We start from the raw sequence: 57,671 nt of genomic DNA, 5'->3' as shown, positions 1-57,671 counted from the left end.
AGCGAACAATATGGCAAGATTATCAAAAATCGCTTGTCCCGAGGCAGCCACGAATGGAATATTAAGTAAATCCGGTTGCCCTAAACGAAGCAATAAAGCCGCTGCCGGCAAAACAGCAATCGGTAACATCAAAGCTTTCCCAATCTTTTGTAAAAAATTTAACATCGAACTCATCTCCCTTGTTCCTAACTTCTTTTAATTCAGCAGAACGAAAAGACGTATAAAGCGTTTTCATTTTATCAATATAATAACTTTTCTTTGGCTTATACTAGCACAGAAAATATATAGATGTCTATACCAATTCACTTGAAAGTATACTATATTCTTCGAAAATAAAGCAAAAATATCTTTTTTATCCGGTTCCCTCTCAACTGGTCTAGACAACCTTTAATAAAAACGATAAAATGAGGGCAAAATATATGAAACCATTTCATGACTCATTCATTAAGTTTTACTTTCATAAAGGAGATTATGTATGAAAACATTCATTATTAATAATCTAATAGTTCATAGCGAAAAGGAAACATACAAAAATGGGTACATTAAAGTCGTGGATGGAAAAATTGCCGAAGTTGGTCCAGTCAGCCAATACAAACAGGACGATGATGCCAAGGTAATTACTCTTTCACCGGATTATCAGGTAATTCCCGGTGCGATCGACATTCATATTCATGGGGCATCCAATTCCGATGCAATGGATGCCACACATGAAGCATTATCCACAATGGCAGAGACCCTTCCCAAAGAAGGAACCACCAGCTTTCTGGCCACAACAATGACCCAATCTACCCAAGCTATTGAATCAGCGCTTCTTAATGCTGGTAAATATATCGAAAATCAAACTCAGGAACACGCTGAAATAGTTGGGATCCATTTAGAAGGTCCTTTCATTTCACCTGCCCGTAAAGGAGCACAGCCTGAGGAGTATATCGTTGATCCTGATGTCACTCTATTTAAAAAGTGGCAGGAAATGGCCGAAAATCAAATCAAGCTTGTAACGCTTGCTCCTGAACAACCAAATGGATTAGATCTTGCCGCTCACTTAAGAGGGACTGGCGTCGTGGCCTCCATCGGCCATTCAGATGCAACATTTAACCAAATAGATGAAGCAATCCAGGCAGGTACTACCCACGTTACACATCTTTATAATGGGATGCGTGGACTCCATCACCGCGAACCTGGTGTTTTGGGAGCTGCTTATCTTCGAGACGAGCTATATGTTGAACTTATTGCTGACGGCATTCACTGCAGGCCGGAAATGGTAAAACTGGCATATAACCAAATAACCAGTGAACGCATGATCTTGATAACGGACTCGCTGCGTGCCAAATGGCTTGAAAAGGGTACCTATGATTTAGGTGGTCAGCCTGTTAATGTTGACGAAACGAGAGCAACGCTTTCAGACGGTACACTGGCCGGCAGTATATTGAAAATGAACGATGCCATCAAAAATACATTGGAATATACCGACTGTTCCATGACCGACATTATAAAAATGACGGCAGAAAACCCTGCCAAACAGCTTCGGATATTTGATAGAAAAGGGAGCATCCAGGTCGGTAAAGACGCGGATCTTGTAATTTTGAATGACCGCTTGGACGTTGAAATGACGTTTTGCAGAGGAAATTTAGCTTTTAAAAAGGAGAATGTAAAATGAATATCATACAAGTGCGGGATTACGCAGAAATGAGCCGGACAGCCGCAGAAATAGTGATCGGAAAAGTTAAAGGAAATCCAAATATCAAATTGGGCCTTGCAACGGGCGGTACCCCAAAAGGTATGTATGATAATTTGATTGAAGATCACGGGCGTAATCATACCTCTTACGAAAATGTAACGTCTTTTAATCTTGATGAGTATATCGGCTTAAAACCAAATGATCCAAACAGTTACCATTATTATATGGATGACTCCTTATTCACTCACATCAATATAAATAAAGAGCGTACTCACCTGCCAAATGGGACGGCCGATGACACCAACGGAGAATGTAAACGGTATGACGAAATGATTGATTCCGTAGGAGGAATCGATCTTCAGATACTAGGTATTGGCCAAAATGGCCATATTGGTTTTAATGAACCTGGAACTCCCTTCACATCCGGTACACATGTCGTGACTCTTGAAGATTCAACGCGCCAAGCGAATGCACGTTATTTCAATTCCATAGACGAAGTTCCAACACATGCCGTTACGATGGGCATTTCCACAATCATGAAAAGCAAAGAAATTCTGCTGCTGATTTCTGGTGAAGAAAAAGCCGAAACACTGAAGAAATTGTTACACGGTGACATTTCCGAGGAGTTCCCTGCATCTATCCTAAAAAAACATAATAATGTTACAATTATCGCAGACCAAAAAGCGTTATCCGGAGTGATAATACCTTAAAAGGAGCGAAAGTCGATGATTGATAAAAACTCACCTCTTCCGATTTATTTTCAAATCGAAGAACAAATAAAAAGACAAATAGAAAACGGTGAGTTCCAAGCGCACGATGCCCTTCCATCTGAACGTGAATATGCCGAGCAATTCGAAATTAGCCGGATGACCGTCCGGCAAGCCATAAATAATTTGGTGAATGACCGATACTTATACCGTCAAAAAGGAAGGGGAACCTTTGTCGCCGATAAGAAATTGGAGCAGCAGCTCAATGGGCTGACCAGCTTCACCGAGGACATGAAAGCCAGGGGATTAAAACCAAGCAGTAAGCTGCTGAGCTTTGAAATCATTCCGGCTGATAAGAAAATTGCCAGTGAATTGCACATTTCCCTTTATGCTCCCGTATATGAAATAAAACGCATTCGGTTGGCTGATGATGTTCCAATGGCATTAGAGACTGTGTACATGTCCGCCAATTTAATTAAAGGATTGACGGAAGAAATCATTAACCTTTCCCTTTACCAATATGTAGAGAATTACGTTAAACTAAAAATAGATTATGCTACACAAACGTTGGAATCATCGATTGCTTCTGAATTGGAAGTCACCCATTTAGCGATTCCAAAGCACTCACCCATATTATTCATTAAAAGGCATACTTTCCTAATAGACGGAACTCCCCTTGAATATGTTAAATCGGCTTATCGTGCGGACAGGTATAAGTTCACGATAACCATAAGCAGATAAAATTGAATATTTTCATCACTATAGTCTTTTAATTGCGATAGGTAATCGGAGGGGTCACATATATGAACTCATACTTTGAAGAAGTGCAGGCTTTACTCTCAATTGTGGGAGAACAGGAAAAGCAATCAATTAAGGAATCTGTGGAACATATCTCAAAAGCAGTGATGTCAGATGGAATCATCCATCTATTCGGAAGCGGACACTCTCACATTTTGACCGAAGAGGTATTCTACCGGGCGGGTGGGTTAGCCGCAATTCGTCCCATTTTCGTTGAAGATTTGATGCTTTTCAAGGGAGCTTCAAGGTCATCCCAACTTGAACGGCAAAATGGCCTATCAGAGAAATTCATGCATGATGAGGATATCCGTCCTGGTGATGTCTGTATCGTCATTTCATCATCCGGCGTAAATCCCGTTCCAATAGATGTCGCCATTATCGCAAAAGAAAAAGGGGCCTTCGTCATTGGACTAACATCACCGGAGTATGCAAAAAGTTGTTCTTCACGGCATAAACAGAAGCATCATCTCCATGATGTCGTTGATTTGGTCATAGACAATCATATTGCCAAAGGTGACACATTACTGAAATCAAACAATATATCTTTTGGTTCCGGATCGACCGTGATCGGGGCCGTTCTCCTCAATATGGTTTTCACGCAAGTCATCCAAACGATTATTGAATCTGGGGAAACCCCTCCCGTATTCCTAAGCAGTAATATCGAAGGGGCAGATGAACACAATCAAAAGATCATCGCGAAATATAAAACAAGAATCCCCCAATTATGATTCGATTTAGCCAAAAAGGAATACATAAGCTTTTATGTTCCTCATAAAGCGGTCATGATGAAATATTAAAGAAGGCATCCATGCGGATGCCTTCTTTAATTTAAGGGGTACTCCCCATTATTCCTTATTTTTTAAAAATGGCCACCAATTCGCGTTTCCAAACGTTGCAACCATAACCGGTATAAACAATGGCAATATGACAAACGCATATAAAGCAAGCCCCACCAATATTAAAGTGGCTATCTCCAAAAGCGATAAAACTCCTGCTGGCATCATGGCAGCAAAGGTTCCCCCCAGAATGACAGCCGCCGAGATGATCACCGTTCCCATTTTTCTCATTGACAGTAACATCGCTTCCTTGACCGGCTTATCTTTCCACTCGTTAAAGCGATCCATCAAGAAAATGCTATAGTCAATGCCAAGAGCAATCAAGATGACGAATGCAAAGAAAGGAACTGCCCAGCCGATGCCAGCATAACCGAGAATATTAACAAAAATCAACTCTGTAATGGCTGCCGCTGTATAATAAGTCAAAACGAGCGACACAATCAAATAGACCGGCATGACCAGGGATCGCAGCATGAAAAAGAGAATGATTGCAATACCCGAAAGCATCAAAACGACAGTCCTTGAGAAATCCTCCTCAGACATCATGCCCAAGTCATGATGTGTACTTGTGATTCCCCCTATCGTCACCTGTGCGTTTTCAAGCTTTGTATCTTTCGTTACTCTTTCAACGGTTGCCTCAATAGAATCGATTTGCTCGATTGCTTCATTGGAATATGGATTCGCCTTGAATACCACATCCATGGTCATGATTTTACCATCTTCAGATAAATACGCGTTCAATGCTTCCCCGAATTCTTCGCTTTCGACCACTTCTTTGGGAATGTACATGCCTGTTACCGTTTTATCCGTTTTTGCCAGCCCTGATAAATAACCCTGTGCGGACGATAGTCCATCATGGACTTCATTCAGACCATCCGCACTTTCATTTAAGCCATCTGTCAAATCAGTAAGTTGTCCGCCGAGGCTTGAAAAACCATTTAGGAGTTCTTGCTGCCCATTACTTAAGCTGGTAAGGCCTCCTTTAAATCCTGACAGATTATTTATGACTTCCCCCTGACCATTGGCCATGGTACTTAAACCTTTTTGTAAAGTGCCGACACCTGAAATCAGTTGGTTCAGGCCCTCCCCAAGAGAATTTTGACCCTTTACGATCTCTTCCATATTTTCGCTCGCCGTATTCAAACCGCCGGACACTGAAACAAGATTCCTATTGAGCTCTGAAAGGCCTGCTGCCATGGGCTCCAAGCCACCCTGTGCCCCTTGAACTGTTTGCTTGATCGTTTGATAGGACTGATCCGTCTGTAATTCTGGATGAGTGGCTTCCATTTGCTCAAAGGAAGGATTTAAACCTGCAAGGCTTTGTGATACGCCCGTAAGGTTTGTTTGAATTTCTTTATATCGACCTGTGAGCTCGCTTAACCCATTAGCTGATTGTTTGTAGCCTTCGAGTAGCTGTCCGCTTCCGGTAGCGAGCTTCTCCAAGTTTGCCTTGACCTCATTCAATCCGTTTTTTATGTCCCCAGTCCCTGAAGACCCATCGCGAATGCCTGCTTCAATGCTTGTTAACGCCTTCTCCACCTGACCTACGCCGCTCTTTAATTCATTGGTCCCGGATATGAGCCCGCCTATTCCGTCTGTCGCTTGCTTCAATCGCGGTCCTGAATCGGAAAGCTCACTGCCTGCCGTTTTCAATCCATCGCTGATTTGTTTAATGCCTTTATTTCCTTCCCCGATTCCCTTTTCCAAAGTTTCGGCTTGATTGGAGACAAATAAGTCCTTAATGGGTTCACCTGTCGGGCGGGTCATGGATCGAACCATATCGACTTCATCCACCTTGACGATTTCCTGGCTGATTTTTTCAGCAAGTGCGATGTAATCTTCCGAATCCATACGTTCGTCATTTTTTATGACAATCTGTGTTGGCATCGATTGTCCCGGACCGAATTCATCGGAAATGATATTAAATGCCATGATGGAAGGAACATCATCACCCGCTTCTTCAAGGGAGTTATAAGAAATCTTCCCATCATACATAAACAAAAAGGGGACACAGACGATTGCGACGATCATGAGCGCCAATAATGGGCGGTTCAAAGAGAAGTTACCAAGAATTCCCCACAGTTTACTTTCACTATGCGCAAGCTTCCCTTTCGCCGGCCAGAATAGCTTCTTACCAAGAACCGCCATGAAAAATGGAACGATCGTATAAAGGGCGATCATTAAAATGAAAACCCCTATGGCAACGGCCGCCGCAGATTGATAGAGCTTAAAAGTAGAAAAACCGATTGCCGCAAAGCCAATCATTACGGTCAGCCCGCTGAATAAGACAGTCTTACCGGCGGTTCGGTATGTCTCCACGATGGCTTCAGGCAAGGACTCCCGAGACGATAGCTCCTCCTTGAAACGACTAAGAAGCAGGATGCAATAATCAGTCCCGATTCCAAATAAAATACCTACCAGGAATATTTGGGTGTAAGACGAAATCGGAAAGTCCCATTTATCCACCAGGAATGAGACTATGGATTGTGAACATAAATAAGTGAAACCGACAGTTACTAACGGAATGATCGGTGTCACCACTGAACGGAAGACTATCAGCAATACAGCCAGGATGAAGACAACCGTAATGCCTTCAGTTTTCTTCAGCCCCTCTTGGGAATTGGCATTAAGATCTTCATCGATCATCCAGCTGCTTGTATAATAATGCTCGACTTCCACTTGTTCCAACTCTTTATAAAGGGCATCGATCACTTCCTTAGCTTCCCGGTCCCCCTTGACCATCGTGATGGATGTCAAAACCGTTGATTCATTCTCCGAGACCAACTGACCTTTTAGCGAGGGCTCTTTAAAATGGGTCATGACCTCTTTGATGCCAAGCTCCGCTTTATTCTTTTCAAGCTTTTGGATCGCTACCTCGATCTCTTTCAATTCCGAGGAAGATAACTTCTTATCACCATGAAATACGAGAGCCACTTGTGACTCATCCTTATCCTGGATCTCTTTCATTAGCTCATTGGCCATTCCAGAGGAATACTCTGCAGGTACATCCAGCTGGCCCTTATTCCGGACAAGCTCCGCCATATTCGGTGCCGCAAACAATAACCCTGCCGTAATTGCAACCCAAGCGATAATGACCAGCCATCTTCCCTTTATGATTCCCCTCATTTATATTTCCTCCCATTCCTCATTCTTCATTTGAATGAAAATCTGTGAAAGCTTCTCATATGTATCAAGGAATTTAACAATCTCTTCATAATCGAATTTCGTCATGATGCTCTCTACCAATTTATGAATCTTATTTTCCGTTTCCTGTAACAACGCTTCCCCCACTTTGGAAAGCTTCAAGTGAAAGACCCTTCGGTCAACCAGGTCCTGTTCCCGTTCTATCAATCCTTTGCCTTCCAGCCTGTTGATGTTGGACGTGACGGCACTCTTATTAATGTAAAAGGCATCACTGATTTCCGTCGATGTACACAACCGCTGTTGTTGAATGAACCGTAAAGTATAGTATTGTTCGTTCGTCAGCACATCACAAATCTGATCTTTTATTAAAAGCTCCCCCATCTTATTGACATAGAAAGAAACCTTCATATAGCGATCAATCAATCCAGAAACTTTTTCATTAGTCATCGTTGCGCCTCCCAAAAAGTAGTTCAGTCATTTAACTATATGTAGATTACTATTGTTTTATTTATTATGTCAATCCCGTGATAGTTTATTATTTCCAGTTTAACTTATGGTAAATAAGGGAAAACCCAAAATAAGCAAACAATCTACCATTCTAAAGGAGGAAATATAAATGACTCAATCAACTATCGAAACTCAAACGAATAGCAAACTTTTAAAAGGGATTCTAATCGGGGGGCTTGTCGGCGGTGCGTTGACCTTACTTGACTCCAACACAAGAAATAAAGTAAAGCGATCAGCCGTCCTTTTAAAAGACAACTCCATGAATATGATTGAACAGGTGAAGGAAAATCCCGGCGAAATGAAGGAACAGATGGTATCAGGAGTCAAAGGGGCAACGGAGACGATTAAAGAGGCAATCAATGACGTTGAAACATTATATGAAACCGTCAATGAAGACGTGGTAGGTAAAGTATCCGAAGTAAAGGATATCTCCACTGATGCACTTGGTACGGCTAAGGACGCAACAAGTGAATTAAAAGACATCAGTTCAAAGGTGGTCGTTGCCGGTAAACAGCTAAAAGAAACGCCATCACAATCATTGAAATCCGATAATGATAAAGGTGAAAAAGAGAGTGATGAAATCGTTAAAAAATCAGGATTATCCAATCAAAAATCCATTTCATCCAACTTCTAATATATAAAAAAGCTGAGGCATTATGCCTCAGCTTTTTTATCGCTTGTCAATGTTGATATCGCTTCAGGCACTCGCTTTCCGCGGGCGGTCGTGGAGCCTCCTCGACTTCCGCCTTTGGTGTCTCCCCTTGACACGCTTTTCCCGCAGCAGTCTCTTACCTTCCTCTCCTATCAACTCTGTTATAACATTTAGATAGAAGTCTACAAACTGTGGGTCAGTTGGGTCGGGAACATCATTTGATGAAAGGTACATTTTCCGGAACCCTTTTGTTTTTTCATATATCAGTCACTTGATGACCTTAGTTAGAGCCCTCCAATTTATTCGTTATCTCATGGTCCTTTTTCACTTCGGCTAACCAAACGGGATATTCCTCTTGTAATCTTTCGGAAAGAAGCGTTTCTTTAATTACATCTTTACTGTCTTCTAAATTAGCTTTTTTTGCTTCCTTCTTACCGGTTACTTTTATGATATGGTACCCATATTCGGATTTGACTGGATCACTGACTTTATTTATATCAAGATCAAAGGCAACATCTTCAAACTCTTCCACCATATCACCTTTTCCAAAATATCCCATTCCTCCTCCGTTATCCGCCGTTTCAGTATCAGTGGAATATTCAGCTGCCAACTTAGCGAAATCACCGCCTGCTGCAAGCTCTTTCGCAACTTTTTTTGCCGTTTTTTCGTCTTCGACTAAAATATGACTAGCTTCCACTTGTTCCGCTTGAGCAAATGTATCTTTATTATCTTCAAAATACGTACTGATTTCATCGTCCGTCACGGTAATTCTCGGTTCGACCAGTTTTTTCGTTTGCAGGTAAACCACGATGTCCTTTTTTAAGGCATCCATCGAAGAACCGCTTGCTTCCAATTGCTCTTCTAACGACTTTTCATCGCCATAGGACTCAACCATAACATCGATTTCTTTCTGGATTTCTTCATCCTTAATTTTAATTCCTGCTTTTTCCGCTTCCAATTCAACCAATTTATTAGTAATTAACAGGTCTAAAGTATCTGCTCCGTATCCCGCAACAAGTGCGTCATACAGCTCATCCTTATTTATTTTCTCGCCATCGATACTCGCCATTGTCTTATCCGTGGACGAAATCATCGCAAATGCCATGATTCCGGCAATGATTAAAATGCTCCCTGCCCAAATATATGCCTTCGTGCTCCTAAATAGTTTCATGAATACTCTCCCTTAAGTTTTCTATTATGATAGCTTGGAAATATTAATTAATCCTTAAGATTTTAATTCAACCTTCAATATGCACTAACCCAATCATTATACTAACATACTTAAATCCCTACAGATATTTTAGAGTATTCATTCTGCTACAGATTTACATTAAAATTTTGGTTGATCATTACAAAAAAATGTATTATACCGTTATACCAAGTTTTTATATAGGTAACAAAGTGCAATTCGGCTTTACTTGATGAGTTTGGAGCAAATACTCGCGAGTTTCGGGCTTTTACTCGTGAATTTGGAGCAAATACTCGTGAGTTTCAGGCTTTTACTCGTGAGTTTGGAGCAAATACCCGTGAAAGACAGAAACGAAAAAGCATGGTGTACGGAGGGGATTCCTACACCATGCTTTTTTTTCTTTTGTTATTTACGATGCATCTTGAATTCAAGGAAGAGTTCGTTGTAATGGGCCAAGTTTTTCTTCCCAAGGTTTTCGTATACTTCCAGTTTCTTCGTCAGTTCAGGTGATGGATAGAAACGTTCATCCTTCACCACTTCTTCAGGCATATATTTCAGTGCTTCTTTATTGGGTGTCGAGTAACTTACATATTCAGCATTTTGTGCCGCAACTTTCGGGTCCAGCATGAAGTTGATGAACTGGTGAGCCGCATCGACATTTTTCGTTGTTTTTGGGATGACCATATTATCAAACCATAAATTGGACCCCTCTTTTGGAACAACGTATTCCAGATCTTCGTTTTCAGCCATGATTTCAGAAGCAACTCCCGACCAAACAAGGCCAATCGCCGCTTCCTGGGCTTCCAATAGCATGCGGCTTTCATCACCTACTACCGCTTTAATATTCGGAGTGAGGGCATCAAGTTTGGATTTTGCCTCTTGAAGGTGTTCTTCATCTGTATCATTCAATGAATAATTCAAAGAGTTCAGACCCATGCCCATCACTTCTCTAGCCCCATCCGTCAAAAGGATTTCATTTTTTAAATCTTTATCCCATAAATCCGCCCAGGCCGTTATTTCTTTGCCACCGAGCATCTTGGAATTATAAACAATCCCAACCGTTCCCCAGAAATACGGGACAGAATATTTATTCTCCGGATCGAATGGCAGATCGATGAATCGCTCATCGATATTTTTCAAATTCGGAAGCTTGGAATGATCTAAGGGAACCAGCAAGTCTTCTTGCCTCATCTTATCGATCATGTACTCAGACGGTATGGCAATATCATAAGTGGTACCGCCCTGTTCGATTTTAGTCATCATGGCCTCATTCGAATCGAAAGTCTCATAAATGACCTTTATACCTGTTTCTTCTTCAAAACGTTCGATTAGATCCGTATCGATGTAATCGCCCCAATTATAGATGGTAAGCGTATTGCTGCTCGTAAATCCCTGCGATGAATTCAAACTTGAAATTGCATATAGCAGCAAAGCGGATACGAGGGAAATGAGCAAAAACATTTGGAGAAGCCTTTTCATCGTTTCCCCCCCATTCCCGTTTGCCTAACACGTTGAGTTATAAAGTAATATACGACAACCAACAGCAGTGTCACGACGAACAGAAGTGTCGATAGTGCATTGATATTCAATGAAATTCCACGTCGGGCCAATGAATAGATTTCCACAGAGAGAGTGGAGAAACCATTACCGGTCACAAAGAACGTAACCGCAAAATCATCAAGTGAATAAGTCAATGCCATAAAAAAACCAGCAAAGATACCTGGTAAGATGTATGGAAGGATGACCTTCGTCAATACATCCCACCGGCTTGCTCCTAAATCCCGGGCCGCATCAATTAAAGTAGGGCTCATTTCCTGAAGTTTCGGAAGTACCAGCAGCACAACGATCGGGATACTGAATGCGATATGCGACAACAGTACCGAGTAGAATCCTAGCTTGATCCCGGCCATCGTGAATAAAATCAGGAAGGAAGCACCGATGATCACATCGGGACTGACAATCAATACATTATTCAATGACAATACCGTATTCTTAGCTTTACTGCTCGTAAAGGACCGAATTCCAATTGCCCCTATCACCCCGATGATCGTTGCTATCAGTGCAGATAATAAAGCAATCACAAGTGTATTCAATACAATGATCAACAGCCTCGTATCTTGGAACAGCTCCTTGTACCACTCCATCGTGAACCCTTTAAAGTCATACATCGTTCCACCGCTGTTAAAAGAGTAAAAGACTAAAAAGAAAATCGGTGCATAGAGAATGAGAAAAATCAAAACGAGAAACGCTTTTGATATTGGTGATAATTTATTGCCCAATTTACACACCCTGCTTTCGGTTACCCGTTACAAACATAATCAGGAACATTATAATAATCAGAAATACCGCGATTGTGGAACCCATTCCCCAATCCTGTGTTACAAGGAAGTGCTGCTCGATAGCGGTACCAAGTGTAATGACTCGGTTACCGGCAATCAGTCTTGTAAGCATGAACAATGAAAGTGCCGGGATGAAGACTACCTGGCATCCCGTCTTTACACCATCTAACGTCAATGGAAAAATGACACGGCGGAATGTCATCCATCGGGACGCTCCCAAGTCATTGGCCGCATCCAATAGGGTTGGATTCATTTCATCAAGCGCATTGAATATCGGTAAAATCATAAACGGGATGAAAATATAAACCGAAACGAATATGAAGCTGAAATCCGTAAAGAGAATCTGCTGCTTTCCGATTCCTACCGCCTCCAGGAAACCATTCGCCACACCATATGTGCCAAAAATACCAATGAAGGCATAAGCCTTCAAAAGTAAATTAATCCAGGAAGGCACGATAATCAGCAAAAGCCACAACTGCTTATGCTTGGTTTTCGTTAACAAATAGGCTGTCGGGTAAGCGACTAAAAGGGATATTCCCGTAATCAGGAAAGCATACCAAAATGAGCTTAATGTCATTTTTAAATATACTGGCGTAAAGAACTTTTGATAGTTAATCAAGGATAGATTGCCTTCAATGTCAAAGAAGGAATAGTAAAGGATCAATAAAATGGGGGCAATCACGAATAAAGCAATCCATAAGACATAGGGTATGAAGTAAATATTCCGGGATATTTTATTCTTCATGACTTTCCCCATCGTGATACGCTTCCAGACGCTTATCGAACTCTTCTTCAGTTTCACCCAATCGCATGACATGAATCGATTCCGGATCGAAATATAGCCCTATTTCATCTCCTACTGTCACTTTTTTCGTTGATTGGACAAGCCATTCATTACCATCATGGTCATAACAGCTGATTTCATAATGAACACCGCGAAATAGCTGGGAGTCCACCCGAACTTGCAGTTTCCCGCGATCGACCGAAGTAATCTCTAAATCTTCCGGGCGGATGACAATATCGACAGCTTCATTACTGTTCAATCCTTGGTCGACACATTCAAACTGTCTGCCTACGAATTCCACGAGGTAATCTTCAATCATTTTTCCTTTTACAATATTGGACTCACCGATGAAATCGGCAACGAATCGATTCAGCGGTTCATCATAAATATCCGTAGGGGTCCCGCTTTGCTGAATTTTCCCTTTGTTAAGGACAAAAATTTCATCTGACATCGCTAATGCTTCCTCTTGATCATGAGTGACGAAGATAAACGTGATTCCAAGCCTCTGTTGCAGCTCCCGCAATTCATATTGCATTTCTGTACGCAGTTTCAGATCGAGGGCAGATAGCGGTTCATCCAGCAGAATGACTTCAGGTTCATTAACAATAGCCCTGGCAATGGCTACCCGTTGCCGCTGACCGCCGGACATTTCCCTGATCTCCCGTTTTTCATAACCCTCCAAATTAACAAAGCTGAGTGCTTCCTTCACCTTGATTTCCACTTCAGAATTCTTCATTTTTTTGATCCGAAGACCAAATGCTACATTTTCAAACACATTTAAATGCGGAAAAAGTGCATAATCTTGAAAAACCGTATTCACTTGCCTTTTATTGGCTGGTACATCATTGATCTTTTTTCCTTCAAAATAAATATCACCTTTGGAAGCTTCCGTAAAGCCGGCAATCAAACGAAGGATCGTGGTCTTCCCACATCCGGAAGGACCCAATAGCGTATAGAACTTCCCTCTCTCGATTTCAAAACTAACATTATCGAGAACCACCGTTTCATCATCAAATTGCTTCGTAACCTGATCGAAGCGTATTATATTCCCATTTGCCATAGCTTCTTCCCTCTCTCCATTACCTTACTCATCAATCATCAACGATTGGTTTGTTTTGAATTCTATAAGTAGGATTCCGTCACCACGAGTAATAACTCGGACGCTCCTTCAAAATCATTGATGATTTGATGTTCATCTGAAGCATGAAAATAAATCGATTCCCCTGCCTTGACGAAATACGTATGTGTACCTAGCTTTACAATGACTCTTCCGCTTAATACATAACCGAATGTTTCCGACAAGGATGGTTCAAATTGTTTGAACTCCCCTTTTTCCTGGAGAGTCAGACGAATAGGTTCCATTTCCTTTTCATTCGATTCAGGCACGAGCCACTGAATTTGGTATCCCCGTTCTTCATCGATGAAAAATGTTTGTGCTTCTTCTTCATACACTACTTTTTGGACTTGATCCTCATCATCGAAGAACTGCTTCGGCTTGCAGCCGAGTACTTCTAAAATATTGAACAGAGTTTCAATTGAAGGGGAACTAAGATCCCTTTCCAACTGTGAAATATATCCTTTGCTTAAATCGGTTCTTTCGCCCAATTCTTCCTGGGTCAAACCTTTTTTCAAGCGAAGGTTCTTTATTTTTTTCCCAATTTGCATTCCATAACCCTCAATCAGTTTACTTATAGTAAACCCAAAGTAGATAAAGTTTTATATAGGTAAACTTTCAGTTTAGTTTTACGAATATCATTATACAGGAAATGCCGGAAACTTCAAACGGAATTTCCATCATTCGTTAAAAAAGGACTGCCCTGACAGTCTAGTTTGCAGACAAACCCAAAGAAAATTATCTATAGTTTTTTTGAGTGATTGTTGAATTGGAACATTGATTTCCCTCTAGGCACTCGCTTTCCGCGGGCGGGGTTTCCCCTGAACACGTTGTGCTTGTTTTAAAATTAAAGATACTTTCTAACATGATTTTATTTCCGCGAAATCGACTTGAAATGATTACTGTAAATCAATAGGTGCGATGAGTAACAATGTTGAAGTCGGCACGATTGTAACCAAGTATGATAATAATATCCTAGCGCCTCTATTGGAAAACGTGATTGAAAGAGGACACCCAACGAATTTGCGTTTTTTTATAGTACGATGTGCAGAAAGAAAAAGTGGGTTAATACGTCACATTCGAAGTATACGGGGAAGAATCATGAGAGGTAACTATATACCTGCTACATTTCCAATAGTAAAAGGACCGCCACCTGGCAGTCCCCCTTTTATAACTTCAGACATATCTCTTCCGCTTTCTTTTCCCCATCAGCAATACAGTCCGGGATTCCGACACCATTGTATGAACAGCCCGCAAGTAGTACATTCGGATAATTCTCGGAAATTTTCGCCTCCAGTGATTGAACGATTTGAGGATGTTTAATATGGTAGTTCGGCATATTTTCATGCCATTTCGTCACTTCACTCGTAATTGGATTCCCAGAAATGCTTAGACTGTTCTTAATGTCGCGTAAAGCCACAGAGATCAATTCCTGGTTTGTAAGTGACTGTAATCGTTCATAGTCCGGACTAGAGCTTTTATAAAAAAGCCTTACCAAAAGTTGACTGTTTTCAGAAGTATGCTCCCATTTCCGGCTTGTCCAGGTACATGCATTACAGATCAAATCACTATTATCACCTGCAATGAAACCTGTCCCGTCTTTAGGAAGCATGCTGTCCGGAATATCGAATCCAAGATAAACGCTAATCATCGAACTATTGATCAAGCCGTCGAAGTCCTCATCCAGCTCCCGATCACCCAATAATTTCTGGGCAATTGTATGCGGTGTACTCAATACGATAAAGTCCGTTTCCAGCGTTTCACCGTTTGCCAATGAAATGATGTACCCCTCATCATTTCTTCCGATTTTATCTACACTGACCCCTTTTAAAATCTCGACGATATCGAGCCTTTCCTCTATTCGTTCAACCAATGTTGATAAGCCATTTTTAAACGAAAGGAACTTCTTATTTCCCTTGCTTTTGTATTTCTGCTTATTTTCCGATAGTCCTCGTATTATGCTGCCATATTGATTTTTATAATCCAGCATCTCTGGCAGTGTTTTGGCAATGGTCAATTCATTTAACTTTCCTGAGTAAACACCTGATAGGACAGGCGATATCTGCTTTTGCACCAATTCCTTGCCTAAGAAGCTTTCAAGAAATAAACCGATGGAGTCATTCTTCGTAAATGTCTCATTCTTTGTGTAGAAATCCTTTAAGGCGTCGACCTTCCCTTGGGCGGAAACCAGATCACTTTTCGCCAGCGACTCCAGACTCATTGGTATTCCGAATAGGGCATCTTCAGGGATTCCCTTTAGCATCCCATCTGTATGGATGAATGATTTTCCCGTCGCATTATAGACGACTTGATCCTCCAGGTTCAATTCTTTAAGAAATGGTTGGATATTCTGTTTCCTTGCGACGATCGAATCGGCACCCGCTTCAATTTTAAAAGGGCCATCGTGCACAGTCCTTATTTTACCGCCTAATTCCTCATTTCCTTCTATTAATATTAATCGTACGGAGAGACTCCTCGCTTTAACTGTTTTTTGTAAATGATACATGGTTGATAATCCGGTAATGCCTCCACCTACGACTACGACTGTTTTCATTAGGACTACACCTCGATTAACGAATTTTGCAATAAGTAAAGTGTACCATAAGGCAGCGGCATTATTAAAAGCAGCCCTTCTAAATCACTGATTTCTTAATGAAACCTGTAACAAATTGGACAAAAAAGACCTTTCCTTGGAAAGGTCTACATGCCAATTGTTTTTGTTATCCATCCCTTATTCCATATCCTTGTTCACCGTATCCACTCTATATTCCATTATCTCCATCAACCCGCTTCTGCCTTCCTTTTGAATCCCTGTATCCTGAAACCCCGATTTCACATAAAGCGTTTTTGCAATCACGTTCATGATGTTCACTGCCAGAATGATCGAATCCTTGTTTGGAAAAATCCCTTTTACGAATTCCGGAAGGATTTGCAAGGCTTTCTTCGCAATCCCTTTTCCCTGATGTTTTTGATCAACAAGAAATCCCCGGAGCAATATCGCTTTTTTATCGCTGGTGAAAGGGGTGATGTTTTCGCCAATGTGTAAAACGAAAAAGCCAACTGGGATACCATCGGCCAATATTACGATAGGGTGCCTGTCGCAATCTTCCCGGCAATATTTCAGTGACTCTTCCGGCAGAGCTGAAAAAGGGGTTTGTGCATTCGGTAAATAAAACAGGGAAAGCTGGTGTAGATGTTCCGGTAAATAAGGCGTTAAAGTTATGGTCTCGATTTCCTTTTCCATTAAGCACACTCTCTTTCATCAATTATTGAATACAATAATGATTCGATGCCCCGTCCGATATTCCCTTCACAAACCGGAAGGAGCACTGCCGAATATATCGACAGTGCTCCTTCTGTATAATCAATGTGTATTTTCATTGATAGTCAGTGCTTCTCGTAAATTGATTTGCTGGCGGAGTATGTTGGCAACATCACGGGAAATTTGTCGTTTTTCAAACATATCCTGCACTTCGTCCCGTTCTGCCTGGATCGCTTTATAGAACAGCTCTCTTTCATATTCGGCCATTTTACTCGGGGTACGGCCTCTGTTTTCACGTTTGCATTTTAAAATCAACACTTTATACTCTTCTATGATCATCGAGGATGTCTTATGATTATCGGATGTAATTCCGGCTTGTATCTCTTGGATGGCAGCTTTATACATCCTGATTTTAAGATCCCGGACCTTTTCCAATCTCTCAAGATTGATTTTTCTTATTTTACTTTTGTCAGGGAAAAATAATTTTAAAAGCCTTAACATACTTCTTCTGAAAAGCGTTACTGACCTGAAAAAACGGAACTTCAGCCGATTTGTCACGGCACCTTCCATACGCTGGATGTATTCCTTGCATATATACGCCGTTTCCCGGTCCACTTTTTCATCCTTAATGAGTTTATCCAGGAATCTTTGCTCTGCTTCAAGGGCCTTGAAGCGAAGTTCCTTCTCTTCTTCTCTTAATGCAGCCGGTTCTTTCTCCTGTTCTACATAGGACAATTCATTGATCTTGGTACAATACCTGGAAATGATCGATAAAGCCGCTTCCCGGTTTTCATCTGTCATTTGGGACTCAACCACCCGAATGGCCGCTTGATGTGAGTGAATGGCAGCAGCTTTCGTTTTGTCAGCCTGCTTGTTCACCACTTCCTCTTCTTCCGACCGAGCCACGATTGGCAGGAATACACTCGCAACAATCAAGGTCAGCAATATGACACCTGCTGCAATGAAAATGATTAACGAACGCTCAGGAAAAGGACTTCCATCTGCCAACACATACGGAATCGAAAACGAACCCGCTAACGTTACAGCTCCGCGAACACCGGAAATGGTAATGATCCCGGCAGCTTTGAAGTCCGGTTTTTGGGCTCCCGCTTTTTTCGTCATCCAGCCAATCGACCAGGCAGCCGTAAGCCAAATGAAACGTAAAGCGAAAAGGAAAAGTGTAATGATCACGATATAAAGGATCACTTGTCCATTATTGAAGGCTGGGTCTTGAAAGATTGTTTTCGCAACGCTTGGGATTTGCAAGCCAAGCAAAACGAATACAAGGCCATTTAATACATATAAAATGACGGACCATGTACTCTTTGAAACGACTTGAAGTTCCACTGTTGGTGATATTTCCCGATCTCGTTCAATGGCATGGACTATTCCCCCAGCCACGACTGCCAAAATCCCAGAAAGGTGGAAATGTTCCACAGCGAGGAAAATAATAAAAGGAGTTAGGATTTGGATCAGCATATGCATCGTGACATCTTCCATCCCTAAACGGCGAAGAAATATACGAAGCCTGATAATGATGAAAGCTAGTATTGCTCCACCTACAAAGCCACCAGTTGCAATCCATATGAAACTGAAGGTTGCGTCGACTAAGGAGAAAACACCCGTGACTGTAGCAGCAACGGCAAACTTAAAGGCAACTAAACCTGAGGCGTCATTCATTAGCCCTTCGCCTTCGAGAAGGTGCATGATGCTCTTCGGCAATTTGACACGACTTGCCAAAGCGCTTACTGCCACTACATCCGTAGGTGACAAAATGGCTGCTAAAGCGAACGCTGCCGGCAATGGTATTGAAGGAATCATCCAATTAATTAAATATCCGCCTACCCAAACCGTTATGAATACGAGGCCCAGTGCAAGCATCAGAATGGGTGCCCTCAACTTCCATAGTGCTGTTCGGGGTACATTTTTACCATCATTGAATAATAGGGGTGCGATGAATAATAGCAAAAATAATTCCGTCTCCATCTCAACATGCATACCCAGGGGTAATAGTGCCAATATGACACCGAGTGCTATTTGTATTAATGGTACAGGTATAAAGGGTATAAAATGGTTAATTACATTAGACACTCCAATCAATATAAGAAGCGCTAATATAACAAGAAAAAACTCCATACAAACATCAAACTTCCTCTCTCATCCATAATCGTAACTATAAGCGTAACATACTTATACCCAGTCATTCATGCATTAACTATTCTAACCTGGAATCCCCCTGAATAATGATACCTTTTATAAAAGCGAAGGAGCTTAAGTCGTGCACGATGAACACCACCAATAAACTCCATCAACACAAGCTTGGGTAACCGCATAGAAAAAAGCTGATTGGCTAACCCATAATCAGCTTTTTGAATGAAATTGGCACTAAACGGCTCATTTAGTTCCCGGGACGAATAGACGAAGATGTTTATGCAGTACATTTGCCTGGAAAGGAAGAAGAATGCCTTCATCGCCATCGATATTGACTGCAAGTTCCTCTGATGTGGTTATATGGAGCTTGGATGTTTTAATATATTCAACTTCGTCATTCCCCATGATCTCCCCCCTGATCAAACTGGGAATGATTTTGACGATGAGAGGAAGAGATAAATCCTTGATGATGAACGTGTGCAGCTTTCCATCATTCACTTCCGCCTCTGGTGCGAGTTGTTCAAAGCCTCCGACAGAGTTAGTCATTGTTGCAATTAGTAAATGAGCCTCCCCCATCCACTTTCCGTGATCATGTTCAACCGTTAAAGGAAAAGGAGTCTTTTTAATGATCGCTTTTGCTCCTTCAATGAAATATGCAAAAGACCCAAGACGGGTTTTTTGTTCAATGGTAACATTATAGGTGGCCTCGGCGATTGCCCCTACCGCCAACACATTCATGAAGTAACGGTCATTGATCTTCCCTATGTCCGATTCCTTAATATGCATATCCTTCAATATCTCGATGGCTGCATTGGGATTCAGTGGTATTCCCAAAGACCTGGCGAAATCATTGATGGTTCCTAATGGAATGATCCCGAAGATAGGCCGATGCTGCTGCTCGCCCAAGCCATTCACTATCTCATTCACCGTTCCATCCCCACCCATGGAAATGACAGCATCTAATCTTTCTGCACAGGCCTCCTTTGCAAAACCCGTCGCATCCCCTTCTCCTTCCGTTTTACGAACGCATACCTCATCAAAAATTTCACCAAGTGCCTTTTCCGCTTTCGGCAAAATCTTCCCTGCCTTTTCCTTGCCTGAAGATGGATTGACGATAATCATCGCTTTCGACATATGCTACCTCCCATTATTGTACTTCTACTAGCAAGTTACCTCTTTACTGATGTATTAAAACCACACAGACAGAAACTTACATATAATCGCAGCCGCTCGAATTTTTCTGACATTTTAGAACAAGCTCTTTTATGTTACATTCATCGACTGTGAAATAGCATTCATTGATCATTGAACTTCCTGTTTCTCATCTGTTACATTAATGCCCATCTCAACACATCGAAAATTGTTTGTCTCTCTCACTCCCTCTTTGTTTTTTCGTTTTATAGAAAGCATTATTTCTTTGAATTCCTACTTACCTTGGAGAAAAATAAAAAAATAAACAGATGATAATTCCCTTTCCCATAGGGTTTTCACACTATGGGTGAAAAAAATTTTAAATTTTCTGTAAAATACCTATACAATTTCCAAATTCGGGTATATACTGTATTATAACAACAAACAAATAACAAAAACTGTACTATAAAGAGGGGGGCGAGACATGCAAGCAAATCAATCAGATTTACTCACAATCGATTCATTTAAACATTGCCCGGAATGTGGTGAAACACATGTGGACCAATCAGATGCCTATCTGATGGAATGCGATCGCTGCCTTTCCAAACGTGAAGAATAAAGCGATCGGAAAATATATCTAACAATAAAAGGAGGAAATCATCATGCAAATGAAAAAATCCATTGAGTTTTTTAACAATATCCCTGCTAAACATTGCCCCGAGTGCGGTGATCATATTATCGAGCATGCTGAATCCTACTTAATGGAATGTGACCGCTGCCTTTCCAGACGTGAAGACTGATTAAACCAAATCAAAAAGGAGGAACCATCATGCAAACTATAAATCCACTGGAATTCTTCAGGACACTTCCGCCTAAACAATGTACGGAGTGCGGGACCCATATCACTGAACAAGCTGAATCCTACTTAATGGAATGTGACCGCTGCCTTTCCAAACGCGAAGACTGATTAAAACCAAATCAAAAAGGAGGAACCATCATGCAAACTATAAATCCACTGGAATTCTTCAGGACACTGCCGCCTAAACAATGTACGGAGTGCGGGACCCATATCACTGAACAAGCTGAATCCTACTTGATGGAATGTGATCACTGCCTTTCCAAACGCGAAGACTGATTAAACCAAAATAAGGAGGATCATCATGCAAACCAAAAACCCATTGGAATTCTTCAGGACACTGCCGCTTAAACAATGTACGGAATGCGGGACCCATATCATTGAACAAGCTGAATCCTACCTCTTGGAATGTGATCGCTGCCTTTCCAAAAAAGATGAATATTAATAAAAGATGCTGACATCAAGGAGCTATATAGGCCATTTTGATGTCAGCATTAACCTTGTTATCTGCCTCCCTTTCCTTGCATTCAAAAAAGGATGTCCCCTGGACACCCTTCAGTCTTACTTATCTTTTTATCTCCCAATATATTTGTCTACATACTTCCCGCTGATCTTCCTGCTGCTGTATTGTAAGAAGTCCAATGCAAAAATCATGAATTCAAGGCCCAAACGTTTATCGGAACGCATAAAATCAGAACCTAGCAGTTTCTCCAATTTTTCAAGCCTGTGATATAACGTTTGCCGGACAATGAATAATTGTTTTGATGTTTCCTGTTTAGAACCGTTACAGGCAAGGTAGGTCTTCAGGGTAGGCATTAACTCCCCATTGTTTTGCTTGTCGTATTCAATGACAGGACCTAAATATTCATATACCGTTTCCTCTAGATTGCCATGTTTATTTATGAGCGAAATCATGCGATGCATATGTAAGTCCTGATAAAAGAAGCTCCTGTTATCCTCTGGTAATGTATCCTGAAGCAGCAAAGTCTCACGGGCCGTTTCATAACTTTTATAAATCTCACTTAACCTTTGAACATGCTTACCAAACCCAATGGAAAGCAGACCCATACGATTACGCCCGCTTACATCCATTTTCATGATTCGATCCACCGCGCTTGTAACCCTTGATTTCCAATCTTCGGATGAACGATTATCACCTAAAATAAAAACAAGATGCTGATGTATTTCAATGGAAAATATCTGAAAGCCGTACTGTTCAAAAACCGTTCTAAACATTATCTTAAAATAGGTTCCATCTAATTTTGCGGAATTTTTATTATACTTTGGGTGTTGTTTGCAAATGCAAACAATTCCGCCATCCAACTGCATTTTCGGATCAATATAGGAAAGCCTCTCCCGGATTGTTTCGTCACTATATTCACCTTCAATCCAATTTGTAAGCCATATACTTTCTTCCGACATTTTCTTTTCTTCTATATATAACTCCCTTAATAGATGCTGTGCCAATGCGGTAGCCGTTCGATCCAAGATCAGTGAATCAAAATCAGTCAACTCTCTGCCGTTGCTGCAAATGAGCAGTTCCGCATAATTTTCACCAAGCACTTGAATCGGCTGTCCAAGAACGGTTTTATCCAATTTCCGCTTCTCATCGTATATGTCCGCTACCATTTGATAGGTTGTTTTTTTCTTTATTTTTGGAATGCTGGCTATATTATTTTCATTAAAGATAAGAATAACCTGTACATTTAAATAACTGTGGAGAAATGTTAGAATTGGTTCATAATGGTCAATTTCGAGGAGATTTTTATTTAACTGCTGTGAGTAGTTTTCTAAGTTGGAGATCATTTGATATTGTTTATTGATGATAAGGGAATGTATATCCTGCGTGATTTCTACGAAAGGGACTTCTTCATGAAATAGGATGATAGGGAATTGCCGTTCATTTGCGAGATCGATGGCACATTGCGGCACTGCCATGGTGTTGGCGCCAACCTCTATACAGAGCCCAGCTGCATCACATTCTATTAACTGTCTTAAGTAGGATAGAAATGTGTCATCGCAGTCTTTCCACCCTAAACCGGTAGTCAGTATCAGTTCGTTTCCATTTAACAAATGGCTGATTTGGGTGACTTCCATGCAGTGGACCCACTTCACTTGACGCTTTATCCCACTGCTGCCTGCAATTATATCAGTCTGATTAAAATGCTTGCGTGTTAGAATTTCCTCGATTGTAATCGATGTATTCATCCAGCCACATCCTTTTATAAAACTGCTTTAAAATCTATTATAAACGGACAACCCTTAAATCTCCATACACTTGTCAGAAAATCTAACGTCAAAATTCTACAAAAAACTCGAACAAAAAGGACCCATTCGTGAGGAATAGGCCCGGTCCATAACCATTTCAATTCAACTTTTTTTTGAAAAGCAATGTAGAGAAGTATTTCCTTCCTTCCGGGGTTTTGATGTTCAATTGCTTCCATTCCTGCTTCGTTCCTTCAATCAGTTCAAAATCGAGAAAGGCTCCACTTAAACTTTCGGAAACCCGGGTGATTCGATATCCTCTTTCAAGCAAAAAATCGATTTGTTCCCTTTCTAAGCGATACTCTTGATATTCGGACATTTCCATTCCCCCTTTTTCAAACGTTCTCCTTGCCGGTCGAAGCTGTAAAAACCATCTCTTCCTCAAGTTCTGGACCTTTTCCGATTATCCAATCCCTTCCAACTGAAATGCCTAGATATTTCTCGTCGCTCGGATCAATGATTTCAGCTTGTTCATATCGCTTGAACCACCAATACTTAGCTAATATAAAATAACTTGCACCGCCAAGAAGAAAGCCAATAATAAACGAATAATTTGAAAAAATCGTGGCACCAATCCCTCCAATCACCCAAGAAATGATTCCTGCCCAATTCACTCCATTCAAGTACTTATACTGGCCTTCACTTTCATAGAGTTCTTGTACATTCACTCTCCGTTTACGAAGGAAATAGTAATCCGCTACCAGGATGCCGACAATGGATGCCAGGATTCCACCTATTATTAATAAAACTTCTATTATGATGCCGAAAAGGCTCCATGGCTGAACTACTATCCCAATAACCCCCGCTACGACGACCCCCGCCCAAAATGGCATTTTAGGACCCAAGACATTGGAGAAAATGGTAGCTGCGGGAATGACATTGGCCGTAGTATTCGTCGACCATTGAGCAAATACGATCATGATCAAAAGGACGCCGAGGGCAATTCCACTTGCTGATCCCTGTATGGCAACTACAGGATCATAATTGGAAACAGCCATATAAGAAACCGCTCCGATAATCACCATGAACGTCTGGGTGATGGGATAGGTGATAATATTCCCAATTATTTGCCCCTTATTGCGCTTGAACCAATTTTTTTCATTTTTTGGTGCCTTTATATAGCGGGAAAGCGTGGGCATATCTGCAGTCAACGTGCCCCAAAATCCCATATTTGCCATTATGACGACCATGAAAGCCGTGGCGGCTGCCCCGCCAGTGACCGGGCTTTCAATCCAGGACCATACATCCCTTCCTTGGGCCACAGCCTGATCGGATAGGGTGAAATACATCCAGCCAGAAATTAAAATGATGACGGGCGCCGCCAAGTCGGCGAATCGTTCAATCGACTTTATTCCCATTGCCGTGTTGACTAATTGTAAAACGGCAAAAATGAGGAAGCAGATAAACCAATTATCAAAGTCAAAAAGAGTTGTGAAGATCGCGTTCATTGCAGTGGCTCCAAAGTAAGTATTGAGGCCGAACCAGCATGACGCTACAAAACCGCGTACAACCGAAGGGATGTGGGTGCCAATCGTACCGAACGGCGCCCTCATATAGACTGGGAATGATATTCCATGCTCAACACCAATATCCCCTGTCATTGTCATCAAAAAGCCGAGAACCACACAGGCAATGACCGTTGCAAGAACGACCCAGCCTAAGGATAAACTTTGAACACCGTTCCCACCGATCGCGAAGGCAGCCAATACTACAGCCATGCCCACCCAAATGAAACCAAATCCGGCTGCACTTATGTTTTTCTCACTATGAGGTATAGGCAGCAAATCGGGAGACTTTAAATAATCTTTCTTCTCACTCATAAAAATCCCCCTAAATTAATTTGCAAGATTCCTTACCGAAGTTAGACTGTAAGCTTTTTCCCGGTATCCGGCTTCAGCGCCGCATTATATTTTGCCCGTTTCAGGAATTGTCCTTTTCCAGCTTCACCTACAAATTGTTTGTCTTTAATGACGAATTGACCTCGCGATAAAACCGAAACCGGTTCACCCGTAATTTCCATACCTTCAAACGCATTATAATCCACAGCCATGTGATGAGTATCTGCAGAAATGGCCCTTTCAACTTTCGGGTCAAAAATGACTATATCAGCATCTGAACCTACTGCAATCGTCCCTTTCTTAGGGAATAATCCAAATAGTTTGGCAGCGCGCGTAGAGGTCATGTCGACGAATTGATTCAAGGTAATTCGCTCTTTCATGACCCCTTCAGAAAAGAGGATACTCATGCGATCCTCAATCGTTGGGCCGCCGTTCGGTATTTTCGTGAAATCTTCACGTCCAAGTTCCTTCTGTCCCTTAAAATCAAAAGAGCATTGATCGGAGCCGATCGTTTGCAGCTGCCCCATTTTCAAAGCATTCCATAGCACTTCCTGGTTTTTCTTCTCCCTTAACGGCGGGGACCATACATACTTTGATCCTTCGAAATGGGGCTTTTCAAGATAAGACTGGTCAAGAACCAAATATTGCGGACAAGTCTCACCCCAAATATCCACCCCTTTATTTCTTGCCTCAGTGATCTTTTCAACCGCATCTTCACAGGTGACATGAACGACATAGAGCTGGCCATTTGCCATTTCCGTCAGTTTAGCTGCACGTCCAGTTGCTTCCCCTTCAAGCTCCGGAGGCCTTGTTAATGCATGGTAAATTGGATCGGTGTTACCTTCAGCAAGCGCCTGCTTTGTAAGATAATCGATGACATCACCATTTTCAGCATGAACCATGACAAGTGCGCCAAGTTCCTTTGCTTGCAACAAAGTGCGGTATAGTGTGGCATCATCAGCTTGAAAAACATTCTTGTAAGCCATGAACACTTTAAAGGAAGAAATCCCTTCGTTATCGATGATACTTGGCAACTCAGCCAATACATCATCATTAATCTCACTGATCATTAAATGAAAACCATAATCTATGGCCGCTTTTTCATTGGCCTTTTCATGCCATGTTTCAATTGCTTTCTTTAACGGCACCCCTTTTTCGGTCAGGCAAAAATCGATGATCGTTGTCGTGCCTCCATATGCAGCAGCGATTGTACCCGTTTCATAATCATCCTTTGTCGTTGTCCCGCCAAACGGCATATCGAGATGGGTATGCGGATCAATGCCCCCCGGAAAAATATATGCGCCTTTTGCATCAATGATTTCAGCTCCCTCAGCCGGCAGGTCCTTGCCAATCATTGCAATCTTCTCATTTTCAATCAATATATCCGCTTGATACGTATCTGCAGCCGTTGCAATCATTCCATTTTTAATGATTTTCTTCATATTCGACCCCTCCATCATTTTACGAAATCAACACTTTCACTGCTTATGCCCCCAAGGAGCGATTGGCGTTCATTCCAAGTCATTGGCGGTAATTCATTTGTCAATTCGATCATATTGATCGCCCCATCTACCGGACAGACGATCGAGCAAAGATTACAGCCCACGCAATCCTCTTCGCGCACTCTCAAGTAGGAGCTGCCTGACGCGTCCTTTAACATATCTATACATTGATGAGATGTATCTTCACACGCAATATGGCATTTATTGCAGTTAATGCACACATCATTATCAATGCGTGCAACGACCTTATAATTAAGGTCTAAATTCCCCCAGTCGGAATAGCGCGGTACGGACTTACCGACAATATCCATCACGGAGGAAACCCCTTTTTCATCAAGGTAATTGGACAAACCATCGATCAAGTCTTCTACTATTCTAAAACCGTGATGCATGGCAGCCGTACAAATTTGCACTCCAGTCGAACCCATCAATAAAAATTCCACCGTATCCTGCCAATTTGAAATGCCGCCAATTCCCGAAATGGGAACATTGATCATTTTATTCCTTGCACACTCTGCCACCATATTCAAAGCAATCGGCTTCACGGCGGGACCGCAATACCCTCCGTGAGCACCCTTTCCGCCTACATGGGGAATCGTATTCCATGAATGGATATCCACTCCTGCCAAGCTGTTGATCGTATTGATCATGCTTATTGCATCCGCTCCGCCGCGCACCGCCGCTTCAGCCGTAACCGTAATGTCGGTTATATTGGGTGTAAGCTTGACGATGACGGGTTTGGATGCAGCTTCCTTCGCCCAGTATGTTTGCTTTTCCACTAGTTCGGGAACCTGTCCCGAAGCAGCTCCCATCCCACGTTCTGCCATACCGTGCGGGCAGCCAAAGTTCAACTCGTAACCATCGACCCCTACATCTTCTATACGCTTGATGATCTCATGCCACTTTTCCTGTTGTGGCTCCACCATCACCGATGCAATGATTGCATGATCAGGGAACCTCTTCTTCGTTTCATATATTTCTTTCAGATTCACTTCAAGCGGACGATCCGTAATCAATTCTATATTGTTGAACCCGGCAACTCTTTGTCCATTAAAACTGACCGCTGCAAAACGTGATGAGACATTCAGGATGGGATCACCCAATGTCTTCCAAACAGCTCCCCCCCATCCAGCTTCAAATGCGCGCTGAACTTGATAACCCGAATTAGTAGGTGGTGCTGAAGCAAGCCAAAAAGGATTGGGAGATTTAATACCTGCAAGATCAATTGATAAATCAGCCATGATAAGCCTCCTATTTTTCATAGTTATTTAAGCAATATCCACCGCTTCGCCCATCAAAATCGAGTCAATTTCATAGGCTGTCTTCTTCCCTTGCTGGGCAGCTGAAACAACCATTGCCTCACCTTGGCCTTTTCCGAAGATCACGTCACCGCACGCAAAGATCTTTTCATTCGATGTCCTGTAGGAATCACCCTCCAATGTTACGACGCCATCATCATGTTGAATGCCGAACTGTTCAATCAATCCTACATACCTGGATTGGCCTATGGCACGAATGACCCCATCGACCGGTATGACGAACTCTGATCCGGTAATTTGGACTGGACGGCGCCGGCCATCTTCACCAGCCTCGCTAAGCACCATCTTTACGCACTCGATACCCGTAACCTGACCGCTTTCATCCGATAGGATCCTGGAGGGGGCAGTCAGCCAGTGAAACCCGACACCTTCTTGTTTGGCAAACTCATATTCAAAATCATAGGCAGTCATTTCCTTTTGGGTACGACGATAAATAATGCTCACCTGTTCGGCGCCCAGGCGAACAGAACAGGTCGCGGCATCGATCGCCGTGTTTCCAGCCCCAATTACCGCCATCTTCTTCCCAATGAATTTATCAGTGATTGCCCCTGTTTTCGTTGCCTTTACGAAATCGATTGCATCATAAACTTCAGCCAAATCCTCCCCTTCAATCCCAAGCTTTGGAACATCGGACATGCCGATCGCTAAAATGACCGCATCATAGTCGGCAGTCAGCTGATTTGCGGAAACGTCCACCCCGACCCGTGTATTCGTTTTAATATCAACATCCAAACTCTTTACTTGTTCAACTTCCCAATAAGAAATGCTCTGAGGTAAACGGAACGATACAATTCCGTAAGTATTTAATCCGCCTGGATTCTTTTCAGCTTCGAAAATGGTTACACTGTAGCCAAGCAAGGCTAACTCCCTTGCTGCAGACAAACCCGCCGGACCGCTTCCTACAATGGCAACTTTTTTGCCATTCTTCTTCCCGGCCTTGAATAGGGCTTGTTTATTTTGGATGGCCCAATCTGTGGAATAACGCTGGAGATTGCCAATCATGATCGGCTTTGTAGAATGGTTCAGGACACATGCCCCCTCACATAACTCTTCAGTCGGACATACCCGCGCGCAGCTGGCACCGACAGGATTGGCCGTCATGATTGTCTTGGCCGACCCTTTAAAATTACCTGAAGCTATCTTCTTAATAAAACCAGGAATATCTATTCCGGTCGGACAGGCTTGGATACATGGGGCATCATAGCAGTATAAACATCGATTCGATTCTTCCAAAGCTTCCCTTGGGGATAAACCCCTCTCCGCTTCCTGAAAGTTAATCTCTAGACCACCTTTTAACGGGCTCGTCATACTCATCCACTATTTCTCCTTCCAAACATTTATTTTCGAAAAATAAAAAGGGAGGAATTGCATGCATTAACTCTACTGTCCTCATATTTAAACGATTGAAAGCATTGCCAATATGGTTTCCATCAATTTTTTCACCTAACAAGTCATGGCGATTTCCCAGCCAAAAATCTCTCATTTTGTTCATTATTTTCTATCATTCTCTCACTGGTCACGCCTCGGTCCCTGCTTCCTTCTAACACAAAGAGCCCCCCCTACTAATCTTAAAAACCCAAATCCTGATGATAAATCTGAGAATTGAGTATTCTTTATTTTATAATGTTGAAATGCAAGTTACATTATACAAAGTGTAAAGTGTTTCCAGATGCTAAATATGCAATATGTAATATTCATGTTATATTTCCTAACAATAAGTGATAAACATCGTCATTTTTCTACATTCAAACTTACTCTTCATCATACTTACCGATATTCTTTAGATGATTTGTTCCGAAAACCTACTTATCAACACTTTGTCCACATAACAAAAAGCCCAGAAACGCAAATCTTGGTTTCCTGGGTCTTTTCACTCTTATCCACAACTTATTCACATATTATACGGCATTATTCTCTTTGTTTTTGCAGAACAGAGGCATTTCACCAGAAGTTATCCACATTAACGAATCGACTTTTCCACTTATCAACAAACCGTTAACAAATTATCAACAGGCAGGTTCATTCCGGATGAATAACGTATCGTTTATATTTCTCATAATCCGTTCTCTTGCACTCAAGCTTTATTCGATATCCGATTTCCTCATATTCCGTTTCCGTTATGTGACCATTTTCATTGAAATAAGAAACCAGCTGCCCTTGATCAAATGGAATCAGCATTTCACAGTGAGTATAGTCGACAAAAATATGCTTGCGAATTTGATCTATCAATTCTTCGATGCCAACTTTGTTTTTTGCTGACATATATACAGAGCCACGATTCACCTGAGGGATATCCAAATCGGTAAGGTCCGCTTTATTATAGGCAAAAATCGTCGGAATCCCTTTAATCCCTATCTCGTTTAAAGTCTTTTCCGTTATCTCCATTTGCTGCTCATGATTAGGATTGGAAAAATCGACAACATGGATCAACAGATCCGCTTCTACCACTTCTTCTAATGTGGATCGGAATGCTTTCACTAGATGATGCGGCAATTTAGACACAAATCCCACCGTATCCGTCAATAAAAATTCCTTTTTATCCGGCAGCGGAATGTTTCGGACGGACGTCTCAAGCGTAGCGAACAGCATATCCTTCTCCAACACCTGCTTCTCGGCATTTGGATGGAACATCTCAATCAGTGCATTCATGATCGAAGATTTACCTGCATTGGTATAACCGACTAAGGATACGACAGGGATGGCATTCTTTTTCCGCTGTTTCCTCTGCGTTTGCCTATGTGCAACAAGTTCTTCCAGTTCTTTATTCAAAACACTTATATTTTCCTCGATTCTCCTGCGGTCAAGCTCTAACTGCTTTTCACCTGCACCTTTGTTTGTACCGACCCCGCCACTCTGACGCCCTAATGACTCCCTTAAACCAACGAGACGCGGGAGCATATACTGCAGCTTTGCCACTTCTACCTGAAGCTGTGCTTCCTTTGTTTTCGCCCGATGCGCGAAGATATCCAGAATCAAGATTGTCCGGTCGATCACCTTGCAATCCATATCCCTCTCCAGATTACGAAGTTGCGAAGGGGAAAGCTGATCATTAAAAATGACGACATTAGCTTCTTTATGCTCAACGAGATTTTTTACTTCCTCGATCTTCCCGGTACCGATTAAATGTGATGAGTTCACCCGATGCAAATTCTGTGTGATGGTCCCTGCAACCTCTACCTCACATGCTTCCGTTAAATTGGCCAATTCCTCCATTGAATACTCAAAATCCTTTTGACCGTTGAGATTGACTCCAACCAAGATTGCCCTCTGCTGTAATTCCATCATTTCAAATCCCTTCCGTACATACCTTACTCCCTATATTATACTTAAACAAACCTATCATACTGCCTAAAACAGCCACATTGTAGCATACCAGGCATCACTTGCATAACGATTCCTGCCCTTTAATAAAATTAAACAAAAAAATAACAGGATCGATTAATTTTTTTCAAAGTTTCACATGAAACAATTGGAAATCTATAAATAAAAGCTCCCTGGTGCACCTTAAGATGCACCAGGGAGCCCATATTATTCTACTCTTTTATTCTCAATAACCTAAGACTGTTCAATGTAACTAATAACGTCGCACCCATGTCGGCAAAAATCGCCATCCAAAGTGTTAACCAGCCCGGCGCTATCAATAATAAGGCCAGGATTTTAATCACCAATGAAAACGTGATGTTCTGCTTAATGATTTTTAATGTTTTACGGCTTAAGCGGATAGTATAAGGCAGCTTCGATAAGTCATCACCCATTAAGGCAATATCGGCTGTTTCAAGGGCCGTATCAGTGCCCGCCCCGCCCATTGCGATTCCTACCGTGGAAGCGGCCAAAGCCGGGGCATCATTGACACCATCGCCTACCATGGCCACTCGATCGTATTTTTGTTTCCATCGTTTGATGATGGTCAATTTATCCTGCGGCAATAGCTCCGCCTCAATCTCATGAACGCCAGCTGCCGCTCCAATTGCTTTTGCCGTTCCGATATTATCGCCAGTCAGCATGATCGTTTTTTCAATGCCCAAAGCATGCAGTTTCCGAATCGCTTCCTTACTGCTTTCCCTTATTTCATCAGATACCGCGATGAGTGCCAGAAGCTTCACTTGATCGCCAAGCAGCATCACCGTTTTCCCTGTATTTTGATAGCCGCTGATTAATTTAAGCACATCATCAGAGAAAACCATACCTGCCTCTTCTTCAAAAAGGTGGGGTTTACCAATGTAATAGATTCCTTGATTGATTTTCCCTTTTATGCCTTTACCGGTGATCGCAGTAAAATCCTCCACCAATAAAGAATGATAGTCCACATCGTGGTTTTCCGCCTTTTGAAGAATGGCCGTGGCAAGGGGGTGCTGTGATCTGCTTTCTAAAGCAGCAGCGATAGCCAGCACGGCCTGTTCATTCAACACATCAGATAACACCATGAAATCAGTCACTTCAGGTACGCCCTTTGTTAAAGTACCCGTTTTATCAAACGCGATCGCCTTTAAGGCTCCTGCTTCCTCCAAATGGACCCCGCCTTTAATCAGCACACCATGTTTGGCAGCATTTCCGATTGCTGTCACGATGGCGATGGGCGTTGAAATGACCAAAGCACAAGGACAGCCGACAACCAGTACAGCCAATCCCCGGTAAATCCATTCACTCCAATCCCCGTCCATCACAATCGGGGGTAATACGGCAATGGCCAAGGCAATGAGCATGATGGCCGGCGTATAGAATTTTGCGAATTTATCCACGAAGGCTTGGGAAGGGGCCTTTTCGGCCTGTGCTTCTTCAACAAGGTGGATGATTTTTGCAATCGTCGTATCTTCGACTCGCTTCGTGACCTCCACTTCGAGCAGCCCTTCACCATTTAAGGTTCCGGCAAACACTTCACCATCAACCGTTTTAAAAACCGGCTCGGATTCCCCAGTAATGGCTGCTTGATTAAGTGTCGAGGCCCCATTCATGATCAGGCCATCCATTGCAAGCTTTTGACCCGGTTTAACGATCATGATGTCGCCCACTACAATCTCATCAACAGCAACCATCATTTCGTGATGCCCTCTACGGATCAAGGCTTCTTTAGGTGCGATGTTCATTAATGATTCGATGGAATTACGGGCTTTATCCATTGAATATTTTTCCAGTGCCTCACTTATCGCAAATAGGATGACGACGGTCGCCCCCTCTCCCCATTCACCAAGCACGGCCGCTCCGATGATGGCAACCGTCATAAGGGTGTGCATATCAAAGCGAAGCCTTACAAGGTTTTTCAATCCACTGACAAATAATGAATATCCCCCAACTATGATTGCTGCCGCATAACCGATTACCGGCATGATGCTTCCATCAGCATATCGATTATCCAATATCCAGCTGACCAGCAATAGGATAACCGAAAACACCACTTTAATATTTTCTTTTTGCTTCCAAAATGGTTCCTTTTGCGTTACCTGTTCCTGTTCACCGCGGATCTTCAGGTTATCGAAAGCTCCCGCCTTTTCAATCTCTTCAATGGTAGCGCTGCCCTGTACCGAAATCTTCGAGGCCCCAAAGTTGATTTTGGCATCCTTCACACCCTCTAGTTCACGGACATTGTTCTCGAATTTAGCCGCACAATTCGTGCAGGATAGACCCTGGATACGATATGTTTTCATTGGGGACTCAGCCATCGACCCTTACCTCCTGCTGATGTTCTAATGCAATGAGAATCAATTGCTTAATATGGTGATCATCCAAAGAATAAAAAGCCAACTTTCCTTCTTTTCGGTATTTTACGATTGCATGTTTATATAGGGTACGAAGATGATGTGACGTTGTCGCCATCGAAGCACCAATGATATTGGCCAGATCGCACACACACAATTCCTCGTCCGTACAGAGCGCATAAGCTATCTTCGCCCTATTTTCATCGCCTATAACTTTAAACAGCTTCGACATGCTGGATATATCCACCTGGCCCATTTCCTCTTGAATGCGATTGACCTTCACTTCATCATGCAGGTGAACATCACATATATCTTTCAGTTCCGTCATCTTCTCACACCCTTCATTCAAATCTTCGTTTGATTATAATATAACATAATACCCTGAATATTCAAATCCATATTTGAATGTATGGGAATCTTTTCTCCTTCCTCCAAGTTAGTGAAAGCGCCCTTATGTCTTTATATGTGGGCCATCGTTTTTTTGTTTCCCTTTTTGAACAAAATGGTCATGCTGTTCTCTTCCCTAATCTTCAGGCAAAAAAAAGAAGGGACATAAATTCCTTTACGCCCCTTCAATCCGATGATTTCAGTAATTACCTTTCGTTACCTTGATAAGTATAATATAATTAATTTAGTATTTTTTAGAAAAACTATGATATACTTAGTCAAACCTTTTTAAGCGTTTTACTTTACTTGTACCATTTACCCTGCTTTTCGTTTAGCGGGGTTTTTTGTTATGTATTTTCATAAAACAAAAAAAGCCGGACCCTATAACAAGGATCCGCCTTTTTTTGTTATTGAAATTATGCTTTTTGAACGTTAGAAGCTTGAGGTCCGCGTTGACCTTGTTCTACTTCAAAAGTAACTTCTTGGCCTTCGTCTAAAGATTTGAAACCTTCGCTTTGGATAGCTGAGAAATGTACGAATACGTCGTCTCCGTTTTCGCGTTCGATGAATCCAAAACCTTTTTCTGCGTTAAACCATTTTACTTTACCTTGTTCCATTGTTGTTGCCTCCTAGTGCATCTAAGCACAATGTATTACTATCCTTGCTCTAAGTCATCATCGAAAACGAAAAGTAGTACTTTTAGTATCCTTAGTACCGAACAAAAATAATTAAGACTAAGCATAACATTAAATGGTAGCGATTGCAAATAGTTTGGGGAAACTTTTTTCCAGCAATTTTTAATACTCTCTAAATTCGATAAAAAAACAGTAACCAAAGTGGCTATCTATTACAGCCCTCGGCCAACATGAACACTCACATGCATGCATGCATTCATCCAAACAAAAACCGCATACAAAGTTAAAGAGGTTTCAGACTGTAGACAAACTCGATATCATTTAAGATTGCTATATTTTTTTGAGGGAGTGTAAAACGGAGCATTGCCTCCAGGCAATCTCTTTTTGCGGAAGGTCCGCCCTCGGCGCCCTTAGCACCAGTGGGATCTTCCCCGCAGGAGCCTCGAACACCCGCTCCACTCAACTATGTTTCAGATAGAACCCCTACAAAAACCTCTCGAAAACAAAGTTAATGAGAAGTTTTTGCAGATGTTTATATATTTCATTTTTCGGTAATGAACTTTTCTACCATTTCTTCTAAAATGGCCGATTCTTTTGCTAAATCTTCATTTTGGTCCTTCAATCCAGTCATTATGGTATTTTGTTGAATTGCAGCTGCCGAGATTTGCTCAGTTGTCGCGACTCCTTCTTCTGAAATCGCCGCAATTTCTTGAATGGATGCCAGGCTTTCGTCCGAAGACTCATTGATTTTTTTCGAATGGACGGCCAATTGTTCTGTGCCTTTCAGCAATTTCCCTACGGATTCGAATATCTTATTGAAAATCTCGCCATTGTTTTCCACTAAGGAAACACCATTTAGTATATCCTGAAAACTCTCGTCATTATTTTGAATGACTTTGGCTGTTTGTTCATTAATCCGCATAATGGATTCTGAAATGATATCGATGGATTCATCTGTTTGCACAGCCAATTTTTGCACCTCTTGAGCGACTACGGCAAAACCTCTTCCGGCATCGCCCGCCCGTGCCGCTTCAATGGAAGCATTCAGGGACAGCAGGTTCGTTTGGGAAGCAATTACCCTTATTAAACCAATCACTTCATTTATCTTCACTACATCCTCTTCCAGGCTTACCAAATTGGCTTTATTCGCTTGGCCGTTTTCCATGATTTTATCCATCTGGTTCGTTACATCTTGCACTTGTTTACTTCCTTGTTCTGCAAGTGTATTCGCATGCATCGTAAATTCATTCATTTCATTCGTTTGCTCGTTCATTAAACGGATCGTATCCGTTAAGTCACTGATCATATTGGAAATTCGGTCAATATGATGGGCACGTTCTTCCGAGGCTTTTGCTTCTTCCGTTGTCCCCGTCACTATCTGGCCATAGGATTCCACCATCTCTTCAAAGGATCGCTGAATGGAAACCGTCGTTTGATTCATCGTTTGAGCGTGTTCACGGACATTCTGGATAATATGGGCCAAACTTAATCTCATATCTTCGAATCCATTTGACAGATCGCCAATCTCATCCTGTCTGCTAACGGGAATCGACTTACTTAAGTCCCCTTTTGCCATTTCATTCGTGTAACCAACGAGTTCATTGACGGGTCCCGAGATCTTTTTCCCGATGACAACGGCGCATAGCACACCTAATATAACGGCACTTGCAAGAAATAAGATATTATAGAATATCATTGTGCTTTTCAATTCATCAATGAATTTTGCATCCATATCGATTCCGACAATCGCGTCCGTTCCTTCGATTGGCGTAAAGTACGACTTGTGTGTACCCCACTTATCTTTATATATTTCACTTAAGACGTCTTCATTTCCATTTATCGATTTTGCCTGTTCCGGTGTGAAGGGGGATTCCACCATATAGTCATCGCTGCCGCTCAAGGCTACAATCATGTCGGCATCATTCTCCCGCTTCAAAACATAAACATATTCAATTCCCTTTTTATCTTCAACAAAGGCATCCAGTTTCCGCTTAATCTCTTCGCCCCGTTCGGAAGCATTGTTTATCAAAGTGGGATTGAGGCTCGCTGCTAAACTGTGGGCATTTTCAGAAAGTCGATCATCGAATTGCGGAAGGACGTTCTCATTGATCATTTTATTAGTAATATAGGAAAAGCAAAGGCCCATGGCCCCTGCGAAGATCACGAAAGGAATAATATAAAACAAAAATAGTTTTGCCAATAAAGATTTTTTAGGATTCAGCTTCGAAAATCTCATTTTCATGCCCCCCTTAGTTGAAAACCAGGTGTTTTATTGTCAAATATGGTATTAAATCCAAATGAAGCAATTGGAGGTTTTTATTCAAATCCTCACTTCTATAAAAGATGATTGCCATGCTACGGTCTTTTTGAAAAGGAAGCTGCCTATATTCCAAAACATGTTCGAATTCATGACGAAGTCCATCATGATCAATACGTGCAACATCTTCCAGACTTATTTCCAGTGGGACCTCTGCAAAGAAAAAGCTATATATTCGATCGTCCATCTCTTCCAATATCCGATTCCAATCGGGTTTCGTTCCTGAAAAATAGTGTTCATACATATTCATTCCATAGGCATGGTAACCTAGATCCGTTGTACCCGCTCCTGCAAAACGCAGGGGATTGATTTCAATGGGTATCACCCGGTTTCCCTTTTTGCGAATTTCAAAGTGTACAGGATAATTCCTAAGCGGAAGGACCGTTTGGATATTCTTCATGAACTTCAGTGCTTCATGATAGATTTCATTAATGGCCAACTTCGAAGTATAATAAATTCGATCGGAAGTATCGTAATCATCCTTGAATAACCGTTTGAAGACATTCAAAATGACCGGTTCACCATCTTGATTGTAATAACCGTCAATGGCATACTCTTCACCCTGAATCCACTCTTCTATTAAAACGGTCTGGGAACCGACCACTTCTGAATCATATAATCCATCCGAATGAAGTAAATCCGCTTTAAGCTGGTTCACGGCTATATCCCAATCCTGCTCATTCTTGACTTTGTGCACCCCTACACTGGAATAGCCAATATTGGGTTTGATAACTACCGGATACGGTATTTGATTTTTATCCAGGTCACTTATTATGGATAAATCGATATTTTGGAAATAAAAATCAGGATATAAAGATTTCGTCAAATTTCGCACCTGACTCTTATCCTTCAATAACTTTGACCATATGTATTCATTGCTATTCGGTTGAAAATGACCTAATAGTGTTATGCCATTTTCAGAGTTTGTAAGAATTCTTTTGTCCTTTTCCATGGACTTGAAAAATTCTGTATCCTTTTGAATGTTTAACTTTTCTGATGTTAATGTGTCTCCCCATTGCCCTTGTTCCAATACTGGAATTTGCTGTTCCTCTAACACCTTTAGAAGAATTGGCGACACAATGGACTCATTCAAAATAATCATTTTTTCCACCTAACTTATACTGTTTTTTGTATCTCCATATTTAATCGGTTAAAAGCGGTAAGTATTTAGCTTATATAGGTATTTATTATTAAAAATCAATTCAAAAACAAGATATAACTATATCTTTTTACCTATAACCCCTAGTCTTGAGATCCTTACACATATTCCTTCACTCTTACTGTTAACCATCGAATATTTATTTTTCTTGTATCTTCATGAAAAAAAACCGACACTATTTTAAATGTCCGCCATATTTTTTCAAATTTATCCTCCAGAAAAGGTTCACCAGTAGTTTCGTGGAATAATTAAGACTAGTTCATATTCAATTCATAACTTCTTTATATACTTCTCTGTAATGAAGATCGAGAAAGGATGTATTTACATATGTCAGAAGCAAAAAAACAAAAAGGATGGCGCCAGTTCGTTCGATTGGTTCAACAAACGAAGCCTTCTAAACTAATGATAGGGATTGCATTAGCATTAAGCCTAGGCACTACAGGTGTAGCTTTATTAGTCCCATTATTCACAAAAAATCTAATCAATGATTTTTCAGTCAGTTCACTAAGCACTGAAAGGATCATGCTCCTCGTTCTTGCCATCATTGTTCAAGCATTGGCCAGTGGATTTTCCATCTATTTATTGAACCGGATCGGACAATCTGTAGTGGCGGGCATCCGCGATCAACTATGGAAAAAATTACTCGTATTACCCGTGAGTTATTTTGATGAACATCCTTCGGGAGAAACAGTCAGCAGAATGACAAATGATACAACTGTAGTGAAGGGATTAATCTCTGAACATCTCTCTAATTTCGTTACAGGAATCATTTCCATCATAGGCTCCATGATCGTGTTATTCGTACTGGATTGGAAAATGACATTATTGATGTTCACTGCAATTCCACTCTCTGTTTTGATATTAATGCCGCTAGGGAAAAAAATGCATAAAATATCAAAAGGGATGCAGGACGAGACAGCAAGCTTCACCGCAGTCCTTCAGCAGGTTCTAACGGAAATACGCCTTGTTAAAGCATCTAATGCTGAAGCTTTGGAATATCAAAATGGCAAAAAAGGAATCCAGAAATTATTTCAATTCGGATTAAAAGAGGCAAAAATCCAAGCGTTGATTGCGCCGCTAATGAGTTTTATCATGATGGCATTACTCGTGCTGATTTTAGGATATGGGGGGATGCGCGTTTCTTCAGGAGCCCTGACAGCCGGAGCTCTGGTTGCATTCATCATGTACCTTTTCCAAATAATCATGCCAATGGCTCAATTAGCCAGTTTCTTTACTCAATTCCAAAAAGCAACGGGTGCAACAGAGCGCATCATTTCCATTCTGGATTCAGTAGAGGAAGAAGATGCGAAGCAGCCCGTTCAAAATATGAGTCAATCTATCAGCGTGGATCACCTGAACTATAGTTACAATAATGGAGAACAGGTACTTAAAGATCTAAGCTTTAACGTTGAAGCCGGAAAGGTCACTGCAATTGTCGGCCCAAGCGGCAGCGGAAAAACGACCCTTTTTTCATTATTCGAGCGTTTCTACAAACCACAGCAAGGGTCAATATCCATAGGCGGGAAATCCATAAATGATTTCACACTCCATTCATGGAGAAGCCAGATTGGATATGTTTCACAAGAAAGCCCTATTGTATCAGGTACAATTCGAGATAATATTTGTTATGGCATCGATCGGGATATAACAGATGAAGAATTAAATCAAGTGGCTAAAATGGCGTATGCAGATCAGTTCATTTCTGAGCTTCCGAACGGATATGATACAGAGGTTGGTGAAAGGGGCATGAAATTATCAGGCGGCCAAAGACAAAGAATTGCAATCGCTCGTGCATTTTTAAGAAACCCCAAAATATTAATGCTTGATGAAGCTACTTCAAGCCTGGACAGCAAATCTGAAAAAGTGGTTCAACAGGCATTAAATGATTTAATGAAAGGCAGAACAACAATAGTTATCGCCCACCGCCTATCGACCGTTATCGGTTCAGATCAAATCATCTTCCTTGAAAAAGGGAAAATTACAGGCAGCGGAACACATAAAGAGCTATATAATACGCACTCATTATATCGCGAATTTGCCCAACAGCAGTTGCACAAAGTTGAACTGGCCTAGTTCACCGAAAGGAAAGAAAAAGGATGACAAAAATATTGATAGTCGATGATGATGCACATATTCGCGAACTTATAAACCTGTTGTTAAGAAAAGAAGGCTTTGATCTATATGAAGCCTCAGATGGAATGCAGGCATTGAAAGTAATGGAAAAAGTGAAAATCGATTTGGCAGTCATCGATATTATGATGCCTAACATGGATGGATGGCAATTATGCAAAGAATTACGGGAATTTAGTGATATCCCCATTTTAATGCTGACTGCAAAAGGGGAAACAACACAAAAAGTAAAAGGATTCGGGCTTGGGGCAGATGATTATCTTGTAAAGCCATTTGAACCGATTGAATTGGTTCTTAGAATAAAGGCTTTATTAAAACGGTATAAAATCACTATTTCACAAACATTAAATATCGGCGATTTAAAGATGAATCGCAACACGCATGAAATGTCATTCAAAGAACAGGAATATACGATTCCATTAAAAGAATTCGAATTGTTGTTTAAATTAGCAAGCTATCCTGGAAAAACTTTTTCCAGGGAAGATCTTATCGAAGACATTTGGGGCTATGATTATGAAGGTGATGAACGAACTATCGATGTTCATATTAAAAGAGTGAGAGAACGGTTTCCAGAATCGTCATTCCCCTTCCGGATTAAAACGATCTGGGGATTGGGCTACCGTTTGGAGATAACGAAATGAGAGGCAATCGATTTTTCAAACAAATGCTTGTCATGCTGTTTTTTGTTACGTTCATTTCAATTTGCTTTACCGCCGGATACTATATCATTCAGCTATTGCCCTTAAGGTTAACCGATTATGTTCGGTATCTGGCTACAATCGTGACAAGCATCGCAATCATGATATTAATTGGTCACCTTATACATGCTATCCATCACAATAAACGGGTGAATATTTACCTCGAGATCATAGACGCCTTAAGGAAAATAGCAAATGGCGATTATAATGTACAACTGGATTTTAATTTTATGGACAAGAGAAACGAAATGACCGATATCATTAACCACTTCAATCACATGGCCAAACAATTGAAGCAAATGGAAGAAATGCGGCAGGAATTCATCTCTAACGTCTCACATGAAATACAGTCGCCCCTTACCTCCATTGTAGGCTTTGCCCAAGCTCTTCAATTTAATAAGCTGACAACCGAAGAACGAAATCATTATCTTCATATAATAGAGACAGAGAGCAGGAGATTATCCAAATTAAGTGATAACCTCCTAAAGCTTACATCCCTTGAATCCGAGCATCATCCTTTTGAAAGGACTGATTTCCGGCTGGATCAGCAAATACGAACCATCATTTTGGCTTGTGAACCCGCTTGGTTGGAAAAAGAACTCGAATTGGATATAACCTTAGATAAGATTCCAATAGTTGCAGACCAGGATTTAATGAGCCAGGTATGGACAAATTTAATACACAATAGCATCAAATTCACCCGCCAGCGTGGAAAGATCACGATTCTGTTACAACAGGTTGATGACCTGGCATCCATAACGATATCCGACAATGGAATCGGCATTTCCGAAACCGACCAGTTCCATATATTCGAGCGATTCTATAAAGCCGACCTGGCAAGGGAACGCTCAAAAAGCGGGAGCGGTTTAGGTCTATCGATCGTGAAAAGGATTATAGAGATGCATGAAGGGACCATATCCGTGAATAGCGAACTCGAAAAGGGAACGACCTTCACCATTCTGCTTCCTATTTCGTGAAGGATTTTGTGATTTTATAGTAAAATCTAGTAATAAAAAACAGCTGCAATGGCAGCTGTTTTTAAAATCTATTTGTTGGTTTTCACCCTTAATAATCATTTTTTTTCTTCCGCCAAAAAGTTGAACAGTCTGCCTTATCAAAAATATTATACTCTATCATTTTCTCAAGTAATGAGTAATCAACCGGACTGTCCCACTTGATACGTACCAACTGCTTGGTGTGATCATAGCCAGCCTGCACGATTGCATCAGAGAAATGATCGATCCCTGCCTTTTCAGGGGCAACAGCCAAATGATGTTTAGCCACGCTAAAGCCAATAATATATGTGTCATGATCGGTAAACATAGGCTGATTCCACGCAATTTTCGGCATTAGATTTGGAAATTTCTTAGTTACCCAAGCCAGGACTTCTTCCGTTCGTTCCCTATGTTGCGGGTTATTAATATTCGCTAAAAATTCTGCAAAAACTTCCATATCATTCTCTCCTAAAATCTAAAATTATTTTTGAAGATGTTATTTTTCATGCCGATACGAATTAAATCGCCATCTACCACATCGTCTTTTCTTTCAACAATCCACCATAGAAAATCAATCGTTTGTAAGCCAGCTCCTTATCCAAATCTTTAACTTTGCCTCTTAAAGATGCCGCGATTACCTACCGATGGATTTGATAGATTGCATCAAACGAATTTATTACGCTGCACACCGATGCCTATTCCTCGGCCTTCTTTAATCCACTTGTCAACTTGAGAGGTTCTCGTTCTTTTAGACATAAAAAACACCCCTTTGGATAATCATATCCAAAGGGGTGTAACGGTGCAACTTATTTACAATTAATCATTTTTCCAAACGGTTAACTGTATTTCAAATCTATATAACATGTAGATTTGAAACACAGTTTGATCAAAATGCGTGGGTAAGAATTTAAAACAATGATTTAAAACCTTAATTTATCTTCTTCTTCTCTAATCTTTTCTCTTTTAATGTACTCTTCTAAATATCTAATATTTTGTAACGACCATTTTCTTATATGAGATTGAGAATTAATATATTTTTTATAAAATTCTATTAACCCTTCATAGTGTGGTATAAAAGAACCCCATCCACTATAAGTTCGCAATTGACGATCAATATTGCTCAATACCCTTTCATCATCCCCATAATATTCTATTAAAAAATGAATTAAATTATCTTCCTTATCTATTTCTATAGGATATATACTAGCTAAGATCTGTGCAGCTCTTTTATCACTTTCAGCCCATTCTTTTAAACTTTCAATAGGTATATTTCGAACAGGCGCTAAATCTTCTTTAAACATTCCATTTCCCAATATATCAATTAATCTATACTTAAACATACCTTCAGCTTTGAGAAGTTTATCAGAAAGTATTTTCCAACTAGTTATAGGGTCTGACTCAATAATTATTTCAACATACTTTTCGATTAAACTTTTGACACTATAATTATCTTTTCCATTTAACACGTCTAGTAAGTTTATCAATAGATTTTGACTTAGTTCTTCATTATTAACAAATTCTAATTTATATAAATCTATCAGAATCTCACTTACCTCATAGAAAATATTCTGTTCGGAAAGTATAGCTAAAGAATTTTCTAAAAAATGCACTATAAATCTAGATGTTTTTGGCGTAATTTCTTTATTATTGAGGTAATACCTATAGTATATTTTCCAAACTACGGCTTGATTAAATCCTTGATCTAATCCATATAAAGAATCTAAAAACGCTAATAAATCATCTTCTTCAATATTATTAATAGCTGGTCCATAAGCTAACGCTAATAAACTATTTATCTCAATCCTTGATTCTTGAACACATTCTAATAAAAGACATAATATGTTCTTATCAACTTCAATATATCGAATAATTTCTGATAGTATATATGCATATTCTTTTGTATCTAACTGGGTTAAGAAACTCTTGAATAAGTTTGGATTATTTAACTGGATAGAATTCAATACTCCTCCTAAGAAATTCATATTAACTATTTGTACTTCTTTTGAGGTCACTAATTTTTGAGTTTCTGCATAAACTAAATCAAGAAAGATTCCTCTTTCTTCCTCAGCCATTTTATTAGATAATTGTTTTCCAAAGTAGAATGCTTGTTTTTGTTCCCCAATTAACAAATTATTCAAATTGCATTTTAATTCTTCCATTTTTTCTGGATATACTTCTTCTAACAACCCATCTATTCTATCAAGAGCCGCATCTCTATATTTACTTCCACTAACACCATCTTTATCTTCAATGTAATCACTATTAGCATTAGAAACCAATGCCTTTAATTTAGTAATTGTATCCTGTGGCTGTAATTGCTCTTCCCAACTTTTAATTAAACCTAAGATTTTTTTTGGCATTTTTGACCCATCGTATTTTAAAATCAAATTAATTTTCTCTGTAAATTCCGGCCAATAATTATTACGCTTTTCAAAAATACCCCTTAATAAATGATCCATATTTTCAACATATCCACTTTTAATTAAGCCAAATACGTTATCTACTATTACATCAAATATTAAATCTGAGTAATTATCCTCTTTTATAATTAATTCTACCAACAAATTCATCACCTGATTCCAATAATCAAATACTTCTCCCCAATTATCAGGCTTCCATTCTTGCATAGACGGGCGGCTTCCCTGGTTCTCTACTCCAATCATTCTAGAAAAGCCTTGAGTTTTCAAAGCATGTTCGGAAGCACCTATACCTATTTTTTTGATTTCTACTTCTGGAGAAGATAAAGCCCAATTAATAATTGATACTCTACTTTCTAAATTTGCTTGTGTTCCAGATAACATATAGTGAAACAATTGGTTAAACTGACCAGTAGCATTATTTGACCAGTGTTCATTTTCTGCTGCAGCAAATCTTGCTAAAAGCTTAGCTGCTTTTTCAAAAGTTTTTTCCCAAAAGCATAGTTTTTCTAACGCTCTGACTAGATCTCTTCGACCATCTTTAACCTGTTTTAACTCCTCAATACTCATTAACCCAAATTCACGCTCTAAAGTTTCAACAGTTATTACAGGGTCGATTTCTACAAAAGAGCAGAAAATACGTGACCCTAATTTAGAACTTAGTATCTCTGCTTGGCCAAAAGGGGCTTGTACTCCACATAAAGTGGCGGTTAATTCGTGTGCTTTTTCTAAAAAATGGAGTTTTGAAATTTGACTGCAAAGCTGCTTAACCATTGATGATGGTAGATTAGTATCAGATAAAATTTCCTGCGCTTTCTTCGGTCTGCATTTTTCCCACCATTGGGCCGCTAAAGTAATAGCTAGCGTTTTCGGAACTAACTTTATATAACGACCATGTTGAACAATTATTTTTTTCTTTATAAAATAACAACACTTCTCATAGAATTCATCTAATGTTATTCCGCAAATATTTTCAGCAACATATTTCATCTCAAACTCTTTATCATCTTCAAAACCTATATGTTCAAAAACAGCACAAGCTTCAATAACTTTCAATGCTCTTTCATCAATTTCATCTCTTCCCCATAATAGCTTTTTCACTAAAATAGTATCTTGAATCCTTCCTATTGTTTCAAAATCATTTATTCTAGCTTCAGCAAGTAAAGTAGCTATACTTGGAAAACCCTCGGAGAAAACGACTATTCTTTCTAAATCTTGATCGTCCATTTCAGGATATGAGTTTTTAATAATCCCTTCAATTATTTCTTTAGGGACATTTTCTAAATTAATTAGTGGATCTCCCGAAGAAGCAGCATGTAAATTATAATCTAGAGTTAGAAGACTAAATTTACTATCGATATGTTCAATTTCAGATTTAAGTGATTTATGTAATTCATAATCGCAATTATCAACAATAATTATTCCTGACATCCCTAAATTTCTCCAAGAAATTATTGAAGCAATGATAGATTCTTTAGAATACGTTGCATCAATATATATAACCTTTTTATTTAAACTTTCTAATTCAATGCTAACATCCCCTCTAAATATTTCTAATGCTAATCTTGTTTTACCTTTCCCTGGAAGACCTATTATTCTAGCGACTTTTTGTTCAACTTTATAGTATTCTCTTAAATCATTAATGATTTGTTCATTATCATAAGTTAGGATAAATTGTGATTGAAATTCTCTATGTCTACTCCACGCGTCCCAAGTTTTACTTCCAGACAAAATATGTTTGCCGTTCCATTCCCAAACAGCACAAATTACTGGAATATATTTATTACACCACTCAGCAATCTTATTAGCATCGTAAATTTCAATTTTAGGTGTTGCATCAGGTATTACAGAACAAATAGATTCTTTAAAAGCATTAATTCTTTCTAGAATTTGTTTTTCATTCAAATCTCTATTATGGAATAGAATATAATTACCATTTTTATTTATTACATCCTCTACTCTAGCTTTTATTAAACCTTTTGAATCTAAAACTTCATTTTTACAAGTAGAAGGTGGCATATCTGTTGCTTTCACTTGAAAAAGTGTATATCTACCTGGAATCCAATCTGTTCTTTCTATTCCATTCTCCCATTTTATATGTCCATCTTCTCCACCATCAGCTACCGTAATATTCAATGCTACTGAGATCGAATTTTTCACTAAATTAAATTTATTCGCCTCATTATAAAGTAAAAGTGACAATAGCTTAGTTAACTTCAAATCATCTAAATTTTGAATATCCACTGATTCTACTTGCAAATAATCCATTTTTATCGCTCCTAAGTAATTTTCTCATATACCATTTTAGATTTATGATAATATTCTTTTTTGCCATACCATAAGTTAAAAAATCTAAATTATTAAATTGCATTGGTCTTTATCCAAAGTTCCACTAGCATTAATCAACCCTTTATAAATTTGTTGATAAGCGTATACTTTAATCTCCGTGATTATCTAAAAAACATATCAAAGTAGACAATGCTTATCTTCTCGATCAACTTCAATCACACTAACTTTTTTGGCGGTACTTAAAGCGGAAAGCGTTCCCCATTGACTAAAAGGTTTTCGATTATTGGCTCTGAACCATGCGTAAATCATCATCTTCTTTTCATGGCGAAAAGGAGAGCTAATCCAAGTTAATTGTACTTGCTCTCCCTTTTTAAAAGGCCAGTCATTCAATTTTGACCTGTTGTTTGCTCATCCTCTTTCATACTGTTTTTACTGAGCAGCAGGCAATATGTTATACAACCACTCTCGATCATGCCGGTATAAATACATATATTGCTTTATCCCTTCTAGCAATTCTTGTTTATATTGACCTATTTTAAATTTATCTAAATTATAACTTTATACCCTTATTATTTCTATATTTCCAGTAAAATGATTTTTACCTTTTACTAAATTCTATAAATTTTTTATACATTAGCAACGACCTTTATAAAAAAAACCCTAACAAGCAAAAGCTAGTTAGGGTTTTCTTGTAGTATTTATTCAGTTTCAATCTTTGTTTCGTAGTTTCCATCATTATTTCCATTGTACATAACATACATTGCATTCATTCCAACTTACTCAACCGTTACACTTTTCGCAAGATTACGCGGTTTATCCACGTCACATTCGCGGTGCAAGGCTGCGTAGTAGGCAATGAGCTGCAGCGGGATAACAGAGATAAGGGGTGTTAATAGTTCATTCACTTCCGGGATGACGAAACGGTCATCCTCTTCTTCCAGACCCTTCATGGAAATGATGCAAGGGTTGGCGCCACGGGCAACCACTTCCTTCACATTACCACGGATGCTTAGGTTGACGCCTGCTTGAGTAGCAAGGGCTATGACAGGTGTACCTTCTTCAATCAAGGCGATCGTTCCATGTTTAAGCTCTCCGCCAGCAAAGCCTTCCGCTTGAATGTAAGAAATTTCCTTCAACTTAAGGGCCCCTTCAAGCACAACATAGTAATCAAGGGAACGGCCGATGAAGAAGGAGTTTCTCGTAACGGACAAATATTCACGGGCGATGTCTTCCATCTCTTCTTTCGAATCACATAGGGCTTCCATTGCAGTCGCAACGATTCCAAGCTCTTTTACAAGGTCGAAACCGTACTCCATGTTACGGAATTGGCCTGTTACGTTTGCTAGGATGGATAAGACTGCCACTTGAGCCGTGTAGGCCTTTGTGGAGGCAACGGCAATTTCAGGACCAGCATGCAGCAAGAGCGTATAATCCGCTTCACGTGACAATGTAGAGCCAGGTACGTTCGTGATGGTCAGGGCTTTATGACCAAGCGCTTTGATGGACACTAACACGGCACGGCTATCTGCAGTTTCACCACTTTGTGAAATGAAGATGAATAGCGGTTTTTTCGATAATAACGGCATATTGTAAGTGAATTCCGATGCAACATGGACCTCAACCGGAATTTCAGCCATTTTTTCGATGAATTGCTTACCAATCAACCCTGCATGATAGCTAGTTCCGCAAGCGATGATATAAATACGGTCAGCCTCACTTACGGCTTCAGTAATGTTATAATCGATTGCAAGTTTACCTTCTTCATTTTGGTATGCTTGAATGATTTTACGTATTACAGCTGGCTGCTCGTCGACTTCCTTAAGCATATAGTGAGGATACGTACCTTTTTCAATATCACTTGCATCCAGTTCAGCAGTGTATGGGGCACGCATAACTTCTTCGTTGGAAAGGTTCTTGATCGTTACCTTTTCATTTGTCACGATAACCATTTCCTTATCCATCAGTTCAAGGAATTGATCTGTGACTTGCAACATGGCCATTGCATCCGAAGCGACAACGTTAAAGTCTTTTCCGACACCGATTAGCAGCGGGCTTTTATTTTTTGCGACTAAGATGGTTTCATCATTTTCAGCATCCAATAGGGCAATGGCATATGAACCCTCTAATAGAGTCAGTGTTTGACGGAACGCCTCTTCCACTTCCATGCCCTCGTTTACGAACTTCTCTATAAGTTGAACGATGACTTCCGTATCCGTTTCACTTTTAAAGGCAACATCCTTCAAATATTCACGTTTTAGAATCGCATAGTTTTCAATGACCCCATTATGAACTAAAGTCAATCGACCTGAATTACTTTGGTGAGGATGGGCATTTTCACGGCTTGGCACACCATGTGTAGCCCAGCGCGTATGTCCTATTCCGGTATGTGCCATAGTATTTTCATCCACGGCTGCCCGTAAGTCCGCGATTCTTCCCTTTTCCTTAAAGATTGTTACTCCTGCTTCATTTCTGACAGCAATCCCTGAAGAGTCATAACCGCGGTATTCAAGTTTTTCAAGACCTTTTAATAAAATTTCCTTTGCATCGTTAAGTCCAATATATCCAACAATTCCACACATAATTTCTGTTCCTCCAACCGATTCGAGGGAACAGGAATGCACGGGGGCATCCCTGCCCCCTCATCTCTGATATATATTTTTATAAAGGAAATGCCCTAAAGCACTTTTTCCCATTGTGCATTTCCAACCCTTTGTGCAGTAAGTTGCCCTACTGTTTTAAGATTGGAATTACTGCGGCTGTGCACTTCAGCCGGGAGGTATCCGCCGATCATTCGATAAACCTCCTCCTCGTCAACTAAGTCATTTCTCGTCCAGACTTAGTTCAGGCGCTTTTGTGAATCCGTTCTCTCCTTGCCTACCCTCCTTTTTAAAACAACCATTTTTAGAAAATGAGTTGTAAATCAGGATAATCATACCTTAAACAAGGGACATAGGTCAATTCTTTATTACCTTTACCAACAAAAAAGACTTCTTTATAAAAATATGCATAAAAGGAAATTTCGTTCCTTTTATGCATAGGATTAGTTATTCGTTCATTCCCATTTCCGCTCTTACAACTGCGACGATGCGATCTACATAATTGGTGCATTCCTCAGCTGTCGGTGCTTCAGCCATAACACGGACTAGAGGTTCAGTACCGGATGGTCTCACCAAAATACGACCGTTTCCGTTCATTTCCCCTTCGACTGCCCTGATGACTTCCTGTACCTTTTCATTATCGGTTACAGCGTGTTTATCGGTAACTCTGACATTGATCAGCGTTTGTGGATATTTCTTCATCTCGCCAGCAAGCTCGGATAAGGTTTTTTGGGTGTCACTCATGATGTTCACAAGCTGTAAGCCCGTCAATAAGCCGTCTCCTGTCGTGTTATAGTCAAGGAAGATGATATGTCCGGATTGTTCGCCGCCAAGGTTATAGCCGCCTTTCCGCATCTCCTCGACCACATAGCGATCCCCCACTGCCGTCTGGGCGCTTTGTATACCATGCTCTTCAAGACCTTTATAAAAACCAAGGTTGCTCATGATCGTAGAAACCACTGTTCCCTGTTTCAGACGGTTATTTTCTTTCAAGTATTTCGCACAGATATACATGATTTGGTCGCCGTCCACTATATTTCCTTTTTCATCTATTGCAATGACGCGGTCACCGTCGCCATCAAAAGCAAGCCCAACATCCGCACCTTTTTCTTTTAAGAATTCAGCAAGTGCCTCAGGGTGGGTGGAACCTACCTTATCATTAATGTTCAAGCCATTGGGCGATGCCCCCATTGTAGAGATGTCTGCATCAAGATCTGCAAACAAATGCATGGCCAAGGCAGAAGTAGCCCCATGTGCACAATCAAGAGCAACATGAATGCCTGTAAAATCTTCATCAACTGATTGTTTCAAATACTGGAGATACTTTTGCCCTCCTTCGAAATAATCGTTCAAATGGCCTAAATCTCCGCCAACCGGGCGTGGAAGTTCATCCTTTTCCTTATCTAATAGTGTTTCAATTTCCGCTTCTTGTTCATCGGATAACTTAAACCCATCAGGTCCAAAGAATTTAATGCCATTATCCGCTACCGGATTATGCGAAGCGGAAATCATGACACCTGCTTCAGCACTTAAGGCCTTAGTTAAATAGGCAACTCCCGGTGTCGAAATGACACCCAGGCGCATCACTTCAGCCCCAATGGATAAAAGACCTGCAACAAGCGCACCTTCCAGCATTTCACCTGAAATACGAGTATCGCGTCCTATAAGCACTTTGGGTTTTTCTGTATTTCTAGTAAGAACGTAGCCACCAAAACGGCCTAGTTTAAATGCCAACTCCGGTGTTAACTCGCTATTCGCTATACCCCTTACTCCGTCTGTTCCAAAATATTTACCCATCTTTATCGCTCCTTCTTCGAATCGTTACTGAATTTAATGATGATGTTAAAGGAAGGTCATGTCTCTTCGTCTTTTTGTGTGATGGTGACCGAAACCGTTTTAGAATCCAGTTCCCATTCCACTCCCTCAGGCACTGTTACCGCCAGATCCACATCATGCTTACCTTCATCTAAATTACTCACATCTACTGTAAGATTAATGTCGTCTTTAGTTATTTTCTTCAAATCATCCGCCTCACCAAGCAAAGTGATGCTAGTTACATCGGATTCCAATTCTGCATCTTGGTCATCCCGTATGCCCACAGGCACTATTTGTATATTGTTGAAAGTTTTAGACTCAATGGCAGCCGCTTCATCTTCTTCTGCTTCTGCTTCGGCTTCTGCCTCTGCTTTTTCTTCGACTACTTGTTCTTCTTGTTTTTGATCGGTTTTTGGTTCTTCCTCTTCTACGACTGGCTCTACATTCTCTTCATCTACATCAACTTTCTCTGTGCGAATCTTGACCTGCGCCTTACCCAAGGACATTTTTTGTACACTTTCCGGTTTATTAAGATCGAGTTCCAGTTCTGTATCACCATCAATTTTCGAGATATTTACAGGAAGATTTATTTCATCTATTTTCTCAAGGCTCGTTTCCGAACCAAATAAGGTGACCTCTTTGGGATCGACACTTATACTCGTGATCCTGATGCCATCCTTTGCCTTGCCAGTTTGCTTCGGTTCTATCGACACCGTCTTGGAAGGAATGCTCACTTTTAATGAAACGGCAACTGAAGATGGCTCTATCGTCACATCCAGCTTATTCAAGTCCCTGTCCAAGGCTTTAACGGTGGCCTTGCTGTTCACCGTTTCGTTAAGCCCCTTACTTATTTCAAGGTTTGCCTTTACATAGGAAATTTGTTCAATCGCATCTTTAGCACCCGTAATTTTGACAGTTTTCGGGCTGACTGTTGGCTGACCAGCTGTATACCCCTCTTCAAGTAAAGAGCTGTTATACTCGGCTTCAACGGAGAATTCCTTCGTCACCCGTTCCTGAACGTTGACTTCCGCATATTCCGGGTCGATCGTCGCCACTAACTTTTCATTCAACTCACTTATTTTAAATGTGACAGTTCTGTCCCCCATTGAGATTGCAGGATCAGAAAGGTCTACATACACTTTAAAATCCCTTTGGTTTTTCGCATTTATCAATAGGCTTTTTGCTCCCTTTAGAGTAACATCAACTGTCTCAGGTACTCCGCTCACCACTAGATTCTCACGGTCATAGTACACTTCAACCGGTACATTTTCGATGGTCTCCGTACTGATTTCAGGGGCAGTCGATAAACCAAGGGATTTTTTATCCGACTCCATCTCAAAGTTAATGGAAATGAACAAAAGTGCTGCCAAGGCAAAAGCTACGATTCTCATAAACCAAGCGCTATTGGTGAATTTATCCATTCTTTTTCCCCCTCCAGTTAAAGATGCTTGAGGAAGTTGATTTGATATTTTCCACTACCAGTTCACTTGTAAGCATGGCCCTAAATGATTCTTGATTCAAATCCCGGTAAAGTTCCCCGTTTTTAGTGACGGATATTCCTCCCGTTTCTTCTGAAACGACAATCGTAAGACTATCCGTAACTTCACTCATGCCTATGGCTGCCCTATGCCGTGTGCCAAGTTCCTTTGATATGAATGGACTCTCTGACAATGGCAAATAGCAAGCTGCAGCTGCCACCTGGTTATTTTGTAAAATAACTGCGCCATCATGGAGCGGCGTATTAGGGATGAAGATATTAATGAGCAGTTCTGAAGAAATATAGGATTTTAGGGGTATCCCCGTTTCAACATAATCCCCCAGCTCCGTACCTTTTTCTATCGTAATCAAGGCACCAATCCGCCTTTTTGCCATATAGGTGGACGCCTTTAGGATTTCTTCGACTAAACGCTCTTGCTGATTCTCTTCTGGAACGGTGCCCCTTGCAAAGAGCTTCCCGCGTCCTAATTGTTCAAGTGCCCTTCTCAGTTCAGGTTGAAAAATGACGAGAATAGCCAATACTCCCCAATTCATGACTTGTGCCATTAACCATCCGAGTGTATTGAAACCAAACAAGTTGCTTAAGCTTTTTACAATGACAATTACAAAAATTCCTTTTAGCAGCTGAATAGCCTTCGTGCCTCGAATTATAGTTAACAATTTATATATCACAAACCATACAAGGAGAATATCAATGAAATTTACTACATAGTCCCAAACAGTCAAATTGGTTAAAGACATGTTGTTTCCTCCAGTCAGTATTACTCCAAATACCAATTACAATCTTTATACGATAACCTTAATAGTATACCATTTTTTAAATGATACATCTAAAAACTAGTGTGAGAAATTTACACAGGAAAAAAACACCATTAAAAATGGTTCCCCTCCCTTTAAAAAAACAAAGCTGGGCGAAGTCACCGTATATGAAAAACGATGTCCTACCCAGCTTCTATTCCTTATTCCTTTTTCTCCTCTTTAGCAGGAACCAACGAGGTTGCAGTGTCCTTCACTTTATACCACATCCACTCAAAAGCTTGGTCAATAACATGGATGCTTCCAGTCACATTACCTGCTTTAGACATATATTTATGCCCATTTATGATTGTCACATCTCCCTCTACTTCACCATCTATTTGAATATTACCATTTTGAACTACAACATTTCCCTTGATTGTCTCACCCTCAGGCACAATCACCGTTTCACCTTCAACCACTAAGTTAGGCTGCTTTGATACTGAAAAATGTTCGTCCTGATTATAAGTGGAAAAAACAGATCCTGTCATCAATATGATGAACATCGCTGCCGCTGTCATGAAGGGATGGCTTTTGAACCAACGTTTGGCACCTGTTGTTTTCGTTTCCTTTGGCAATTGAGCCATAACCTTTGCTGTAAAGTCATCCGGGGCCTTTATATGGGAAGTGCTTTGTACAAGAGCGACCGCCTTTTTCATTTCATGAAAGTAATCCCGGCATTCAGCACAGTCATGCAAGTGCTTCCGTAAAACTTCTTTATGCTCCGGTTTGATGTCCTCATCTAAATAATCATGCATATATTCAATGATTTCCTCATGGCAGTTCATTTTTCTCACCTTCTTTTTATAAATGGCGTAGTTGTTTACGCAAGGCTTCCCGACCGCGATGTATCCTCGTCTTAACCGTACCGACCGGCAAATCGAGTATTTCACTGATTTCCTTTAGAGATAACTCTTCAATATACTTCAATACGATTACCGATCGGTATTTCTCGGGCAATTTCATTATTTCCACTTGAATGGTTTCCTGCAGTTCTAAAGATTCAACCTCTTCCTCGGGTTTCGCCATATCCGATGCAATTTGGGAATACATATTCAATCCCTCTGTTCCTGCCACCTCTGCATCTAGATAGTAGTCCGGTTTTTTCTTGCGAAGCCGGTCAATACAAAGATTGGTCGCAATCCGATATAACCATGTAGAAAATTTCATTGTTATATTGAAACTTCTAATATTCACGTAGGCCCTTACAAAGGCTTCTTGAGCCAAATCTTCTGCTTCTTGCCTGTTTCCGAGCATCCTGAAACATATTTGGAAAACTTTGTCCTTGTAAATTTCGACAATTTCCCCAAAGGCATTATGGTCTCCTTTTAATACTTGATTAATTCTCTCTTTAATGAGTGCATCCATTTTCCGGTATTACCCCCGCTCATGCGGCTATACGATTACTACGAATCGTAAGCTAAAAGGTTTCAAAAATTTAATACATTAATTTTAACAAAGTTTTACATTTTATGGTTTAAGAAAAAAAAAACAGGGTTATATAGTAAGAAATTGTAAAATTCAAGGGAGTGATTCTCTATATGACTGCTGAACAAATTTTAGATCATATTGAACAATACAGACAGAAAATGATGTTTTTGGCTTCCCGTTCTTCGATGGTGGATAATGAAGTTGTTGAAGTTAGCAACAAATTGGATTCTTTAATCATTCAATACATCCATTTAACTAAAAATGGAGATTTCACGGACAGACGTGCTCTCAAGTGAATATGGATATACGATTGCAACCATTTATCTATAGATATGTTCCTGTTACATACACCCTGGTAAATAAACCTACGTCTTATAGCATATAAAAAACAGTAACCCATTACAAGCCGGTTACTGTTTCTTTTAATTATTAGTTATAATAACTTTTCTCCAAATAGCGAACCCATTAGGGCCACGGCAACAATCGCCGTTTTATTTCGCTCATCTAAAATGGGATTCACTTCAACGAATTCAGCGGATGTAATCAAGTTGGATTCCGCAAGCATTTCCATGGCCAGATGACTTTCACGATAACTTATACCACCAATCACCGGTGTCCCGACTCCGGGTGCATCTGCTGGGTCCACTCCATCCAAATCCAATGAAAGGTGGACGCCATCCGTTCTTTCCCTTAAATAATCAATGCATTCTTCCATGACCCGTGTCATTCCCATCCGGTCGATCTCATGCATCGTGAATACTTTAATCCCTTTCTCACGGATAAGTTCCTTTTCCCCCTCATCCAATGACCTCGCTCCAATGATTACGATGTTTTCCGGTTTCACTTTTGGAGCAAAACCATGGATATTGATCAGGTCCGGATGTCCAATCCCTATACTGACGGCTAGGGGCATCCCGTGTATGTTCCCTGATGGTGAAGTATCTTCCGTATTTAAATCGCCATGTGCGTCGTACCAAATCACACCTAAACTTTCATAGTGCTTTGCGACTCCTGCCAGGGTGCCTATTGCTATTGAATGGTCTCCTCCCAATACAAGTGGAAAGGAACCTCCTTCTATTATTTCATCAACTCTCGTAGCTAACTGTGTGTTACCTTTTGCTACAAGCTGTAAGTTTTTTAAGTTTGTCCCAGGCTCATTTGCATTTTCAGGACGCCCTACAATTATATCTCCTAAATCCTCTACTTCTATATTCAACTTTTCAAGACGCTCGACAATCTCTGCGCAGCGAATGGCACTAGGTCCCATATCCACCCCTCGCCTTGCTTGGCCAAGGTCCATAGGCAATCCGATGACGGAAATTTTCTGAATAGACATGCAATTCCCCCTTTCCACCATTTTATATCGTATATGCCGATTGGTTCAACTCGACATTTCCATGTATAAAGATGCACGTTTTCCGATCACATATGTTTTTTGTGAAAAATATCATTCTGGGGATTAGTTTACCCAACTATGTCTTAAACAAAAAAAAGTCTTAAACCATTTTTGGCTTAAGACGTAAGTTTTGGTGTATGTAGTTGATGGTGGAGCCTAGCGGGATCGAACCGCTGACCTCCTGCGTGCAAGGCAGGCGCTCTCCCAGCTGAGCTAAGGCCCCTAAGGAATTTAAAATATATTAAGCGGAAGACGGGATTCGAACCCGCGACCCCAACCTTGGCAAGGTTGTATTCTACCACTGAACTACTTCCGCAAATGGCTGGGCTAGAAGGGATCGAACCTTCGCATGACGGAATCAAAATCCGTTGCCTTACCGCTTGGCTATAGCCCAATATATGATATGCAATGATTAATGTATAACAAAATAAAAAGGTGGTAATCATATATTTCCCCAATACAGAGAATATATAACTGATCCACAGGATTTTATTAAAATGGTGGAGGGGGGCAGATTCGAACTGCCGAACCCGAAGGAGCGGATTTACAGTCCGCCGCGTTTAGCCACTTCGCTACCCCTCCGCAATATATGGTTATAAATGGTGCCGGCAAGAGGACTTGAACCCCCAACCTACTGATTACAAGTCAGTTGCTCTACCAGTTGAGCTACACCGGCAAATAAAGAATGAAATGGTGGAGGATGACGGGATCGAACCGCCGACCCTCTGCTTGTAAGGCAGATGCTCTCCCAGCTGAGCTAATCCTCCAATATGTTATCTTAATGGTGACCCGTACGGGATTCGAACCCGTGTTACCGCCGTGAAAGGGCGGTGTCTTAACCGCTTGACCAACGGGCCGAACTTTTTTTTGTTCATAGATAGATTGGGAAGCTCCCAAGCGGATTCGAACCGCTGACCTCTTCCTTACCATGGAAGTGCTCTACCTACTGAGCTATGGAAGCATATGGCTCCGCAGGTAGGACTCGAACCTACGACCGTTCGGTTAACAGCCGAATGCTCTACCACTGAGCTACTGCGGAATAATATAATGTTTCCTAAAACCCATTTAAAGATTTAAATGAACAGCCTGGCAACGTCCTACTCTCACAGGGGGAAACCCCCAACTACCATCGGCGCTGAAGAACTTAACTTCCGTGTTCGGAATGGGAACGGGTGTGACCTCTTCGCCATCATTGCCAGACTATATTCATTTTTGAAGAATTCATTCCTTCAAAACTAGATAATAAGAAGGTATTTCATTTTTTAAAAAGCGTTGGTTAAGTCCTCGATCTATTAGTATCAGTCAGCTCCACATGTCACCATGCTTCCACCTCTGACCTATCAACCTG

Annotated in this window: 48 protein-coding genes, 9 tRNA genes and 1 rRNA gene (1 of these 58 running past the window's edge); 14 read left to right on the top strand and 44 right to left on the bottom strand. The window is 40.7% G+C overall.

Annotated elements, in window-relative coordinates; translation table 11 throughout:
* Positions 1 to 165, bottom strand: partial view of an N-acetylglucosamine-specific PTS transporter subunit IIBC gene (nagE, locus tag ACIQYG_RS22800; protein WP_402842838.1) — the 5' portion only. 1,746 nt of this gene lie to the left of the window's left edge; only the first 165 of its 1,911 coding nucleotides appear in the window; the start codon lies at positions 163 to 165; its stop codon lies off the left edge, out of view.
* Between the two features lie 310 nt (positions 166 to 475).
* On the opposite strand from nagE, the gene nagA reads away from it, so the two are divergent.
* The 4 genes from nagA to ACIQYG_RS22780 all read left to right on the top strand — a co-directional run bounded on the left by nagA (position 476) and on the right by ACIQYG_RS22780 (position 3,911).
* A complete protein-coding gene (gene nagA, locus ACIQYG_RS22795) occupies positions 476 to 1,657 on the top strand; it encodes an N-acetylglucosamine-6-phosphate deacetylase (protein WP_402842835.1) in 1,182 nt (393 codons plus the stop codon).
* On the top strand, positions 1,654 to 2,388 hold the full coding sequence (gene nagB, locus ACIQYG_RS22790) for a glucosamine-6-phosphate deaminase (RefSeq protein WP_402842833.1): 735 nt from the start codon (positions 1,654 to 1,656) through the stop codon (positions 2,386 to 2,388). Before nagA ends, nagB begins: the two co-directional genes overlap by 4 nt.
* Positions 2,389 to 2,403: 15 nt before the next feature.
* Positions 2,404 to 3,126: a GntR family transcriptional regulator gene (locus ACIQYG_RS22785; protein WP_402842830.1), complete on the top strand. Its 723-nt coding sequence runs from the start codon at positions 2,404 to 2,406 to the stop codon at positions 3,124 to 3,126.
* A gap of 62 nt (positions 3,127 to 3,188) precedes the next feature.
* Positions 3,189 to 3,911 (top strand): SIS domain-containing protein, encoded by a 723-nt coding sequence (locus ACIQYG_RS22780; protein WP_402842827.1) that lies wholly within the window; start codon positions 3,189 to 3,191, stop codon positions 3,909 to 3,911.
* 117 nt (positions 3,912 to 4,028) lie between these two features.
* Here the strand turns inward: ACIQYG_RS22780 and ACIQYG_RS22775 are convergent, their stop codons facing one another.
* Complete coding sequence (locus ACIQYG_RS22775; RefSeq protein ID WP_402842825.1) at positions 4,029 to 7,145, bottom strand: MMPL family transporter; 3,117 nt, start codon at positions 7,143 to 7,145, stop codon at positions 4,029 to 4,031.
* Positions 7,146 to 7,610 carry a MarR family winged helix-turn-helix transcriptional regulator gene (locus tag ACIQYG_RS22770; RefSeq protein ID WP_402842822.1) on the bottom strand — a complete coding sequence of 155 codons (465 nt, stop codon included), beginning with the start codon at positions 7,608 to 7,610 and terminating at the stop codon, positions 7,146 to 7,148.
* A 169-nt stretch (positions 7,611 to 7,779) separates the two neighbouring features.
* Between ACIQYG_RS22770 and ACIQYG_RS22765 the strand changes: the two genes are divergently transcribed.
* On the top strand, positions 7,780 to 8,304 hold the full coding sequence (locus ACIQYG_RS22765; RefSeq protein ID WP_402842820.1) for a YtxH domain-containing protein: 525 nt from the start codon (positions 7,780 to 7,782) through the stop codon (positions 8,302 to 8,304).
* A gap of 298 nt (positions 8,305 to 8,602) precedes the next feature.
* Here the strand turns inward: ACIQYG_RS22765 and ACIQYG_RS22760 are convergent, their stop codons facing one another.
* The 10 genes from ACIQYG_RS22760 to ACIQYG_RS22715 all read right to left on the bottom strand — a co-directional run bounded on the left by ACIQYG_RS22760 (position 8,603) and on the right by ACIQYG_RS22715 (position 20,295).
* A complete protein-coding gene (locus ACIQYG_RS22760; RefSeq protein ID WP_402842817.1) occupies positions 8,603 to 9,493 on the bottom strand; it encodes a peptidylprolyl isomerase in 891 nt (296 codons plus the stop codon).
* A 423-nt stretch (positions 9,494 to 9,916) separates the two neighbouring features.
* Positions 9,917 to 10,990 (bottom strand): ABC transporter substrate-binding protein, encoded by a 1,074-nt coding sequence (locus tag ACIQYG_RS22755; protein WP_402842814.1) that lies wholly within the window; start codon positions 10,988 to 10,990, stop codon positions 9,917 to 9,919.
* Positions 10,987 to 11,790: an ABC transporter permease gene (locus ACIQYG_RS22750; protein ID WP_034304873.1), complete on the bottom strand. Its 804-nt coding sequence runs from the start codon at positions 11,788 to 11,790 to the stop codon at positions 10,987 to 10,989. The genes ACIQYG_RS22755 and ACIQYG_RS22750 overlap by 4 nt, the downstream gene beginning before the upstream one ends.
* A gap of 1 nt (position 11,791) precedes the next feature.
* Positions 11,792 to 12,595 (bottom strand): ABC transporter permease, encoded by an 804-nt coding sequence (locus tag ACIQYG_RS22745; protein WP_034305104.1) that lies wholly within the window; start codon positions 12,593 to 12,595, stop codon positions 11,792 to 11,794.
* Complete coding sequence (locus ACIQYG_RS22740) at positions 12,585 to 13,694, bottom strand: ABC transporter ATP-binding protein (RefSeq protein WP_402842810.1); 1,110 nt, start codon at positions 13,692 to 13,694, stop codon at positions 12,585 to 12,587. The genes ACIQYG_RS22745 and ACIQYG_RS22740 overlap by 11 nt, the downstream gene beginning before the upstream one ends.
* Before the next feature lie 62 nt (positions 13,695 to 13,756).
* Positions 13,757 to 14,299 carry a helix-turn-helix domain-containing protein gene (locus ACIQYG_RS22735; protein ID WP_402842808.1) on the bottom strand — a complete coding sequence of 181 codons (543 nt, stop codon included), beginning with the start codon at positions 14,297 to 14,299 and terminating at the stop codon, positions 13,757 to 13,759.
* Positions 14,300 to 14,916: 617 nt separating this feature from the next.
* Complete coding sequence (locus tag ACIQYG_RS22730) at positions 14,917 to 16,302, bottom strand: protoporphyrinogen oxidase (protein WP_402842805.1); 1,386 nt, start codon at positions 16,300 to 16,302, stop codon at positions 14,917 to 14,919.
* Positions 16,303 to 16,479: 177 nt separating this feature from the next.
* On the bottom strand, positions 16,480 to 16,992 hold the full coding sequence (locus ACIQYG_RS22725) for a GNAT family N-acetyltransferase (protein WP_402842802.1): 513 nt from the start codon (positions 16,990 to 16,992) through the stop codon (positions 16,480 to 16,482).
* Positions 16,993 to 17,112: 120 nt separating this feature from the next.
* Entirely contained in the window at positions 17,113 to 19,146 is a 2,034-nt protein-coding gene (locus ACIQYG_RS22720) for a Na+/H+ antiporter (protein ID WP_402842799.1), read from the bottom strand.
* A 258-nt stretch (positions 19,147 to 19,404) separates the two neighbouring features.
* Complete coding sequence (locus tag ACIQYG_RS22715) at positions 19,405 to 20,295, bottom strand: diacylglycerol/lipid kinase family protein (protein ID WP_402842797.1); 891 nt, start codon at positions 20,293 to 20,295, stop codon at positions 19,405 to 19,407.
* 481 nt (positions 20,296 to 20,776) lie between these two features.
* Here ACIQYG_RS22715 and yhfH (ACIQYG_RS22710) point away from each other — a divergent pair, with 481 nt between their 5' ends.
* The 5 genes from yhfH (ACIQYG_RS22710) to yhfH (ACIQYG_RS22690) are packed head-to-tail and all read left to right on the top strand — an operon-like array spanning position 20,777 to position 21,593.
* On the top strand, positions 20,777 to 20,911 hold the full coding sequence (yhfH, locus tag ACIQYG_RS22710) for a protein YhfH (RefSeq protein WP_402842794.1): 135 nt from the start codon (positions 20,777 to 20,779) through the stop codon (positions 20,909 to 20,911).
* Between the two features lie 43 nt (positions 20,912 to 20,954).
* The gene (gene yhfH, locus ACIQYG_RS22705) at positions 20,955 to 21,092 is read left to right on the top strand and encodes a protein YhfH (RefSeq protein WP_082162914.1); all 138 of its coding nucleotides are present in this window, start codon (positions 20,955 to 20,957) and stop codon (positions 21,090 to 21,092) included.
* A 29-nt stretch (positions 21,093 to 21,121) separates the two neighbouring features.
* Positions 21,122 to 21,259 carry a protein YhfH gene (gene yhfH / locus ACIQYG_RS22700; RefSeq protein ID WP_095395041.1) on the top strand — a complete coding sequence of 46 codons (138 nt, stop codon included), beginning with the start codon at positions 21,122 to 21,124 and terminating at the stop codon, positions 21,257 to 21,259.
* A gap of 30 nt (positions 21,260 to 21,289) precedes the next feature.
* Positions 21,290 to 21,427: a protein YhfH gene (gene yhfH / locus ACIQYG_RS22695; protein ID WP_082196596.1), complete on the top strand. Its 138-nt coding sequence runs from the start codon at positions 21,290 to 21,292 to the stop codon at positions 21,425 to 21,427.
* A gap of 25 nt (positions 21,428 to 21,452) precedes the next feature.
* The gene (gene yhfH, locus ACIQYG_RS22690; RefSeq protein WP_402842789.1) at positions 21,453 to 21,593 is read left to right on the top strand and encodes a protein YhfH; all 141 of its coding nucleotides are present in this window, start codon (positions 21,453 to 21,455) and stop codon (positions 21,591 to 21,593) included.
* A gap of 128 nt (positions 21,594 to 21,721) precedes the next feature.
* Here yhfH (ACIQYG_RS22690) and ACIQYG_RS22685 read toward each other — a convergent pair whose 3' ends face one another.
* The 12 genes from ACIQYG_RS22685 to ACIQYG_RS22630 all read right to left on the bottom strand — a co-directional run bounded on the left by ACIQYG_RS22685 (position 21,722) and on the right by ACIQYG_RS22630 (position 38,206).
* Positions 21,722 to 23,356, bottom strand: coding sequence for a PucR family transcriptional regulator (locus ACIQYG_RS22685; RefSeq protein ID WP_402842786.1), 1,635 nt, complete (start codon positions 23,354 to 23,356; stop codon positions 21,722 to 21,724).
* Positions 23,357 to 23,513: 157 nt separating this feature from the next.
* Positions 23,514 to 23,732, bottom strand: a complete 219-nt coding sequence (locus ACIQYG_RS22680; protein WP_034304894.1) for a hypothetical protein — start codon at positions 23,730 to 23,732, stop codon at positions 23,514 to 23,516.
* A 16-nt stretch (positions 23,733 to 23,748) separates the two neighbouring features.
* A complete protein-coding gene (locus tag ACIQYG_RS22675) occupies positions 23,749 to 25,233 on the bottom strand; it encodes an NCS1 family transporter (protein WP_402842782.1) in 1,485 nt (494 codons plus the stop codon).
* A 41-nt stretch (positions 25,234 to 25,274) separates the two neighbouring features.
* Entirely contained in the window at positions 25,275 to 26,693 is a 1,419-nt protein-coding gene (gene hydA, locus ACIQYG_RS22670) for a dihydropyrimidinase (protein ID WP_402842779.1), read from the bottom strand.
* Between the two features lie 14 nt (positions 26,694 to 26,707).
* Positions 26,708 to 27,994, bottom strand: coding sequence for an NAD-dependent dihydropyrimidine dehydrogenase subunit PreA (gene preA / locus ACIQYG_RS22665; RefSeq protein ID WP_402842777.1), 1,287 nt, complete (start codon positions 27,992 to 27,994; stop codon positions 26,708 to 26,710).
* A 27-nt stretch (positions 27,995 to 28,021) separates the two neighbouring features.
* A complete protein-coding gene (locus tag ACIQYG_RS22660) occupies positions 28,022 to 29,380 on the bottom strand; it encodes an NAD(P)-dependent oxidoreductase (RefSeq protein ID WP_402842878.1) in 1,359 nt (452 codons plus the stop codon).
* Positions 29,381 to 30,091: 711 nt separating this feature from the next.
* Complete coding sequence (hflX, locus tag ACIQYG_RS22655; RefSeq protein ID WP_402842774.1) at positions 30,092 to 31,357, bottom strand: GTPase HflX; 1,266 nt, start codon at positions 31,355 to 31,357, stop codon at positions 30,092 to 30,094.
* A 248-nt stretch (positions 31,358 to 31,605) separates the two neighbouring features.
* Positions 31,606 to 33,729 carry a heavy metal translocating P-type ATPase gene (locus tag ACIQYG_RS22650; protein WP_402842771.1) on the bottom strand — a complete coding sequence of 708 codons (2,124 nt, stop codon included), beginning with the start codon at positions 33,727 to 33,729 and terminating at the stop codon, positions 31,606 to 31,608.
* Positions 33,722 to 34,093: an ArsR/SmtB family transcription factor gene (locus ACIQYG_RS22645; protein WP_053537069.1), complete on the bottom strand. Its 372-nt coding sequence runs from the start codon at positions 34,091 to 34,093 to the stop codon at positions 33,722 to 33,724. The genes ACIQYG_RS22650 and ACIQYG_RS22645 overlap by 8 nt, the downstream gene beginning before the upstream one ends.
* A 475-nt stretch (positions 34,094 to 34,568) precedes the next feature.
* Positions 34,569 to 34,769, bottom strand: coding sequence for a cold-shock protein (locus tag ACIQYG_RS22640; protein ID WP_034304915.1), 201 nt, complete (start codon positions 34,767 to 34,769; stop codon positions 34,569 to 34,571).
* A 559-nt stretch (positions 34,770 to 35,328) separates the two neighbouring features.
* Entirely contained in the window at positions 35,329 to 37,023 is a 1,695-nt protein-coding gene (locus tag ACIQYG_RS22635) for a methyl-accepting chemotaxis protein (RefSeq protein ID WP_402842767.1), read from the bottom strand.
* Between the two features lie 13 nt (positions 37,024 to 37,036).
* Positions 37,037 to 38,206, bottom strand: a complete 1,170-nt coding sequence (locus ACIQYG_RS22630; RefSeq protein WP_402842764.1) for an ATP-grasp domain-containing protein — start codon at positions 38,204 to 38,206, stop codon at positions 37,037 to 37,039.
* A gap of 372 nt (positions 38,207 to 38,578) precedes the next feature.
* Here ACIQYG_RS22630 and ACIQYG_RS22625 point away from each other — a divergent pair, with 372 nt between their 5' ends.
* From ACIQYG_RS22625 to ACIQYG_RS22615, 3 genes are read left to right on the top strand one after another with little or no spacing between them, the layout of a single operon-like run.
* Positions 38,579 to 40,336: an ABC transporter ATP-binding protein gene (locus ACIQYG_RS22625; protein WP_402842761.1), complete on the top strand. Its 1,758-nt coding sequence runs from the start codon at positions 38,579 to 38,581 to the stop codon at positions 40,334 to 40,336.
* 23 nt (positions 40,337 to 40,359) lie between these two features.
* Complete coding sequence (locus ACIQYG_RS22620; protein ID WP_402842757.1) at positions 40,360 to 41,034, top strand: response regulator; 675 nt, start codon at positions 40,360 to 40,362, stop codon at positions 41,032 to 41,034.
* Positions 41,031 to 42,068: an ATP-binding protein gene (locus ACIQYG_RS22615; protein ID WP_402842755.1), complete on the top strand. Its 1,038-nt coding sequence runs from the start codon at positions 41,031 to 41,033 to the stop codon at positions 42,066 to 42,068. The genes ACIQYG_RS22620 and ACIQYG_RS22615 overlap by 4 nt, the downstream gene beginning before the upstream one ends.
* A gap of 88 nt (positions 42,069 to 42,156) precedes the next feature.
* On the opposite strand, the gene ACIQYG_RS22610 is transcribed toward ACIQYG_RS22615, so the two are convergent.
* From ACIQYG_RS22610 to sigW, 8 genes are all read right to left on the bottom strand, one after another.
* Positions 42,157 to 42,543, bottom strand: a complete 387-nt coding sequence (locus ACIQYG_RS22610) for an iron chaperone (RefSeq protein WP_402842752.1) — start codon at positions 42,541 to 42,543, stop codon at positions 42,157 to 42,159.
* A 463-nt stretch (positions 42,544 to 43,006) separates the two neighbouring features.
* Complete coding sequence (locus tag ACIQYG_RS22605; protein ID WP_402842749.1) at positions 43,007 to 46,771, bottom strand: hypothetical protein; 3,765 nt, start codon at positions 46,769 to 46,771, stop codon at positions 43,007 to 43,009.
* Positions 46,772 to 47,568: 797 nt separating this feature from the next.
* Positions 47,569 to 49,371, bottom strand: coding sequence for a glutamine--fructose-6-phosphate transaminase (isomerizing) (gene glmS, locus ACIQYG_RS22600; protein ID WP_402842746.1), 1,803 nt, complete (start codon positions 49,369 to 49,371; stop codon positions 47,569 to 47,571).
* Between the two features lie 465 nt (positions 49,372 to 49,836).
* Complete coding sequence (gene glmM / locus ACIQYG_RS22595) at positions 49,837 to 51,186, bottom strand: phosphoglucosamine mutase (RefSeq protein WP_402842743.1); 1,350 nt, start codon at positions 51,184 to 51,186, stop codon at positions 49,837 to 49,839.
* A gap of 56 nt (positions 51,187 to 51,242) precedes the next feature.
* A complete protein-coding gene (locus tag ACIQYG_RS22590) occupies positions 51,243 to 52,625 on the bottom strand; it encodes a CdaR family protein (protein ID WP_402842741.1) in 1,383 nt (460 codons plus the stop codon).
* Complete coding sequence (cdaA, locus tag ACIQYG_RS22585) at positions 52,618 to 53,442, bottom strand: diadenylate cyclase CdaA (RefSeq protein WP_034304935.1); 825 nt, start codon at positions 53,440 to 53,442, stop codon at positions 52,618 to 52,620. Before cdaA ends, ACIQYG_RS22590 begins: the two co-directional genes overlap by 8 nt.
* 218 nt (positions 53,443 to 53,660) lie before the next feature.
* Positions 53,661 to 54,284: a zf-HC2 domain-containing protein gene (locus ACIQYG_RS22580; protein WP_402842736.1), complete on the bottom strand. Its 624-nt coding sequence runs from the start codon at positions 54,282 to 54,284 to the stop codon at positions 53,661 to 53,663.
* Between the two features lie 16 nt (positions 54,285 to 54,300).
* Positions 54,301 to 54,864, bottom strand: coding sequence for an RNA polymerase sigma factor SigW (sigW, locus tag ACIQYG_RS22575; protein ID WP_048685727.1), 564 nt, complete (start codon positions 54,862 to 54,864; stop codon positions 54,301 to 54,303).
* A 173-nt stretch (positions 54,865 to 55,037) separates the two neighbouring features.
* Between sigW and ACIQYG_RS22570 the strand changes: the two genes are divergently transcribed.
* Entirely contained in the window at positions 55,038 to 55,223 is a 186-nt protein-coding gene (locus ACIQYG_RS22570; RefSeq protein WP_402842734.1) for a Spo0E family sporulation regulatory protein-aspartic acid phosphatase, read from the top strand.
* Positions 55,224 to 55,360: 137 nt separating this feature from the next.
* Here ACIQYG_RS22570 and rocF read toward each other — a convergent pair whose 3' ends face one another.
* From rocF to rrf, 11 genes are all read right to left on the bottom strand, one after another.
* Positions 55,361 to 56,263, bottom strand: coding sequence for an arginase (rocF, locus tag ACIQYG_RS22565; RefSeq protein ID WP_402842731.1), 903 nt, complete (start codon positions 56,261 to 56,263; stop codon positions 55,361 to 55,363).
* A gap of 207 nt (positions 56,264 to 56,470) precedes the next feature.
* Positions 56,471 to 56,546: transfer RNA gene (locus tag ACIQYG_RS22560), tRNA-Ala, on the bottom strand.
* A 21-nt stretch (positions 56,547 to 56,567) separates the two neighbouring features.
* Positions 56,568 to 56,639: transfer RNA gene (locus ACIQYG_RS22555), tRNA-Gly, on the bottom strand.
* 3 nt (positions 56,640 to 56,642) lie between these two features.
* Positions 56,643 to 56,717 (bottom strand) — tRNA-Gln (locus ACIQYG_RS22550).
* A 104-nt stretch (positions 56,718 to 56,821) separates the two neighbouring features.
* Positions 56,822 to 56,905, bottom strand: a tRNA-Tyr gene (locus tag ACIQYG_RS22545).
* 18 nt (positions 56,906 to 56,923) lie between these two features.
* Positions 56,924 to 56,999 (bottom strand) — tRNA-Thr (locus tag ACIQYG_RS22540).
* A 15-nt stretch (positions 57,000 to 57,014) separates the two neighbouring features.
* Positions 57,015 to 57,090: transfer RNA gene (locus ACIQYG_RS22535), tRNA-Val, on the bottom strand.
* Positions 57,091 to 57,105: 15 nt separating this feature from the next.
* A tRNA-Glu gene (locus ACIQYG_RS22530) sits at positions 57,106 to 57,180 on the bottom strand.
* Positions 57,181 to 57,211: 31 nt separating this feature from the next.
* Positions 57,212 to 57,284: transfer RNA gene (locus tag ACIQYG_RS22525), tRNA-Thr, on the bottom strand.
* A gap of 3 nt (positions 57,285 to 57,287) precedes the next feature.
* Positions 57,288 to 57,362, bottom strand: a tRNA-Asn gene (locus ACIQYG_RS22520).
* A 45-nt stretch (positions 57,363 to 57,407) separates the two neighbouring features.
* Positions 57,408 to 57,523, bottom strand: a 5S ribosomal RNA gene (gene rrf / locus ACIQYG_RS22515).
* Positions 57,524 to 57,671: the final 148 nt, after the last annotated feature.

The organism is Peribacillus sp. NPDC096622, from assembly GCF_044762665.1.
In the GTDB taxonomy this organism is placed as follows: Bacteria; Bacillota; Bacilli; order Bacillales; family DSM-1321; genus Peribacillus; species Peribacillus frigoritolerans_B.
Note: the sequence above shows the minus strand (reverse complement) of the source record. Positions and strands in the feature narration are given on the sequence as shown.

What these genes read in the sequence shown, in the direction of transcription:
- nagA (WP_402842835.1), top strand. Translation starts at nt 476, where the DNA reads ATGAAAACATTCATTATTAATAATCTAATAGTTCATAGCGAAAAGGAA.
- nagB (WP_402842833.1), top strand. Translation starts at nt 1,654, where the DNA reads ATGAATATCATACAAGTGCGGGATTACGCAGAAATGAGCCGGACAGCC.
- ACIQYG_RS22785 (WP_402842830.1), top strand. Translation starts at nt 2,404, where the DNA reads ATGATTGATAAAAACTCACCTCTTCCGATTTATTTTCAAATCGAAGAA.
- ACIQYG_RS22780 (WP_402842827.1), top strand. Translation starts at nt 3,189, where the DNA reads ATGAACTCATACTTTGAAGAAGTGCAGGCTTTACTCTCAATTGTGGGA.
- ACIQYG_RS22775 (WP_402842825.1), bottom strand. Translation starts at nt 7,145, where the DNA reads ATGAGGGGAATCATAAAGGGAAGATGGCTGGTCATTATCGCTTGGGTT.
- ACIQYG_RS22770 (WP_402842822.1), bottom strand. Translation starts at nt 7,610, where the DNA reads ATGACTAATGAAAAAGTTTCTGGATTGATTGATCGCTATATGAAGGTT.
- ACIQYG_RS22765 (WP_402842820.1), top strand. Translation starts at nt 7,780, where the DNA reads ATGACTCAATCAACTATCGAAACTCAAACGAATAGCAAACTTTTAAAA.
- ACIQYG_RS22760 (WP_402842817.1), bottom strand. Translation starts at nt 9,493, where the DNA reads ATGAAACTATTTAGGAGCACGAAGGCATATATTTGGGCAGGGAGCATT.
- ACIQYG_RS22755 (WP_402842814.1), bottom strand. Translation starts at nt 10,990, where the DNA reads ATGAAAAGGCTTCTCCAAATGTTTTTGCTCATTTCCCTCGTATCCGCT.
- ACIQYG_RS22745 (WP_034305104.1), bottom strand. Translation starts at nt 12,595, where the DNA reads ATGAAGAATAAAATATCCCGGAATATTTACTTCATACCCTATGTCTTA.
- ACIQYG_RS22740 (WP_402842810.1), bottom strand. Translation starts at nt 13,694, where the DNA reads ATGGCAAATGGGAATATAATACGCTTCGATCAGGTTACGAAGCAATTT.
- ACIQYG_RS22735 (WP_402842808.1), bottom strand. Translation starts at nt 14,299, where the DNA reads ATGCAAATTGGGAAAAAAATAAAGAACCTTCGCTTGAAAAAAGGTTTG.
- ACIQYG_RS22730 (WP_402842805.1), bottom strand. Translation starts at nt 16,302, where the DNA reads ATGAAAACAGTCGTAGTCGTAGGTGGAGGCATTACCGGATTATCAACC.
- ACIQYG_RS22725 (WP_402842802.1), bottom strand. Translation starts at nt 16,992, where the DNA reads ATGGAAAAGGAAATCGAGACCATAACTTTAACGCCTTATTTACCGGAA.
- ACIQYG_RS22720 (WP_402842799.1), bottom strand. Translation starts at nt 19,146, where the DNA reads ATGGAGTTTTTTCTTGTTATATTAGCGCTTCTTATATTGATTGGAGTG.
- ACIQYG_RS22715 (WP_402842797.1), bottom strand. Translation starts at nt 20,295, where the DNA reads ATGTCGAAAGCGATGATTATCGTCAATCCATCTTCAGGCAAGGAAAAG.
- yhfH (WP_402842794.1), top strand. Translation starts at nt 20,777, where the DNA reads ATGCAAGCAAATCAATCAGATTTACTCACAATCGATTCATTTAAACAT.
- yhfH (WP_082162914.1), top strand. Translation starts at nt 20,955, where the DNA reads ATGCAAATGAAAAAATCCATTGAGTTTTTTAACAATATCCCTGCTAAA.
- yhfH (WP_095395041.1), top strand. Translation starts at nt 21,122, where the DNA reads ATGCAAACTATAAATCCACTGGAATTCTTCAGGACACTTCCGCCTAAA.
- yhfH (WP_082196596.1), top strand. Translation starts at nt 21,290, where the DNA reads ATGCAAACTATAAATCCACTGGAATTCTTCAGGACACTGCCGCCTAAA.
- yhfH (WP_402842789.1), top strand. Translation starts at nt 21,453, where the DNA reads ATGCAAACCAAAAACCCATTGGAATTCTTCAGGACACTGCCGCTTAAA.
- ACIQYG_RS22685 (WP_402842786.1), bottom strand. Translation starts at nt 23,356, where the DNA reads ATGAATACATCGATTACAATCGAGGAAATTCTAACACGCAAGCATTTT.
- ACIQYG_RS22680 (WP_034304894.1), bottom strand. Translation starts at nt 23,732, where the DNA reads ATGTCCGAATATCAAGAGTATCGCTTAGAAAGGGAACAAATCGATTTT.
- ACIQYG_RS22675 (WP_402842782.1), bottom strand. Translation starts at nt 25,233, where the DNA reads ATGAGTGAGAAGAAAGATTATTTAAAGTCTCCCGATTTGCTGCCTATA.
- hydA (WP_402842779.1), bottom strand. Translation starts at nt 26,693, where the DNA reads ATGAAGAAAATCATTAAAAATGGAATGATTGCAACGGCTGCAGATACG.
- preA (WP_402842777.1), bottom strand. Translation starts at nt 27,994, where the DNA reads ATGGCTGATTTATCAATTGATCTTGCAGGTATTAAATCTCCCAATCCT.
- ACIQYG_RS22660 (WP_402842878.1), bottom strand. Translation starts at nt 29,380, where the DNA reads ATGACGAGCCCGTTAAAAGGTGGTCTAGAGATTAACTTTCAGGAAGCG.
- hflX (WP_402842774.1), bottom strand. Translation starts at nt 31,357, where the DNA reads ATGATGGAATTACAGCAGAGGGCAATCTTGGTTGGAGTCAATCTCAAC.
- ACIQYG_RS22650 (WP_402842771.1), bottom strand. Translation starts at nt 33,729, where the DNA reads ATGGCTGAGTCCCCAATGAAAACATATCGTATCCAGGGTCTATCCTGC.
- ACIQYG_RS22645 (WP_053537069.1), bottom strand. Translation starts at nt 34,093, where the DNA reads ATGACGGAACTGAAAGATATATGTGATGTTCACCTGCATGATGAAGTG.
- ACIQYG_RS22640 (WP_034304915.1), bottom strand. Translation starts at nt 34,769, where the DNA reads ATGGAACAAGGTAAAGTAAAATGGTTTAACGCAGAAAAAGGTTTTGGA.
- ACIQYG_RS22635 (WP_402842767.1), bottom strand. Translation starts at nt 37,023, where the DNA reads ATGAGATTTTCGAAGCTGAATCCTAAAAAATCTTTATTGGCAAAACTA.
- ACIQYG_RS22630 (WP_402842764.1), bottom strand. Translation starts at nt 38,206, where the DNA reads ATGATTATTTTGAATGAGTCCATTGTGTCGCCAATTCTTCTAAAGGTG.
- ACIQYG_RS22625 (WP_402842761.1), top strand. Translation starts at nt 38,579, where the DNA reads ATGTATTTACATATGTCAGAAGCAAAAAAACAAAAAGGATGGCGCCAG.
- ACIQYG_RS22620 (WP_402842757.1), top strand. Translation starts at nt 40,360, where the DNA reads ATGACAAAAATATTGATAGTCGATGATGATGCACATATTCGCGAACTT.
- ACIQYG_RS22615 (WP_402842755.1), top strand. Translation starts at nt 41,031, where the DNA reads ATGAGAGGCAATCGATTTTTCAAACAAATGCTTGTCATGCTGTTTTTT.
- ACIQYG_RS22610 (WP_402842752.1), bottom strand. Translation starts at nt 42,543, where the DNA reads ATGGAAGTTTTTGCAGAATTTTTAGCGAATATTAATAACCCGCAACAT.
- ACIQYG_RS22605 (WP_402842749.1), bottom strand. Translation starts at nt 46,771, where the DNA reads ATGGATTATTTGCAAGTAGAATCAGTGGATATTCAAAATTTAGATGAT.
- glmS (WP_402842746.1), bottom strand. Translation starts at nt 49,371, where the DNA reads ATGTGTGGAATTGTTGGATATATTGGACTTAACGATGCAAAGGAAATT.
- glmM (WP_402842743.1), bottom strand. Translation starts at nt 51,186, where the DNA reads ATGGGTAAATATTTTGGAACAGACGGAGTAAGGGGTATAGCGAATAGC.
- ACIQYG_RS22590 (WP_402842741.1), bottom strand. Translation starts at nt 52,625, where the DNA reads ATGGATAAATTCACCAATAGCGCTTGGTTTATGAGAATCGTAGCTTTT.
- cdaA (WP_034304935.1), bottom strand. Translation starts at nt 53,442, where the DNA reads ATGTCTTTAACCAATTTGACTGTTTGGGACTATGTAGTAAATTTCATT.
- ACIQYG_RS22580 (WP_402842736.1), bottom strand. Translation starts at nt 54,284, where the DNA reads ATGAACTGCCATGAGGAAATCATTGAATATATGCATGATTATTTAGAT.
- sigW (WP_048685727.1), bottom strand. Translation starts at nt 54,864, where the DNA reads ATGGATGCACTCATTAAAGAGAGAATTAATCAAGTATTAAAAGGAGAC.
- ACIQYG_RS22570 (WP_402842734.1), top strand. Translation starts at nt 55,038, where the DNA reads ATGACTGCTGAACAAATTTTAGATCATATTGAACAATACAGACAGAAA.
- rocF (WP_402842731.1), bottom strand. Translation starts at nt 56,263, where the DNA reads ATGTCTATTCAGAAAATTTCCGTCATCGGATTGCCTATGGACCTTGGC.